The organism is Mycobacterium sp. UM_CSW (assembly GCF_000455205.1).
Taxonomy (GTDB): domain Bacteria; phylum Actinomycetota; class Actinomycetes; order Mycobacteriales; family Mycobacteriaceae; genus Mycobacterium.
This window is the reverse complement of the sequence record NZ_AUWQ01000033.1, coordinates 1-55471: the sequence shown is the minus strand read 5'-3', so window position 1 is coordinate 55471 and position 55471 is coordinate 1. Positions and strand designations below refer to the sequence as shown.

Genomic DNA, 55471 nt, shown 5'->3' with positions numbered 1-55471 from the left:
CCGGCGGCTGACCGAAGCGCGGGCGGCCCTGGCGGCGCGGTTTCCCGGTGCCGACACGGTCGAGATGCCCATGCAGGCGCGCTGTTGGCGGGCCGATCGGCTCGCACGCGGCGACAGGATTTGAGGCACCGCATGCGTCGCCGTCGTCGCGGGTGTGTCAGCATTTGGAAATGAATTCACCCAGGCTTGCCCGCATCGCTGGAGTGTCGGCCGTGACGGCGTGGGCGGCGCTCAGCGCGCCGATCGCCATCCCGGTCGCGTCCGCCGACCCCTGCACCGACGTCGCGGTCGTCTTCGCTCGTGGCACCCACCAGGAGCCCGGCCTCGGCAACATGGGGCAGGCATTCGTCGACTCGCTCACTGCACAGCTCGCGGGGCGGTCGGTCAGTTCCTACGCCGTCAATTACCCGGCGAACGACGACTACCACAACAGCGCGTCGGCCGGCTCCAACGACGCCAGCGCGCACATCCAGGACGTCGCCGCCAGCTGCCCCAACACGAAAATGGTGCTCGGCGGGTACTCCCAGGGCTCGACCGTGATCGACCTCGCCAGCCAGACGCTGCCGGGCCCGGTGGCCGACCACGTCGCCGCCGTCGCCCTGTTCGGTGAACCATCCAGCGGGTTCTCCAGCATGTTGTGGGGCGGCCAGCCGCTTCCGACGATCAGCCCGGTGCTGGTCGGCCGGACCATCAGCCTGTGCGCGCCCGACGACCCGATCTGCTCCCCGGGCGGCAACATCTTGTCGCACATGTCGTACATCGACGCCGGCATGGTCAACCAGGCCGCGACGTTCGCCGCCAACAAGATCGGTCAGGCGCCCGCCCGGGCACAGAACGGCTAGCGGCCTCCGAGCCACCCGACTGTGAGATCCCTTGTAGCGGTTCGGATCCTGATCGCCGTGGTGCTCGGCGCCGCGGTCGCAGTCGCGGTCGGCAACACCATCGGCTGGCGATTCGCCCTCGTCGGCTGGGTCGTCACCGCGGGTGTGTATGTGGTGTGGACGTGGCTCCTGTTGGGCGGCATGGACGCCGACCGAACGCGTGAATACGTCACCCGCGAGGACCCCACCCGCTGGATCGCCGACACCGTCGTCGTGTCGGCAAGCCTCGCCAGCCTGGTCGGGGTGGCCTATGTGGTCGCCGCCGGGTCGCGCTCCGGCGCCGCGGCCGTCGTCGCCGCCCTGCTGGGCATCCTGTCCGTCTCGGCGTCCTGGTTCGCGGTGCACACGCTGTTCACCGTGCACTACGCGCGGCTCTATTACTCCGACGAACCGGGCGGGATCAACTTCCACGACCCGGAGCCGCCCCGGTTCAGCGACTTCGCGTATCTGGCCTTCACCGTCGGCATGACCTATCAGGTGTCGGACACCGAGATCGGGCTGACGTCCATCCGGTCAACCGTGTTGCGCCAGGCGCTGCTGTCCTATCTGCTTGGCGCCGTTGTCCTTGCGGTCACCATCAATTTGATCGCCGGGCTGGGCTCCAAGCTGTGATCCGCGGCTAATCTGGCTGGCATGGCCATCGAGTCCACCATGCTTGCCCTCGGCACCCCCGCGCCGCCGTTCTCGCTGCCCGATCCGGCCACCGGCGCCACGGTCAGCCTCGACGACCTCACGGGCCCCGCGCTGGTCGTCACCTTCATCTGCAACCACTGCCCGTACGTCAAGCACGTCGCCGCCGGGCTCGCCGCGCTGGGCCGCGACCTGGCGGACCAGGGCGTCGCGATGGTCGGCATCTCGAGCAACGACGTCGTCACCTACCCGCAGGACGGGCCCGAGCAGATGGTCGCCGAGGCCCGTGCCCACGGCTGGACGTTTCCCTACCTGTACGACGAGAGCCAGGACGTCGCCCGCGCCTTCTCGGCGGCCTGCACGCCCGACACGTTCGTGTTCGACGGCGAGCGCCGCCTCGTCTATCGCGGACAGCTCGACGATTCCCGCCCGGGAAACGACAAGCCGGTGACGGCCGCCGACGTGCGGGCGGCGGTCGATGCGGTGCTCGCCGGGCGGCCGGTCGACGCCGATCAGCGCCCGTCGATCGGGTGCGGCATCAAGTGGCGTTCAGCCTGATTCGTGCGTTTGGGCGCCGTGCTGGCGGGTATCGCAACACCAGCCATGACCGCGCAACCTCCCGACCCCGACCCCACGCAAACCCCCGACCTCGAGCCGGGTGGAGGCGTCGCGCCCGGCGCGACACCACCGGCCGCGCCGCAGACCTCGGGTGTGGCCGAGGCTCAACCACCCAATCGCCGGCGATTCACTCCGGGCGCCACGCTCACGGTCCTCGCCGTCTGCGTGTTCTCCGTGGCGTTTCTCGCGGTGGCCGTGCTGCTCGTCATGAAAATGGTTGGGGCCCACTGATTACGGGCCGATGGTGACGGGGTCACCGACCCGAATGACGCCCTGCTGAACCACCTCCAGGTAGGCCCCCGCGCACGGCTGCGGTCCGTGACCGCCCGTGTCCCAACGGTTCTCGGCCGCCGGAATGCGAAGCGCGTGCGGGGCTCGGGGCAACGGGCCGTGCTCCAGCGTCGGCACCACACACCGTGAGGTGGCCGTCAGGGCTCGCAGCCGCGCCTCCCCTACCACTATTTCCCTTCCCGCCCAATCATTTTCGGCGTAGGGAGGATGGCCCGGTGGCGTCGCGATCACCAGGTTGGGCCGGTAGCGCAGCGCCTCCACGTCGATGTGCTCGAGGGTGGCCGTGGTGATCGCGTGCAGCGGGGCCTCGTCGGTGAACGAGTCGCCCGGGGTCGCCTGGGCGATCTCAAGGATGCGGCCGCCGACTTCGGCGTCCAACCCGAACTCGAGCAGCTGCTCGGGATCCGGGCGTTCCAGCGTCGCACCCTGCGGTCGCTGCCTGACCAGTCGCACCGTCCGCCCCAGCAGCCGCGAGAGCACGTCGTCGACGTCGGGGTCGTCGGCGGTGACGTCGGTTCCGTCGGGCAGCCTGATCCTGACCTGACCGGTGTCGGCGTGGGCGGTGCATTTCAGCAACCCGCGCCAGAGCCGCGCCTGTTTGGCGCTGGCCACGTGGCCGGTTTCGGTGTCGACGAGCGCCAGCCGCCGGTCGCCCTCGGCTCCGCCTTCGTCGACGAACAGGGAGTCCACGGTTTCGCCGAGCATCGACTTCACCGGGTAGCGGCGCAAACTCTCCACCCGCATGTGCACTTTTCCCCCGCGAGAGACCCGTCGTTCACCGTCAGGGACGACAGTAGTGCGGTCGCGGCGGCCGGGTGTCGACTAACCCGGGCAGTAGGTCGATTCCGCCGCGCTGACCCAGCCGGTCATGTCGGCGAACGAGAAGCCCTTCGAGCTCATGCCGGAGTGCAAGTCGGCGGCGATCGCGTCGGGCGTCTTGCCGGCCATCCGGTCGGCGCAGACCGCATGCCCGAGTGCGATCATGTCGGAGTCACCCGACGAGGGCCAGCTGAATCCGAGGTTTTTCAGTTTCGCGAGGTAAGCGTCGTCCGTCGAGTCGGCCGATGCAATCGCGGTGCTTGCTGTCAGGGCAGCGCCAACCATCACGGGAATTGTCAGTTTGGCCAGCCAGCGAGGTGCAGACATTTCGTGCCCTTCTTTTCTTGTCGGCGTTCAGGTGTCGTCAGTATATGGTCGTCCGGCCCGGCATGAATATTAAAAACTTCGAAACTCGTGGCCAGACGGTCGACCGGGCCTGGGTGATCGATGCCTCGGTTGATGACGACGATCCAGGCGGCCGGTTTTTTCAAAGCCTTCGCGAGTTGGCGAGAATGCAACGCCGCCGAATACACGGCGTAACCAACCGGTGCATAGCTTCGTTTGCTGTCAAAAGGCAACTGTTGCCATGGCCGACGATTTGCTAAGGAATCTGAGACAGGAGTTTCTTCTTCTGTTCGGTGAATTCCTCGTCGGTGAGGATTCCCGAGTCGCGCAGCGACGCGAGCTCACGAAGCTCGGCGGCGACGCTCGTGACCGGGCCCCCGGCGGGAGCTTCCGGCGGTGCCTTCTTGTCGGTTGTCGTCGGCGCCCCGATCCGCTCCCGGCGGGCCGGGGCACCGCCTCCGCCGCCGGTGCCGGCCATCGCGCGCCCGGCCATGCCCGCTAGGGCCATCTGGCTGAACAGGCTGCCCATGCTCCCCGTCGAGGCCTCGGCAGCGGCGCCCATGCTGGTCGCCGGCAAGGCGACCGCCAAGGGCCGTATCATCGTCGTCTCGGCGGCCCAGGCGGGCGGAACCGACAGGGCCCCAATGGTTTTCGCTTCAGCGAGGCCGGCCGTGGCCGCCGACCCGCCGGCCAGGTTGGTGATCACCGGGAACGGCGAGGGGGGCACCGGTTCCGAGCCGGGCCAGGTCTGTATTCCCGCCCAGCCGCTGACGATGTCGTCGGTGTGGACACCGACGTAGTACCCGGCGACGTCGTAGGGAAGGGCCGTCGTGCCAAGCGTGGTGTCGGCGGCAAGCCCCGCCGCGCTCAACTCGGGGTCGATGAAAACACCACTCAAGTTGGCCAGCACGGCCAGCAGGTCGAGCGGCCCGGCCTGGGCCGGGGTGGCCGCGAGGCTGGTCAGCGCGGCGGGCACCGCGGCGATCGCCTGCGGCGCGCTCGACACCGCGCTCTGCGCCTGTCCCGCGGAGGTGCCGGTGGCTTGCGCCACCGCCGCGGCCTGCGCGGCCGGCCCGGCGGAGCTGGTGTTTCGCGGCGGCGGCGCGAACGGCGTCAGCGTCGTCGCCGACGCCGACGCGGCCGCATAGCCGTACATGGCGGAGGCGTCCTGGGCCCACATCTCGGCGTACTGCGCCTCGGTGGTCGCGATCGCGGGGGTGTTCTGACCGAAGATATTGGTCGCGACCAGTGCCAGCAGCAGGCTGCGGTTGGCCGCGACCGCCGGCGGCGGAATCGTCTGCGCGAACGCCGTCTCGTAGGCGCCGGCCGCGGCCTTGGCCTGGTTGGCGGCCTGCTCGGCCTGCGCGGCGGAGGTTCTCGTCCACGCCACGTACGGGGCGGCCGCAGCCGCCATCAACCCCGAGGTCGGGCCCAGCCAGGGCCCGGCGGTCAGCGCCGCCACCTCCGATTGGTAGGAACTCGCCGCCGCGTGCAGGGCGGCGGCCAGCCCGTCCCAGGCCGTCGCGGCGGCCAGCAGCGGTCCCGAGCCGGGGCCGGTGTACATCCGGGCGGAGTTGATCTCGGGCGGTAATGCCGCGAAGTCCATGTCGTTCCCTCCGATCGAGCCAAACGCCGCCAGGACACGGACGGCTTCCCGACTAGTTGGGCGGCGCGGCCGAATCGGACCGGCAAACGATTGCACTTCCCCCAGTAGTACATGTCCGGCACGTGAACTTGGCTAATACCCCGCCAAACGGCAGTGTTAACGGGTGGTGTAGGACGGCGGCCCCTGTGCGACCGCGGATCGGGTCGTGTAGAAGAGTCTCGTGGACGCGCCGCAGCCCAAACCGTTCGACACGCCGAGGTTGCGCGAAGCGATGGTCAGCCGGGTGTACCGCCGGTCGATGGCCGAGGGCCAGATTTCGGTGCCCGCCGTTCCCGGCATGATCGACGAGTACGCCCAGTTGTGCGCCAACCTGTGCGCGACGCTGGGTGTGCCGTATACGCCCGAACAAGCTCGTCAGCTCAACAAGGTGCTGGAGACCGAGCTGGCGAAGGCCTTCAAGGCCTCCCAGCGTTCGGAGATCATCATCTCGTTTCAGGTTCCCTTCGGAACGGGTCTGAACTATCGCGTCAACGCCGAATGGCGCACCGTCGAGGCCGACTACGACAACTGGGTCGAGACCCGGCCGGCGCCCCTGTTCGGCGCCGAACCCGACGCACGCGTGCTCGCGCTGGCCTGCGAGGCGGCCGACCCGGCGAGCTGTCGGGTACTGGACGTCGGCGCCGGAACCGGGCGCAACGCGGTGGCCCTGGCGCGGCGCGGCCATCCCGTGGACGCCGTGGAGATGGCGCCGAAGTTCGCCGAGCTCATGCGCGCGGACGTGGAACGCGAATCGCTCGGGGTGCGCGTCATGCAGAGCGACGTCTTCACCGCCATGGAGGGCGTCCGCGACGAGTACCAGCTGATGGTCCTCTCCGAGGTGGTGCCCGACTTCCGTACGCCGCACGAATTGCGCGGCGTGTTCGAACTCGCCGCCGATGTGTTGGCCCCGGGTGGGCGCCTGGTGTTCAACACGTTCCTGCCGCGGCCCGGCTATACCCCCGACAGAGCCGCGATTGAACTCGGGCAGCAGTGCAACACAATGATCTTCACGCGTGACGAGGTATCGAACGCGGCGACCGGGCTGCCGTTCGACCTCGTCGCCGACGATTCGGCGTACGACTACGAGAAGGCTCACCTACCGGAGGGCGCCTGGCCTCCGACGGGCTGGTTCGAGAGCTGGGCCAGCGGCCTCGACGTGTTCGACATCCCGCGCGATCAGTCCCCGATCGAGTTGCGCTGGCTCGTCTACCAAAAGTCGGGCTGAGGGCCTACCCCGAGTACACGTTCGGCGCACTACGTGTCAGATCCCTGGTCGCCGGGCCTTCCAGAAGGGTGCCGTCCGGGGCGAAGCGCGACCCGTGCAGCGGGCATTCCCACGCCTGGTCGGCGTCGTTCCAGTTGACGATCCCACCCAGGTGCGGGCACACCGGCGAAACGCGGTGCTCGGTGCCGTCCACGCGGCAGCGGGCCTCCAGGTGCCACGGGGGCCCGCTCACCACGCCGCCCTCGCCGTTGACGGGGCTGCGGCGGCCGGCGCGTATCGCCGGGGTGATCCAACCCTTCGCCAGGTCGAAGCCCACCTCGAGGTTGGCCTGCAGTGCCATCAGCAAGCCCGACAGCTCGTGCGGGCTCCAGCTGGCGAACGCGCCGGCCCAATCCATCCGCCCGCCCAGGATGCGGCTGGACAACGCCAACGCGGCCGCGGGGCCGTTGGTCATGCCCCACTTGTTGAAACCCGTTGCGACGAAGATGGTTTCGGTGTTCGGCAAGATGGGGCCCACATACGGCAGGTAGTCGATTGGCGTGTAATCCTGCGCCGACCAGAAATGGGTCTGCACGGACCCCGGGTAGTGCTTGCGCGCCCACGATGAGAGTTCCTGCAACGACTTCGACGGGCTCTTCTTGCGGCCCACCGTGTGGCCGGCCCCGCCGACGATCAGCCGCTCGCCGTCCGCGACGGGCGCGTAGCGGACCGAACGGGTCGGCGAGTCGGTGGAAATCATCATCGGCCGGGTGATGTTGCCGGGGACCTTGAACGCCAGGCAGTAGGACCGGCTTGGCTTCACGCGCGCGAAGTAGCCGCCGCGATCCAGGATCGGGATTCCGGTGGCGAGCACCAGCTGCTCGGCCTGCAGCTCGACGTCCTGGCGCGCGGCGTCGTTGACGTGCACCCGCACCCCCTTGCCGCGCCAGGACACCCGCCGCACCCGGGTGTGCTCGACCAGCCGCCCGCCGCGGCCGAGCAACTCGGTGGCCAGCGAGTCGAGGAACGGCATGGGGTCGAACTGGGCCTGGTCGGGCAGCCGCACGCCGCCGTGGTACGGAAACGGCACGTCGGCGGCGTCGTCCCACACGGCGCCCAGGCCCACCGCCTGGCAGGCCGCCAGCTCCGCGCGCGCGGACAACACGCCCCGAGCCGACTGGGCGTAGGTATAGGCGTCCTCGCGCTGCACGGCGACGCCGTTCGACTCGCAGTGCTGCAGCACCCACTCCTGGCCCTCGCGATTGCCGTCGACGTAGGCGCGGGCCACGTCCAGGCCGTGCCTGGGCAGGATCTTCGATAGCTGGCTGCCCTGAAGCAAACTGATCTTCGCGGTGGTGTTTCCCGTCGCGCAGGAACCGACCGTGCGGGCCTCGACCACCAACACGTCCTTGCCCGCGCGGGCCAGCAGGACGGCCGTCATCAGCCCGGTGATCCCGGCGCCGACGACGATGACATCGGCGGAACGTGGGCCGTCCTCAAGCCGGCTTGCGGTCCAGGTCGGTTCGGCGCGGTGGGATAGCCATAAAGAAGTCACGGCTGGGCTGATACCCCCGCAGCGTCGACGGAAACTGCGCGCCCCCCGCAGAATTGCTGTCACGCCTTGTTGAGCTGGGCTTTCGCCTCCTTCAGCGATTCGGCGGCCGCGCGGCTGGCGCGCTTCGCCTTGTCGTAGGCGGCCTCGGCCTTGTCGAGTTCGCGCTCGGCCTTGCGCAGGGTCGCAATCGCTTCGTCGCGTCGTTGCCGGGCCGCGTCGCGTTCGGCTTGCTGCTTCGAGAGGGCGTCGTCGGCGGCGGCTTGGGCCTGCTCGGCGTCGGTGACGGCCGCGGTCAACTTCTCCCGGCGCCGCTCCGCGGCGGTCTGCGAACGCTTCGCCGGCCGGGCCGGCGCCGCGTCGCCGAACCCGCCGAAACCCGACCATCGCTCGGGCTTGGCCAATCGGCCGAGTCGCTCCCTGACGTCGGGGTCGGCGATCGCGGCTTGCAGGGTGGCGGTCACGTCCTCGCGCACCGCCGCGGACGGCCGCTTGACGTCGGCCGCTTCGAACGCGGCGCGAGCGAGCCCCTCGATCAGCTTGTGTTGCTCGGCGGACAGCGCCCGGATGCGTTCGCCGTCCATCGCGGCGTGCGCGTCGCGCAGGCGGTCACCGAGGTCGGCGAGGCGTTTCTTGGTGTCCTTCTGCGAGAGCGCGATCCGGTTGACGATCCAGGCTGCGGCGGTGGGTTTGCGCGCCGCGGAGATACGTTGAGCGGCCGCCGCGTCACCGCGGTCCTTCGCGGCTTTGGCCAGTCTGTTGCGTTCGGCGGTGAAAGCCTCCGGCTCGGTCCAGTACAGACTGTCGAGTTCGTCGTCGGCCATGACCCCATGATCCTCCGCGCGGGCGACGCGGCCCGCGCCACGTTTCAGGGCGTACGCCCTGGGCTATTTGATGCACATGATCGCCCCTCGCCCGGCAGTTGGATGGCTGCGCCCGCTCCTGTTCGCGGTGTTGCTCGTGGCCGGGGTGGTGGGCGCGATCCAGCTGGCAACGTCGGTCAGATGCCCGCACGGCGCGTGCCCCGGCCCCGGCGCGAAAGAGCCTGCCGCGGCTCGGATAACGATCACGCCCGGACCCAACGCGCACGACGTCGACCCGGTCGCGCCGGTCATGGTGAAGGCCGACGCGGGGACGCTGACGGACGTTCGCATGGTCAACGAGAGCGGCAAACCGATCGAGGGCATCGCCACCCCGGACAACACCGCCTGGAAGCCCACCGTGCCGCTGGGATACGGGCGCACCTACACGCTGACCGTCACCGCCCGCGGGCCCAACGGCGTTGCGGCGACGCAGGTCTCGTCGTTCTCGACGCTGCGTCCGTCCAACCAGACCAAGGTTTCGTTCACCACCACCTCGGAGGCCGCGCTGCACGACGGCGGCACCTACGGCGTCGGAATGGTGGTCGTCGCCCACTTCGACGAGCAGATCACCGACCGGGCCGCCGCCGAGCGACAGCTGAGTGTGACCACCAACCCGCCGGTGCAGGGCTCATGGTTCTGGGTCGACAGCCAAAACGCCCACTGGCGACCCGAGCACTACTACGCCCCGGGAACGACCGTCACCGCCGAAGCGAAAATCTACGGAATTGCCTTGGGCGACGGACTATTCGGGCAAGACGACACGCGGGTATCGTTCCGGATCGGCGACGCGCACGTCTCCATCGCCGACGACGCCACCAAACAGGTCAGCGTCTTCGACAACGGCAAGCTGGTCCGCACCATGCCCACCTCGATGGGGATGGGCGGCACCGAGGACGTCGGCGGTCGCACCATCTCGCTGTGGACGCCGTCGGGCATCTACACCGTGATCGACAAGGGCAACCCCGTCGTGATGGACTCCTCGACCTTCGGCCTGCCCAAGAACTCGCGCCTCGGCTACCGCGAGACCATTAACTACGCGACCAAGATCAGCACCGACGGTATCTACCTGCACGAGCTCGACGCAACGGTGTGGGCCCAGGGCCACCGGGACACCTCGCACGGGTGCCTGAACCTCAACGCCGACAACGCGAAGTGGTTCTACGACTTCTCCGTACCCGGGGACGTCGTCGAGGTCCGCAACAGCGGTGGGCCGCCGCTGACGCTGGCCCAGAACGGCGACTGGACGCTGAGCTGGGACCAGTGGCGCAACGGCAGCGCCCTGAAGCCGGCTTCCTAAGGTCTCCTGGGGTCGCAGAGTCGCGCTCTGGCGCAACGTCATTCGGGTCCGACCCACCGACAGGATGGGCACGGTTCACCACCAATTCGGCGGCTCGCCCCATGGAAAGTCTTGACTGATTCCAAATAAGAGAGTGATATGGACCACGTGTCCTCATCGGCGAGTTACGCGGACCGGCTGCGCATGGCCGACCTGCGCGTGACCCGCCCCCGGGTCGCCGTCTTGGAGGCGGTGCACGCCCACCCCCATGCCGACACCGACACGATCTTCAACGCCGTACGCGGGGATCTGCCCGACGTTTCCCGCCAGGCCGTCTACGACGTGCTGAGCGCGCTGACCGCCGCGGGCCTGGTGCGGCGGATCCAGCCCCTGGGCCTGGTCGCCCGCTACGAATCCCGCGTCGGCGACAACCACCACCATGTCGTCTGCCGCTCCTGCGGGGTCATCAACGACGTCGACTGCGCGGTCGGCGAGGCGCCCTGCTTGACCCCGTTGGACGACAACAACGTTCTGGATGGCTTCGTCCTCGATGAGGCCGAGGTCATCTACTGGGGCATGTGCCCCGACTGCTCGACGGCAGAGTCCTGATCACTCCCGTGATCGCAGCCCGCATTACAACCACCGGAAAGGAATGCTGTGTCAACATCTGACAGCCGCCCACCCCACGACGACACCAAGTCGACGAGCAACAGCGAGAGCGAAAACCCGGCAATCCCTTCCCCCAAACCCAAATCGCACGCGCCGCTGACGAATCGGGACTGGTGGCCCGACCAGATCGACGTGTCGACGCTGCATCCGAACCACCCCGATGCCAGCCCGTACGGCGAAGATTTCAACTACGCCGAGGCGTTCGCCGAGCTCGATGTCGAGGCGCTCAAGCGCGACGTGTTCGACGTCATGACCACCTCGCAGGACTGGTGGCCCGCCGACTATGGCCACTACGGCGGCCTGTTCATCCGGATGAGCTGGCACGCCGCGGGTACCTACCGGATTTTCGACGGGCGCGGCGGCGGCGGGCAGGGCATGCAGCGCTTCGCCCCGCTCAACAGCTGGCCGGACAACGTCAGCCTGGACAAGGCCCGCCGGCTGCTGTGGCCGGTCAAGAAGAAGTACGGCAACAAGGTCTCCTGGGCCGACCTGATCATCTTCGCCGGCAACTGCGCCCTGGAGTCCATGGGATTCAAGACCTTCGGCTTCGCCTTCGGCCGCGAAGACGTCTGGGGGCCCGAAGAGATCCTGTGGGGTGAAGAAGACACCTGGCTCGGCACCGACAAGCGCTACTCCGGCGAGCGTGACCTCGCCCAGCCCTACGGCGCGACCACCATGGGCCTGATCTACGTGAACCCGGAGGGCCCGGAAGGCAAGCCGGACCCGATCGCCGCGGCGATCGACATCCGCGAGACCTTCGGCCGCATGGCGATGAACGACGAGGAAACCGCCGCCCTTATCGTTGGTGGTCACAGCTTCGGCAAGACTCACGGCGCCGGTCCTGGCGACCTGGTGGGCCCCGAGCCGGAGGCCGCCCCCATCGAGCAGCAGGGGCTGGGCTGGAAGAGCTCCTACGGCACCGGCGTGGGCAAGGACGCCATCACCAGCGGCCTCGAGGTGGTGTGGACGCCCACCCCGACAAAGTGGGACAACACCTTCCTGGAGACCCTGTACGGCTACGAGTGGGAGCTGACCAAGAGCCCCGGCGATGCCTGGCAGTTCGTCGCCAAGGACGGCGCGGGTGCGGGCACCATCCCGGACCCGTTCGGCGGGCCGGGTCGCGCGCCGACGATGCTGGTCACCGACATCTCGATGCGTGAATCGCCCATCTACCGCGACATCACCCGTCGCTGGCTCGATCACCCCGAGGAACTGGCCGACGCGTTCGCCAAGGCCTGGTACAAGCTGCTGCACCGCGACATGGGGCCGATCAGCCGCTACCTCGGGCCCTGGGTCGCCGAGCCGCAGCTGTGGCAGGACCCGGTTCCGGCCGTCGACCACGAGCTGGTCGACGAGAACGACGTCGCCGCCCTGAAGGGCAAGGTGCTCGACTCCGGCCTGACCGTGCCGCAGCTGGTCAAGACGGCCTGGTCGGCGGCGTCGAGCTACCGCCGCACCGACAAGCGGGGCGGCGCCAACGGGGCGCGGCTGCGCTTGGAGCCACAACGCAACTGGGAGGTCAACGAGCCCTCCGAGCTGGACAAGGTGCTGCCCGTGCTGGAGAAGATCCAGCAGGACTTCAACGCGTCGGCCTCGGGCGGCAAGAAGATCTCGCTGGCCGACTTGATCGTGCTGGCCGGCTCGGCGGCGGTGGAGAAGGCGGCCAAGGACGCCGGCTACGAGATCGCGGTGCACTTCGCGCCCGGGCGCACCGACGCCTCGCAGGAGAGCACCGACGTGGAGTCTTTCGCGGTGCTCGAACCGCGGGCCGACGGGTTCCGCAACTACATCCGCGTCGGCGAGAAGGCGCCGCTGGAGCAGTTGCTGGTGGAGCGGGCCTACCTGCTGGGTGTGACCGGGCCCGAAATGACGGTGCTCGTCGGCGGGCTGCGTGCCCTCGGCGCGAACCACGGCGGCAGCAAGCACGGCGTGTTCACCGACCGGCCCGGCACGCTGACCAACGACTTCTTCGTCAACCTGCTCGACATGGACAACGCGTGGAAGGCGTCGGAGACGTCGGAGAACGTCTACGAGGTCGTCGACCGCAAGTCGGGACAGAAGAAGTGGACGGCCACGGCCAACGACCTGGTGTTCGGCTCCAACTCGGTGCTGCGCGCGCTGTCGGAGGTCTACGCCCAGGACGACAACCAGGGGAAGTTCGTCGAGGACTTCGTCGCGGCCTGGGTGAAGGTCATGAACGCCGACCGGTTCGACCTGAAGTAACAGCCGGATAGCAGGCGACGCCCCGCGGGCACCAGGCTCGCGGGGCGTCGGCTATTTCGAGCGAACCGTGAGGCCAGCCACACTATTACCCACCGGTAACCTACGAAGGCGTAAGTTGTGTACCAATGGCTAATGGCCGATGCGTCCGACTACCGAAGCTGGGTAAACGGTGACATGAGCGAATTGAAGTATCTCGAACTTCACGGAGACCAGATCGCCTACCGGGATGCCGGCGACGGCGCTGTCGTGTTGCTCATACACGGCATGGCCGGCAGCTCCGCGACGTGGCATGCGATCATTCCGCAGCTGTCGAAGAAATACCGCGTCATCGCGCCGGACCTGCTTGGCCACGGCATGTCCGCGAAGCCGCGTGGCGACTACTCGCTGGGAGCCTTCGCCGTCTTTCTGCGCGACCTGCTCGACGAACTCGGGGTGGACCGGGCAACGGTTATTGGGCAGTCTCTCGGCGGCGGCATCGCGATGCAGTTCGCCCACCAGCACCGGGAGCATTGCGAGCGGCTGGCCCTCATCGGCAGCGGTGGCCTCGGGCCCGACCTCAGCCCCGTGCTACGGATCCTGTCTGCACCGGGCGCCGAGTTCGTATTGCCCGTCGTCGCACCGCAGCCGGTGCTGAACCTCGGGAACAAGCTGGGTTCGTGGCTGACTTCGGCCGGGGTCCAGTCGCCGCGAGCCGGTCAGATGTGGCACGCCTACTCCTCGCTGTCCGATCGACGGACCCGCCAAGCCTTTTTGCGGACGTTGCGCTCAGTGGTGGACTACCGCGGTCAGGCGGTCAGCGCTTTGAACAAGATCCACCTCACCGCTGGGATGCCCGTTGTGCTGATCTGGGGCGACCAGGACCGAATCATTCCCGTGGCCCACGCCTACGCTGCCCATGATGCGCTGGACGGCAGTCGGCTCGAGGTGCTCGAGGGAATCGGGCACTTTCCTCATGTGGAGGCCCCATCGGCTGTGGCGGAAATCCTGGAGGACTTCATCGCGTCGACGACCCCGTCGGCCCCCGAGAGGAACGCCGACAGTTCGGTACACCTAGGGATGTAGCGGGGATGTAGCGCCAGATCAGCGCGGAAGGTCCCACTGGCCATAGTCGGCGGCGAGGACATCGTCGATGTCCACGTTGATCCCGCCCAGCAGCGGGCTCGGGTTGGACGGGCTGTTGACCACGGTCTGATACAGCACCGCCGCAGGTTCGCGCTCCCCGTTCGACCATGACCTGGTCTGCCAGGCCCAGCGGTGGCCCGGCGTGGTCGAGTTGCCGATGACGCCGTCGCGGATCGCCCAGCCGCACGCCCGGGCATGCCCGTAGATGCCCGTGCGGCCCACACCCAACACCGAGTTGATGCCCCGAAACCATTGCACCGCAGGGCCATTCCAGGTGTTCTCGTCGATGTTGTCGTCGACGCTGAAAAAGATCGGGGCCGACGCCGTCCCGCCTGCCGCGTTGTGCAGTTGCAGGGCGGTGTGCGCGTCGGCCACCCCGCCGTCGTACCCGCGGGTGTAGTCCGACGGGTCGGGCCAGCCGGGTTTGCCGTACTGGAAGTTGCTGACGATCTGCAGGCCCGCCGCGCGCAGCGCGTCCGCGTACTCCCGCGTGATGGGCTTCGCCTCGAAATTCGCGCCCGGTCGCGACGCTGAGACGTAGTTGACCACCCCGGCGTAGCCCGCCGCCTTGATCTCGCCCGGCGCGATCCTCTTCTCGGCGAAATCGATCAGTTGCAGGTCGGCCGCCGAGGCCCGCTGCTGCGCGAGCGGCGCGGCCAGGCCCAGCAGGGCCGGCGCGAACGCATACTTAAAGGCGTCGCGTCGCGAGATCGATCGCCATCCGTCGTGCACGGCGCGATGGTAACAAAACGGGCTCATCCCGCGGACCGGCACTCTCCGCCGATTTCATGACGGTTTCGATTGGGCAAAGGTCGTGCAGCTTACCCGCGATGCGCGGGCCGATACCGCCTGCTTGTCCCTACTGTTGGCCACTATGGCCCGCCCGAACAATTGCGTGAAACGCTGGCGCACAGCGCTTCACGTGACCATGCCGGCAATGCTGGTTGCCGTCCTGGGACTCGCCGGCTCCCCCGCCGCTCATGCGGCCGCCGCCGCGGCGACGTTGTCGGTGGAACACACGTGGCAGACCGGCTTCATCGCCAACTTCACCGTGACCAACGCGAGCATGGCGCCGATGAGCGATTGGAAGATCGAATTCGATTTGCCGGCGGGAGAAGGCATATCCCACACCTGGAACAGCACCTTCACCCAATACGGCACGCACTTCGTGCTGAGCCCCGCGAACTGGAATCGCGTCATCCCGCCCCTTGGTTCAGCCACGGGCGGCATGAGGGGCGTGCTGAGCGGCACCTACTCGCCGCCGGCGAACTGCGTGCTCAACGGGCAATACCCCTGCAGCTAGTGGCGGCCGCTTCGCAAGCGCCGAAGCCTTGAGGGCAGACTCAACACGGTGTTCCGCCCTCGATTGCATCAATTAGGTCGGCGAACTATAGTCTGGACACATGTCCAGTTTGCTGTCACGGAGCTCGGGAGTCCGTTGATCGCGACGGATTGGGGGCCGCCCGCCCGCCATCTTTCTTCGGCGGATAAGAGTTGAGTATGCGAATTGCCCTGCTGTCCTATCGCAGTAAGGACCATTGCGGCGGACAGGGCGTCTACGTGCGCCATCTCAGCCGCGGCCTGGTCGAGCTCGGCCACGACGTCGAGGTGTTCTCCGGCCAGCCATATCCCGAGCTGCTCGATCCGCGGGTGCGGTTGACCAGGGTGCCCAGCCTGGATCTTTACCGTGAGCCCGACCCCTTCCGGGTGCCGCGCCCCAGCGAGATCCGCGACTCGATCGACCTGCTGGAGCTGCTGACCGTGTGGACGGCGGGCTTTCCCGAACCGCGCACGTTCACCATGCGCGTGGCGCGGCTGTTGGCCGAGCGCGCGAACGACTTCGACCTGGTGCACGACAACCAGAGCCTGGGCACCGGGCTGCTGGCGATCGCCGACGCGGGGCTGCCGGTGGTGGCCACCGTGCATCACCCCATCACCCGCGACCGCGTGCTCGACGTCGCCGCCGCGCGCTGGTGGCGCAAGCCGCTGGTGCACCGCTGGTACGGGTTCTCCAAAATGCAGGAGCAGGTGGCCCGCCGGATCCCCGACCTGTTGACGGTCTCGTCGTCGTCGGCCGCGGACATCGTCGCGGACTTCGGCGTCTCCCGCGATCAACTGCACGTCGTGCCGCTGGGTGTGAACACGGAGCTGTTCCGGCCGGCGGCCGGCCCCCGCCAACCCGGCCGCATCATCGCGATCGCCAGCGCCGACACCCCCCTGAAGGGCGTGCGGACCCTGTTGCACGCGGTCGCCAGGCTGCGCACGCGCCGAGACGTCGAATTGCGGCTCGTCGCCAAGGTCGAACCCAATGGTCCCACCCACAAACTCATCGCGGAGCTGGGGATCTCGGACATCGTCCACATCACCAGCGGGCTGTCCGACGAAGCGCTCGCCGCCCTGTTCGCGTCGGCCGAGGTCGCCTGCATTCCCTCTCTGTACGAAGGGTTTTCGCTGCCCGCGGTGGAAGCCATGGCGAGCGGGACGCCGATCGTGGCCAGCCGGGTGGGCGCGCTGCCCGAAGTCCTGGGGACCGACGGCGCCTGCGCCGAGCTGGTGCCCCCGGCCGACGTCGACGCCCTGACCGGCGCGCTCGGCGAGCTGCTCGACTCGCCGGAAAAACGCCGCACCATGGGCAAGGCGGGCAGGGAGCGCGCGATCAACGTGTTCAGCTGGGAAGCGGTGGCCGCCCAAACCGTGCAGGTTTACGAGCGGGCGATCGCGCGATGCTGACGATAGATTTCGACCGGCTCGGTATCGGTCCGTCCGCCAAGGTGATCGACGTGGGATGCGGCGGCGGCCGGCACGCCTTCGAGGCCTACCGGCGCGGCGCGGACGTCGTCGCCTTCGACCGGGATCCGGACGAACTGCGGTCCGTCGACACGATTTTGAAGGCGATGGCCGAGACCGGCGAGGCGCCTGAGGGGGCCTCGGCGAAGGTCGTTCTCGGTGACGCGCTCAGCCTGCCGTACGCCGACGAGACGTTCGACTGCGTCATCGCCTCGGAGATCCTCGAGCACGTCCCGCAGGACGACGCCGCCATCGCCGAATTGATAAGGGTCCTCAAAGTCGGTGGGACGCTGGCGGTCAGCGTCCCGCGCTGGCTGCCCGAGCGCATTTGCTGGCTGCTTTCCGACGAATACCACGCCAACGAGGGCGGGCACGTTCGCATCTACCGGGCCGATGAGTTGCGCGGCAAGATCGCGGGCGGCGGAATCGAATTGATCCACGCCCATCACGCGCACGCTCTGCACTCGCCGTTCTGGTGGCTCAAATGCGCGGTGGGAGTGTCGAATTCGGATCACCCTGCCGTGGCCACCTATCACAAGCTTCTGGTGTGGGACCTGATGCGACGGCCCAAGGTGACGCAGCTGGCCGAGTCGCTGCTCAACCCGCTGGTCGGAAAGAGCGTGGTCCTGTATTTCGCGAAGTACTACGCAGCGCCGCCCGCCGCGGAAAGCGAAGCTGCCCAGGGATATTCAGTTGCGTCGAGTTAGCGCGCCGGCGATTCCGGGTGTCCTCACCCCGGACCAGTGCCGGCAGACCGCGAAGTCGATAGCGGCCGACCAGGAATCGTCGGGCGCCATTCCCTGGTTCGCGGGTGGACACACCGATCCGTGGGACCACGTGGAGTGCGCGATGGCGCTCACCGCCGCCGGACTGCTGGAGCCGGCGCGGGCCGCGTTCGAATGGAGCCGCCGCACGCAGCGGGCCGACGGCTCCTGGCCCATCCAAATGCGCGATGGCACAATCGAAGACGCCAACAGCGACAGCAACTTCTGCGCATACATCGCCACCGGGGTCTGGCATCACGTGTTGATTACCGGCGACAGGTCGTTCGCCGCCGAGATGTGGCCGGTGGTGCACAAGGCGATCGACTTCGTCATCGATTTGCAGTTCGGCTACGGCGAAATCGCCTGGGCTCGAAGCGAAGCCGGGCCTGTCCCGGAAGCGTTGCTGACCGGGTGTGCCAGCGTCTTCCACAGCATCCGCTGCGCACTGGCGCTGGCCGTCCTGGTCGGGGATCCCCAGCCGGAATGGGAGCTGGCCCTCGGGCGCCTGGGCCACGCGATCGCGGTGCACCCGGAGGCGTTCACCGAGAAGGACCGCTACTCGATGGACTGGTACTACCCGATCCTGGGCGGCGCCCTGCGGGGCCCGGCGGCGGCCCGGCGGATAAGGCAGCGCTGGGACGACTTCGTGGTCGGCGGCCTCGGCATCCGCTGCGTCGACGATCGGCCCTGGGTGACCGGCGCCGAAACCTGCGAACTGGTGATGGCCCTCGACGCCATCGGCCACCGCTCCGCCGCGCACCGCCAGTTCGCCGCGATGCAGCACCTGCGCGAAGGGGACGGGTCCTATTGGACCGGTCTGGTTTTCGCCGACGGCAAGCGATGGCCCGAGAAACGCACCACCTGGACCGGCGCGGCGGTGATCCTGGCGGCCGACGCGCTGTCGGACACCACCAAGGGCAGCGGGATCTTCCGCGGCGACGGGCTGCCCGTGGGGCTGCAGACCGACTTCGACTGCGAGTGCGTGGTTACCGGCCGGTGATTATTTCCTCGCCCGCCCGTCCGCCGGTGCGTTCGAGCACCCGCAGCGACCCGGTGGCCGAAACCTCCTGGAACTGACCGGAATCCATCGCCCGGCGATAGATGTAGTAGGGCGGGCGGCCGCCGTCGCGTGGGTCGGGGAACACGTCGTGGATGAGCAGCGCCCCGCCGGTGGCCACCCACTTCGCCCAGCCGTCGAAGTCCTCGTTCGCGGCCTTCTCGGAGTGGCCGCCGTCGATGAACAACAACGACAGCGGTGCCCGCCACCCCCGGGCCACGACCGGCGACTTGCCCACGACGGCGACGACATGGTCGTCGAGCCCGGCGGCGTCCAGCGTGCGGCGGAACGTCGGCAGCGTGTCGAACAGACCCGTCACGTCATCGACCATCGAGGCGTCGTGGTACTCCCACCCGGGTTGGTGTTCCTCCGAGCCGTGGTGATGGTCGACGGTGTAGAGCACGCTGTTGGTCTGTTGCGCCGCCGCGCCGAGCAAGAGGGTGGATTTGCCGCAGTAGGTGCCGACCTCGACGCCGACGCCGCCGTCGAGGTACCGGAGCGCGGCGTCGTAGAGGGCGCGTCCCTCGTCGGGCGGCATGAAGCCCTGCACCTGCTCGGCGAGCGCAAACAGGCGCTCGGGTGACTCGGCGTTGGCACGGCTCATGAGGCGAACCTATCCGACCGGAATTCACCCTGCCCAAGCGGCGCGCTCGCTCTACCATCGTGCTGTGCGCGCTTTGCCTATCCGCAGGTTGCTTGATATCGGTATGGCCGCCGTTGTCGCCGCGGCGGCGTTGACTGTGGCGCCCGCGGTGGTGCCGGCGGGGACGCCCCGGGCCGCCGCCGCGAGCTGTCCCGCCGTGCAGGTCGTCTTCGCCCGCGGACGGTTCGAGTCGCCCGGCACCGGCGCGCTCGGCAGCGCGTTCATCAGTGCGCTGCGATCCAAGGTTTCGAAGAACATCGGCGTGTACGCGGTGAAGTACGGCGCCGACACGGACGTCGACGTCGGTGCCAACGACATGAGCCATCACATCCAGGACATGGTCAACAACTGCCCGGACACCCGGCTGGTGCTGGGGGGCTATTCGCTTGGTGCGGCCGTCACCGACGTCGTGCTCGCCGCGCCCATCGCCGCGTTCGGTTTCGACAGCCCACTGCCGCCGGGCATCGACCAGCACGTGGCCGCGGTCGCGCTGTTCGGCAACGGAAGCCAATGGGTGGGTCCGATCACGAACTTCAACCCGCTCTACAACGACAGGACCATCGAGTTGTGCCATGGTGCCGACCCCGTCTGCAACCCGGCGGACCCGAACACCTGGAAAGAGAACTGGCCGCAACACCTGGCCGGCGCGTACATCGACGCCGGCATGGCGAACCAGGCCGCCGATTTCGTCGCGGGCAAGCTCTGAGCTGGGGATTCAGGCTTCGTACGTGACCTGATACCAGTGGCGTACCGGCTTGTGGCTCTTGTCCGCCTGGCCGGTGTCCGTCGCGCTGACGACGTTGACGTCCGTCACGCCGGGATTGTGGGCCTCGATGTAGCGCTCCAATTCGTGCAGGAGCGCGCCGTGCGGTTGGGCGGGGTTCGCGAGCGCCTTCGTCCTGCGTGTCTGGGCCACGCGAGGATTATGCCGCGGCTTGGGCCGTCGCGCATCCGATGCTATTGGATTGCATTACAAGGGAATTCGGATTAATGGCCGAACCCTCCGAAGTGCAATTGGTCCGCATTTCGCGGTTAAAGGCGGCGGATTTCAGGCCGGGGTGTCGGTGCTCGAGTACACCTTGAAGTTGCGGGTGACCTGGCCGCTCGCCACGGCGGCATGCCGTCGGGCAAGGAAAGAGGGATGGCGACGCATGGCGTCGCGGCGCTCCCGGTCCCGCCGCCGGGCCGCGGCCCATGCGGGATGGGATTGAAGGAAAATGACCGTCGCGCCGTCCGCGTCCGCCATGATTCCAACTCCTCCCGAGCAATCCGCAAAAGAATGAACAGTGTTTATCGGTTCGTAATTCCAGGATGCCCTGCGGATCCTGTGACCAAACCACGCGCCAAGTTGAGAATTAGCCATGAATTTCGGCGTCATCCAAACCCACTGCCCCGCCGTCGTCCGTTTTGCGGCCAGCGGCGATCCACACCGTAGCGATGGGTACCGACAGATTTCTCGTTTCGACCTAGGGCGGCACCGGCTGCTAGGGTGCCTTGCTTATGCCGCAGATAGACCGCCGCCGGATGATGCTGACGACCGGGATCGGCGTGCTGGCAGCCGCGCTGCCGCTCCCCGAGGCTTGCGCCTTTCCGGGTCGACCAGACACACCGAGCGGCCAGAGCTACATCTTCCAGGACGAATTCGACGGGCCGGCCGGCTCGGCCCCCGACCCGTCCAAGTGGGCGGTGGCCAAGGCCCGCGAAACGATCAAGGACCCGACGTACTGGGAGTTGCCCGAGCACATCGGGCAGTACCGCGATGATCGCAAGAACGTGTTTCTCGACGGCAACTCCAACCTGGTGCTGCGCGCGGCCAAGGACGGCCCCACCTACTTCAGCGGCAAGGTCCAAAGCCTGTGGCGGGGCGGCGTCGGGCACACGTGGGAGGCCCGGATCAAGCTCAATTGCCTGACCGCCGGCGCCTGGCCCGCCTACTGGCTGGGTAACGACGATCAGGGCGAGATCGACGTCATGGAGTGGTACGGCAACGGCAACTGGCCCTCGGCCACCACCGTGCACGCGAAGGCGAACGGCGGTGAATGGAAGACCCACAACATCGCGATGGACAGCGCCTGGCACACCTGGCGCACTCAGTGGGACGCGACCGGCATCCGCTTCTGGAAGGACTACACCGACGGCGCCCAGCCCTATTTCGATGTGCCCGCCAGCTCGCTTCCGGATTGGCCGTTCAACAACCCCGGCTACGCCGTCTACCCGGTGTTCAACCTTGCGGTCGCCGGTTCGGGCGGCGGCGACCCGGGACCGGGAACCTACCCGGCGGACATGCTCGTCGACTGGATCCGCGTCTGGTAGCTCAGTGGGTAAGCAGGGCGACTGCTCCCCAGGGCCTGCGGCCCGGATGACGCGGATCCGTCGGGCGCAGCCACGTGGCCGGACGCATGAATAGCGGCAACCGATGAAACCGGTGGGCGGCCTCGAGGTTTGATTCCGCTTCGACGGTGCGCCAGCCGAGGTTCTCGAAGTAGGCCAAGCCATTCTCGGGGGCGAACTTGAACGGCGCGTTTTCCAGCATCCCGGCCATCTTTCTGTTCATCATCTTGCGCAGGCCCGGAAAGGCGAAGTCGAGCATCCACCAGGCGATCTCGGGCCGTTTGAACGCCGCGGAAAGCGCGTCGACGTCGCTGTCTTCCAGGTACATCAACAGGCCCTCGGTCAACACCAGCGCTTTGGTCGCGCCGTCGAGGGCCTCGTCGAGGAAGGCGTCGCGGGCCTGCGGGTCGGCCAGGTCGACGGCGACCCGGGTCAGCCGGCACCGCGGCGTCTGATCCGCGAGAACCTGCGTCTTTTCCTCGAGCAGCTTTGGCAGGTCCGCCTCCACCCAGGTGAACTCCGGCGGCAGGTCCAGTCGGTAGGGCCGGGTGTCCAGGCCGGCGGCCAGGTTCAGCACCCGGTCGCAGCCGGCGGCGATCGCCTCGGCGATGGCGTCGTCGATGATCTTGGTGCGCGCGACGAGCCACCATCCGTTGCGTGTCGACCGCGGGACGTTGGCGACGATCGCGCGGCCGTGTTCACCAGCGAGGCGCTCGGCGAGCGGGTCGCTGAAAAGCGCGTCGGGGCGGGCCGATTCGGTGGCACGGTGGAGCGCAGTCCAGCGGGCCGTGTCCGACACATGGGTGATCGAGTGCGTGGGGCCTGACATACGTGCGTTATAGCAGCCGCCCGGCCGCGCTACTGACCGGCCTTGCCCCCGGCAAACCACACGGCCGTCACCGCATGAGTCTGCGGCGCTGGGAAGACGCTGTCCGGTTCGCCGACTTCGCCGACCTTGACCTTCCACACCGCCGAGGAGCGATCGATGCAGGCCCCGGCGCCCTGGCTGGGCTGCCACAACACGGCGGTGTTGTCGGGGCCGCCGATGCCACAGCCATAGACGCCCACGTACCCGTCGGCGCGCCCACCCCAGGCGCCCCCGTTGCGGAGCAGGCAACGCGTGCCGTCGTCGAGCGTCAGCGCGAACGGGTCCGGGGTGGCGTTCGGCTGCACGGGCGGGAGCGGACCGTCATAGCTCACCCGATGCAGGCGCTTGTCCCACGGATCGTCGACGCACAACAGCGTTCCGGGCGTGGAGGGCCAGCAGGTGCCGGCACCGGCAGCGGTCGGCGAACAGTAGTAGACGTCGCCGGCCACCGCCGACGGCGACGATGTTGTGCAGTCGGTGACCGTGAAGACGTCGCTCTGCCCCGGCGCCTCCCGGTAACCGTTGATCGGTTGGCCGCTGGGTCCGACGGCCACGACGGTGATCTGTTGCGTCGGTGGCGGATCGGCGGCCGCCGGTACCGCCAGCGACAAACCTGCCGCGGTCATCACGGCAACCAGGGCAGTTCGGGATACCACGTTCACCGTGCACAACCTTCCGTCCGGCACCCCCTTGTTTGAAGGGTAGAGCGACGGGACCTGGACGGACAGCAACCGCGCCGCCGCCTACTGGCCGGCTCTACCTCCGGCAAACCACGCCTCGGTCACCGCGCGGGTCTGCGGCGGTGGAAGGGCGGCGTCGGGTGTGCCGAGCTGACCGACCTTGACCGTCCAGGCCGGCGACGAGCGGTCGATGCAGCTACCCGCGCCCTGGCTGGGCAGCCATAGCACCGCGAGGTGCGGGCCGTTGCAGCTGTAGGCGCCCTCGTAGCCGTCGGCGCGCACGCCCCAAGCGCCTCCGTTGCGAAGCAGGCAATGCGTGGCGTCGTCGAGTGTCAGCGCGAACGGCTCCGGGGTCGCGGTCGACTGCACCGGCGGCAGCGATCCGGCATATCTCACCCGATGCATGCGCTTGGCCCATGGGTCGTCCACGCACAACAGCGACCCCGGTGTGGACGGCCAGCAGGTTCCGGCGCCGGCCGCGCTCGGCGAGCAGGAGTAGACGTTGTCGGCCACGGCCGACCGTGAGGGTTCCGAGCACTCGACGGTGACGACGTTGCCCTGCGGTGGCGTCTCCGTATAGCCGTTCATCGGTTCGCCGCCGGGGCCGACGGCCATGACGGTGATCTGCTGCGTGGGTGGCGGATCGGCAGCCGCCACGGGCGCCGACAATCCGGCGGCCGTGAGAGCGATAGTCACCAGGGCAATTCGCGACACCAGGTTCACCGCGCAAAACCTTCCCGTCCGGCGGCCCCCCTTTTTCGAAGCGTAGTTGTCGCGGCGCCGGTCCAGTACGGTGCGCTTATGCCCGATCGAAATCGCCGTTTTCTGCTCCGCGAACGCCCCACCGGCCGCATCGGCCCCGACACTTTCGAGCTGAGCGAGGAGGCCGTGCCCGAGCTCGCCGACGGCGAGGCGCTGGTGCGCGTCGACTGGATATCGCTCGACCCGACAAACCGGATGTGGATCAACGACACCCCGACCTACCTGCCGCCGGTGGGCATCGGCGAGGTCATGCGCGCGGGCGGCCTTGGCGAGGTCGTCGCGTCGAAGAGTGCGCGATTCCCGGTCGGGCAGCGGGTGCAGGGACTCCTCGGCTGGCAGGAGTACGCGGTGCTGTCGGACTCGGCGCTGGTGATGCCGGTCGACATCGCCGAGGGCATCTCGCCAAGCGCCTACCTGGGCGCGCTGGGCACGACGGGGCTGACCGCATGGGTCGGCATCCGGGACATTGGCAAGCCCAAGCAAGGCGAGACGGTCGTGGTCTCGGCCGCGGCGGGCGCGGTCGGGTCGATCGCCGGGCAACTCGCCAAGGTCGACGGCGCACGCGTCGTCGGCATCGCCGGCGGCCCTGAGAAGTGCGCCCTGCTCACCGAGCAGCTCGGCTTCGACGCGGCGGTCGACCACCGCGCCGACGACTGGGCCGCCCAGCTCGTCGCGGCGACCCCCGACGGCATCGACGTCGACTTCGAGAACGTGGGCGGAGACATCATGGACGCCGTCTTCGCGCGCCTCAATATCGGTGCCCGCGTTGCGCTTTGCGGCCTCATCTCCGGCTACAACGCGGCCGATCCGCCGCCGGGACCCCGCGCGTTCGGCAACCTGCTCGTCCAGCGCGCGACGCTGCAGGGCTTCATCGTCCTCGACCACCTGGGGCGCGCGGCGGAGGCGGCCACCGAGATCGCCGACCTGATCGCCGGCGGCAAGCTCACCCCGCTCGAGACGGTCGTCGAGGGTTTCGAGCAGCTGCCGACGGCGATCAACATGCTCTTCGACGGCAAGAACGTCGGCAAGCTCGTCGTGAAGCTGTCGGACTAGATACATGTTTCGCATGACGGTCCAGGACGTGTTCGTGATCCGCGGTCGCGGCGCGGTGGCCACCGGCCGCGTGGAGTACGGGGAGCTGCGCGTCGGCGATCAGGTGAAGATCAACGACGGGCCGACGGTCCGCGTAGACGCTATCGAGGCTTTTCGCAAGAAAATCGACACCGCGACAACCGGTGACAACGTCGGATTGCTTTTCAAATCGCTTGACAAGAACGATCTTGCGGCCGGAGACGTAATCGCCTCGTCAGACGTCTTTTTGGCATAAGCGGGGCCAAATCACAACTGTCGCGGGCCGGCGCCCTCGGCTCTAATGTCTTCGCCATGACATCCGCCGTCCCGCAACTGCGCCGGGGTCTCGCCAACCGTCACATCCAGTTGATCGCGATCGGCGGGGCGATCGGCACCGGGCTTTTCATGGGGAGCGGAAAAACGATCTCGCTGGCAGGCCCGGCGGTGCTGTTGGTGTACGGAATCATCGGGTTCTTCGTGTTCTTCGTGCTGCGCGCGATGGGCGAACTGCTGCTGTCGAACCTGAACTACAAGTCGTTCGTCGACTTCGCCGCCGACCTATTGGGGCCCGCCGCGGGCTTTTTCGTCGGCTGGTCGTATTGGTTCGCCTGGATTGTCACGGGCATCGCCGAGATCGTTGCGATCGCCGGCTACGCGAGGTTCTGGTGGCCCGACGTGCCGTTGTGGCTGCCGCCGCTGGTGACCGGGTGCTTGATCCTGGTGTTGAACTTGTCCAGCGTGCGCAACTTCGGGGAGATGGAGTTCTGGTTCGCCCTGATCAAGGTCGCGGCGATCGGCTGCCTCATCGTCGTTGGCGTCGTGCTGGCGGCGACCGATTTCGTTTCGCCGCAAGGCAATCGGGCGACGGTCGAGAATCTGTGGAACGACGGCGGGTTCTTCGCGACGGGGTTCATGGGCGTGGTCGGCGGGTTTCAGATCGCGTTCTTCGCGTTCGTCGGGGTGGAACTCGTCGGCGCCGCGGCGGCCGAAACGACGGATCCGCGCCGCACCCTCCCCCGCGCCATCAACGCGGTTCCCATTCGGGTGGCGATCTTCTACATCGGTGCGCTGCTGGCGATCCTCACCGTCGTCCCGTGGCGGCACTTCGCCGGCGGCCAATCCCCGTTCGTGACGATGTTCGCGCTGGCGGGACTCGGCGCCGCGGCGTCGATCGTCAACTTCGTGGTGACCACGGCGGCCGCCTCGTCGGCCAATTCCGGCGTCTTCTCCACCGGGCGCATGCTGTTCGGCCTGGCCGACAACGGAAGCGCCCCGTCGCCCTTTCGGCGCCTGAACCGTCGCGGCGTGCCGTCGGGCGCCCTGTTTCTCACCGCGGCGCTGCTGCTGACCTCCATCCCGCTGCTCTACGTGGGCGGTTCGGTCATGGGCGCGTTCACGTTGGTGACCACGGTCGCGTCGCTGTTGTTCATGTTCGTGTGGGCGGTGATCGTCGTCAGCTACCTCGTCTACCGGCGCCGGCACCCGCGACGGCATGCCGACTCGTCCTACAAGATGCCGGTCGGCGCGGCGATGTGCTGGGCCATCCTGGGTTTTTTCGCGTTCGTGATCTGGACGTTGTGCACCGACCGTGAGACCGCGATCGCCCTGGTGTGGTTTCCCCTCTGGTTCGTGGTGCTCGCCGCCGGCTGGCTGCTGGTGCGGCGCCGGCCCGGGCGCGCCGAGACGTATCGCCGGTTCCAGGCCGAGATGAACAAGCCCGTCGGCGAAACGGCCGAGCCCGCGCCCGCCGCCTGACGCCCGGCGTTCTTGGGATCGGTAGCGAATCGCGGCCTCTGTACTTATCCCAACGACGACGCCAACCCGGCGGCGCCACCTGAAAGGAAGTCAGAAATGAAGCTTGTTCCCGCCGCGCTCGAACAGCAGATCAACCGCGTCGACCGTCAGCGCAGCCTGTACATCGGGATCGGCAACGCGTTGGTTGCCCTCTGGTGCCTGTACCGCGTGTTCTGGGGGCTCTACCTCGCGATGACGTTCAGTTGGGTCACCGGGGCGATGATTCCTCAGGTGCTGCTCTGGGGCGTGATCGGTGTCATCGCGGGGGTCGTCGCCTTCGGGTTCCTGACCCGGTATTTCAGGGAGTCGTGACTCGCGCACGCTGCGGTCGAAAAGTCCCGAACCCGTTTGGGGTTCGGGACTTTTCCCGTCGTGGGTTCGGTCAGCGGATCTGCTGGATGCGGATCAGGTTCCCGGCGGGATCGCGCACCGCGCAGTCGCGCAGCCCGTACGGTTGTTCGGTTGGCTCCTGGACGATTTCGGCGTCGGCGGCCTGCAGCCGCTCGAACGCGCCGTCGAGGTCCTTGGTGGCCAGCATGAGCATGGCGTAGGTCCCCTTGGCCATCATCTCGGCGATGGTGCGTCGCTCGTCGTCGGTGATGCCCGGGTTGGCGGCCGGCGGGCTCAGCGCGATGGACGTGTCGGGCTGGTTCGGCGGTCCGACCGTGATCCAGCGCATCTTGCCCTGCCCGACGTCGAGGCGAACCTCGAAGCCGAGGGTGTCCCGATAGAAGGCCAGCGAGGCCTCCGGGTCGTCGTGCGGAAGCATGCTCGAATGAATCGTGATGTCCATGGCGTCAGGTTAGGTTCGGCCGCGTCAGTGGCGCTTCTCGATTCCTGATCGGTCTGCTGACTTGCTTCGCGAGGCACGGCGCTATCCCCGCCGTCGCGTCGGCCGCATGCCTGCGAAACACGCTGGGCGGCATGCCGACCAGCTCCGTGAAGCGGGTGCTGAAGGTGCCCAGCGACGAGCAGCCGACCGCGAAGCAGACCTCGGTGACGCTGAGGTCGCCGCGGCGCAGCAGCGCCATCGCACGCTCGATGCGCCTCGTCATCAGGTACGAGTACGGCGATTCGCCGTAAGCGCGCCGAAATTCGCGACTGAGGTGCCCGGCGGACATGTGCACCCCGCGCGCGAGCGCCTCGACGTCCAGTGGCTGCGCGTAGTCCCGGTCGATGCGGTCGCGGACGCGACGCAGCAGCGCGAGGTCGCGCAGCCGCTGCTCGGCGGAGCTACCGGTCACCCAGCCGATACTGCCACGCGGCCAGGCAGTTACGGCGTCGTCGCCCGGTGCCACGCCAGCGGGTTGAGCCCGCGATATGGATCGCCGTCGCGCAGCTGGCGCAGGTCACCCAGGATGTTCTCCAGCGCCCGTTGGGTCTGGTCCTTGACGATGTCCACCCACTCCTGGTCCGTGACGCCCAGCGGCCTGCTCGTGTCGATCGGCGAACCGAACCGGAGATACATGCGCTGGGGCCGGGGAATCAGGGTTGGCCCGATCCCCCGCATCAATGGCATCGCCATGTCCGCGCGCCCGTTCAGCCTGCGGCCCAACGCCGCACTGAACCGCCCGTAGGCGCTGTCGCGCGTGGTCAGGCTGCGATAGACGTCGTCGCCGCCGACGAGACCGGCCGGCACGATCGGGTAGCCGTTCTCTATCGACAGCCGCGCGAATCCCGCGCGTCCCTGCCAGCGCAGCCGGTACTCCTCGCCCTTGAACTTGGCGATCTCGCGGCCGCCGCCGGGGAACACGAGGATGGTCTCGTCGTTTCGCATCAGTTCGCGCGCGGTCTCCGGTGCGCCGACCACGGCGCCGTACGCCGCGATCAGGTCGCCGGGCAGCCCCCGCATGCGCCCGAAACCCCGTTCGGCCAGCGGCCGCACCCGGGTCCCGATGGTGCGCCGCACCGTATCGGAGATCAAGAAGACCTCGGAGCCGAACTGAGTGTGGTTGCCCACCAACAGGAATCGCCCGTCCGCGGGCAGGCGTTCGACGCCGTCGACGTAGGGCCGGGAAAGGTCGATAACGGGGCGCAGCCGGTCGCTCACCTCGTCGAGGGCTCGACGCAATGTCTGCACCCGCGCGCTTGGCTTCGTGATCGCGGAGAGGTCGGTGTTGTCAGCCACGGTCGTCCGCTCGCGGGCGGGAGAACACGACGGTGAGTGACGGCGGGCCGAACCGGGTCGGGCTGGGCAGCATCTCGATGCTCATCCGTGGGTCGGCGGCGCGGCCCAGCGCCCGCATCGCCGACGGGCTGTAGGCACGCAGCGCGCTGATGAACCCGTCGTGCAGGCCGGGCTGAATCGACGACCACGGCATCAGCACCAGATTCAGGGGCAGCGCGAAAACGGGAAACAGCATCGTGGCCAGCGGGCTCTGCCGTTTGAGGTCGATGACGAGGAACCGCTTGGCCACGCGGGTGGCCTCGGCGATGGCGCGGGTCGCGACCGCCGGCGGGAGGTGGTGGAACGCCAGCGCGAACACGACGAGGTCGTAGCTGCCGTCGGCGGCGTCGATCGCCGTCGCGTCCACCACCTGGGTGCGCGCCCGCGGGTGCTGCCCCAGCTCCCCCGCGGCGATGTTGGCCACCGAATTCGGGTTCACGTCGCTGACGGTGACGGTGGCGGTCGGGTGGAGCTTGAGAATCTGGGCCGAGAGCTTTCCGTGGCCGGCGCCGATTTCCAGGATGCGGGGGTTGGGGATGTCCGCGACGACGCTGAGTGCCGTGCGCGCGTACTTCTCGTGCTGCTTGGTCAGCGTGCCGACCCGGTCGAGCATGCCGATGACCTTCTGCTTGACCTCGTCGGCCACGTCGTCGCGGTCGAGGTACTCGAGCGCGTCGGTTTGAAATCGGCGATCCAGCCAGGACGCGCCGGGGCCGCCCCTCGGCATCGTCGCGATCGCCTGGTCCGGCGTGTCTGTCGTCACCATCACGGCTCTCCTTCTCATTTCGTCGGCCCGTTCTTGAGCCACCATAACAAACGAACCAGTTCGTCTGATTATGATATTCCTGTGAGATCGAAGACCGAGCTCCGCGGTGAAATACTCGCGGCCGCCCGCGCGGAGTTCGCTCAGTACGGCTTGGCGGGCGCGCGCATCGACCGCATTGCGCGCGCCGCCAGCGCGAGCAAGGAACGGCTGTACGCGCATTTCGGCGACAAGGAGACCCTGTTTCGCGACGTGGTCGCCACCGACGGCGCGGAGTTTTTCCGGGCCGTGGAGTTGCGCCCCGACGCGGTGCCCGAGTTCGTCGGCGGCATCTTCGACCTGGCGCAGAGCCGGCCCGAGCACGATCGCATGATCACGTGGGCCCGACTGGAAGGCTTCCCGCTGGATATCCCGGAATTCGACGAGGAGCACCCGCCCGAGCGGGCTATCGCCGCGCTGGAGCAGGCACAGGCCGACGGCCATGTCGACCCGGCGTGGGACCCGCAGCAGCTGTTGGTTCTCCTCTTTGCGATCGCCCTGGCGTGGGCGCACTGGCCCGACCCCGCGGCGGCCACCACCGACAAGGCGGTTATCGCCAGCCGGCGCGCCGCCGCCGTCGAGGCGGCGTCCCGCATCGTCAAACCCGGCGCGTAGTCTCCCGATTCATGGCCGATGAGATCCAGTTCGTCGAAGCCAACGGGCTGAGATTCGCCTACCTGGAGGACGGCTCGGGGCCGCTCGTCCTGTTGCTACACGGGTTCCCGGACACCCCGCACACCTGGGACGATCTGCGCCCGCGGCTGGCCGCGCAGGGCTATCGCGCGGTCAGCCCGTATATGCGCGGATACCATCCCAGCGCGATCCCCGCCCGCGACGCCGACCAAGAAACGTTGGCGCGCGATCCACTCGCGCTGATCGAAGCGCTCGGCGCCCGCGAGGCCGTCGTCGTCGGGCACGACTGGGGAGCCTCGGCCGCCTACGGCGCCGCCGCGCTCGGACCGGATCGGGTCAAAAAGCTGTTCGTCGTTGGCATTCCGCACCCGGCGGCGCTCAAGCCGACGCTCAAGAAACTCTGGGGCGTCCGTCACTTCGCGGCGTACAAGTTGCCCGGCGCGCCGAAGCGCTTCGCGCGCAACGACTTTGCGGCGCTTCCGGCCATTTGCCGGCGCTGGTCGCCGACCTGGAACCCGGATGCGCGCGAGTTCGACGCCATCCGCGCCAGTTTCGCGAACCCCGCGAGCCTGAACGCGGCGTTCGGCTACTACCGCAAGCTCTCCCCCGTCCCCAGCGCATCACTGAAGGCGAAGATCAGGGTCCCGACGGTGGTCTTCGCGGGGCTGGACGACCCGGTCGCCGAGCCGGCCGACTACCGTGGCGCCGCGCGCATGTTCGAGAATGAGTACGTCGTGGAGGAGGTCCCCGGCGGGCATTTCATGCACCGGGAGCATCCCGGGACCTTCGCCGAACGGCTCTTGGCCCACCTGTGATCGGGGCCTACCGGGGCTAGGCGTCGACCAGCTCGGGGTGGAACTTCGCGGCCAGGCGGCGCATCCCGTCCTGCCAGTCGACCGTCGTGCCGCCGATGAGCTCGTGCATGCGGGTCAGGTCGGTGGGGTTGCCGCGCAGCGCGTGCGCGTCCTCGGTGAAGACGGGCTCCTTGCCGACGAGCGAGCCGAGGTAGCCACACCACTCCTGGAGGCTGACGGTTTGGTCGCCGCACCAGTTGACGGTGGTCGCCGGGACCGATGCCACGTCGAGCAGCTTCGGCAGCGTCGCGATGATGTCGTCCTCGTGGATCGGGTTGTATTGCGCCGGTCCGCCGGGCGGGACAGGGATCGGGATGCCGGCCAGCATCATCTCCATGTGGTAGTACGGCCACCCGCCGTTGTTCCCGTACGGAACGTTGAGGCGGGCGATGACGGTGGGCACGTCGAGGATGCGCGCCATCGACCGTGCGACGACCTCCCCCGCGACCTTGGAAATCGAGTACGTCGGGAACAGGAACTTGTGGTTGTCGCCCAGGGCGGACCGCTCGGTGCGGGGTTCGTCGCCGGGCGGGTCGTACACGGCGGCCGACGAGCAGTGCAGGAAGGCCTTCGCCCCCCGGCAGTGCGCCATCAGCAGCCCGACCGACTCGGCGTTGGCGCCGAGGTCGGTGTCCCAGTCACCGCTCTTGGCCACCGCCAGGTTGAGGACGTACTCGAAATCGGTTGGGAGACCGGTGAAGTCCCCGGCCGCCAGGTCCACCGTCTCGCACCGCACACCGGCCTTCTCGAGGCCTTCCCGCGCCGCGGGATTGGTGAAGCGGGCGACGCCCCACACCTCGTTGTCCGGCGCGAGCGCCAGGGCGATGGGAGTGGCCAGTTGACCCGTCGGGCCGGTGATCAGGATCTTGGATCCGCGCATGCGCTGATAGTAGGTGAGCGCCACGGCGTGCAGACGATAACCGACTTTCGCGCATTGTGCTCACCCGCGCGGTAGGGTCCCTTCCATGGCCGCCAAGGGTCGCATCGACTTGCGACTCGCCACGCAGGTGTTAGTGCTGCAGCTCGTCGTCGTGACGCTGACGCTGATCATCGCCTTCGTGTTGTTCGCGGTTTTCAACCGCGCGCGGCTGGACAGTCAATACCACGTCCACTCCACCGATATCGCCCGTGTGGTGGCCTCATCCCCCACGGTGATCACCAACATCGCTCGCTACGACAACGGGCCGCTGACCCCGAGCCCGGAACTGGTCGGCGAACTTGCCACCGGTCCGATCCAGGGCGTTGCAACCCGGGTTCAACAACGCACCCACGTGGCGTTCGTCGTCATAACCAACGCAAGCGGCATCAGGGTCGCGGATCCCGACCGCAACAGGTTGGGGCACCACGTCAATGCCGACATTTCGTCGGCGGCCGCGGGACACGAGTCGGTGTCTCATGACTCCACCATCTTCGGGCGGGCGATCGTCGCCAAAGTCCCAGTGTTCGAACCAGGTTCCAATCGGGTGCTGGGGGTGGTCATCGTCGGCCTCTCCACCAAGGCTTTCGATGAGCAGTTTTCGAAGAACCTCGTCGTGCTGGGTGCCATGGCTGGTGCCCTGCTGCTGATCTCGGTCGCCGGATCGGTGCTACTGGCCCGGCGGTGGCGAGGGCTGACACTGGGTTTGCGGCCGGCCGAGATCACCGAGCTGGTGCGCAGCCAGGCGGCGGTGTTGCAGGGCATCGGAGAGGGCGTGCTCGCCACCGACACGTTCGGCAAGACGACCTTCGTCAACGACGAGGCGTGCCGGCTGCTCGAGATCGGCAATGAAACGGGCCGGCCCGTCGACGAGGTCGGGTTGACCCCGCGCGTGCTCGACGTGTTCAACGCCGCCGATGCGACCCCCACGCTGGCGACGGTCGGCGAGCGCATCGTCGTGGTTTCGGCGCGACCCGTGTCGCGCGAAGGACGCCCGCTGGGAACGGTTTTGGTGGTGCGGGACCGAACCGACGTCGAGTCGCTGACCCGCCAGCTCGACGCTGTGCAGGTGATGAGCACGGTGCTACGCGCCCAGCGTCACGAGTTCGCCAACCGCCTGCACCTGCTGACCGGCCTGTTGCACGGCGGCCACGTCGAGGAGGGGCTGCAATATCTCGAGGAGCTCCTCGGGTCGGGCCCGCTGGGATCCGCGCTGCCCGGCATCGACGCCATCCGCGACGCCTACCTGCAGGCGTTCCTGGCGGCGAAGGGCGCCGCCGCCCGCGAGGCCGGCGTGACGCTGACGATCGGTGAAAACACCTGGGTGTCCGGTCGACTGGTGCTGCCGGTCGACGTCACCACCGTCGTCGGGAACCTGCTCGACAACGCCATCGACGCGGCCCGCACGAGCGACAACGCCACCAAACAGGTGGAAGTCGAACTGCTGCAAGAGGGTACGACGCTGCATATCACGGTGGCCGACAGCGGTGATGGCGTCGCGCCCGACTTCGTCGAGCACCTTTTCACCGAGGGCACGTCCACCAAGCCGGACTCCGGCATACCGGGCGGCCGCGGCATCGGGCTGGCATTGTCGCGGCAGATCAGCCGCGCCCTCGGTGGTGACCTGTGGCTGGCCAGCCCCGGCAATCCGGAGCTGGCGCTGCGCGGTGCGGAATTCATCGCCCGGCTGCCGGGCGTGATGGTTGAGGAGGCGCAATGGGCGACGCAGACCTGACGGTGCTCGTGGTCGACGACGACTTCCGCGTCGCCAACCTGCACGCCGAGGTGGTCAACACGCTGCCGGGCTTCACCGTGACCGCCACCGTGAACACGTTGGCGGCAGCGCGGGAGGCCCCCGCCGTCGACCTCGCGCTGGTCGACGTGTACCTGCCCGACGGTTCCGGAATCGACTTCGTCCGCGAATTGCATGGCGACAGCATGGTATTGACGGCGGCGACCGAGGCGGCCACCATCCGCGCCGCGATGTCGGCTGGCGCGCTCAGCTTCCTCGTCAAGCCGTTCGCGACGACCGAGCTGGCCGCGCGGTTGGCCGGCTACGCGCGCTACCGCAAGATTCTGGCGAGCCCCAACCTGAGCTCCAGCGACGTGGACGCGGCACTGGACGCGCTGCGTCCCCGGGTCGCTCCCGCGGCACCGCCCACCCTCGCCGCTTCCTCCACCAAACAGCTTGTGCTGCAAGCCTTGCGCGCCTCGGAGAAACCCATGTCGGCCGCCGAGGTGTCCGCCGCGATCGGGATATCGCGGGCAACCGCCCAACGGTATCTCGCGGGCCTGGCCACCACCGGCGACGTCTCCGTCGGGTTGCGGTACGGCACGACGGGACGGCCCGAGCAGGAATTCGCGGCAAAGGACAAGCGGCCCACCCGCCCACTGCGCTGACGAGTCTCGCCGAGACTGCGCTCAGCGCGCGATTTTTCCGACCGAACGCGATCTGTACGCAGTCTCGGCGATGAGCAAAGAGCTCAGTGAACCCCGTAGTCAACCGCGGCCGACGCTGCCTCGGAAAGGCTTGTGGCGGTGGGCTCGCCGTGGCCCGGATAAACGACGGCAGCGTCTAGCCGGATCATCTTGCGCAGGGACGCCAGCGCCTGCTCTCCATCGTGGGTGATGCCCCGGCAGATTGCGCAGGGACCGCGATGGTGCCCGACGGCGTCATGGGTCACCAGCGCGTCTCCGGTGAAGGCTCCCGTCCCGCCCGGGAGCAGGTAGATGCTGCTGCCGGGGGTGTGTCCCGGGGTGTGGAAAGCGTGCAGCCGGCCGGGGACGTCGAGTTCACCATCCGAGGTGATCGTGCTGACTTCGGCGACGCCCTGGGTTTTCAGCGCCCCCATCCTCGCGAAGTGCAGAGGAGCCCGGATCGCCGAGGGATGGCGCAGCAGGTACGGCAATACCGGGCGCTCCGATGGCGTGTACGTGCGGACCTCCCGCGGTCGGGCGGCAAGCGACGCGTCGGCGTGGTGGACCCAGATGCGCGCGCCGGTGACGCGCTGTATGCGGGCCGCCAGTCCGAGGTGGTCGAAATGCGCGTGGGTCAACACGATTGCGGTGATGTGCTCGATGCCGTAGCCGGCCGCGTTGAGGGTGGCGACGAGGTGCTGCCAGTGCCTGGGGACTCCGGCGTCAACGAGTGTCACCCAGCCGCCCTCCGCGACGGCCCAGAAGTTGACGTGCCGGTCGCCGAGCCGATGAACGGCGACGGCGCCGACGGTCACTCGACGGCCTCGGCGGTCTTCACCCAGACGTGTTCGGGCGCTACATCGGTGACCTCCATCGAAGTCGCGTCGAACACGACCGTCGGCCCGAAGAGGCTAACCGGTGTCCATGCTCCGGCGATCGCGGCTCGGTCACTGGCCAGGATGCGGATCGCGGTCTCGGTGACGATGGCAGCCGAAACCTCGTTGCCGTTGCCCATCCGGGCCTGTCGGCCGCGCCGTCGCCAGTCCGGCCACCGCGCTTCGACGTACACGTAGGAGTCGTCGCCGGCACCCGCGAGGCCGCCCGGGGCCGCGAAGAACCCTGTCACGTTGCGCGCGTTGCTCATTCGCTGCGCCACGACGACGTCGGCGGTTGGCGCGGGCAAGACCGGTCGGTTCCGGCCGCCCAGGTGAACCTCGGCCATGCCGGAACCGAACGGCGCCGTGCGCAACTCGCCGTCCTCGAGCCAGATCGCACCGCGGGCCATGGCGTCGGCGAACGTGGCCTGCAATCCCGGACTGAGCACCTCGCCCGCCGGAGCGGTGATCAGCCGAACGTCGGCGGGTGGTTGGCTCGCGCCGGTGATGACCTCGGCAAGCAAAGCTTCCGCCACCGTCGGGCCCATGCCGACCGCGGTGAGCATCGGGATGTGCCGTTGCCGCGCTTGCGAATCGAGGGACAGGAGCTGTTGGACGGCGTCGTGCTCATTCGCGATTTCCAGGTAGGGAACCGATTGCTCGAGGCAGGCCTGGCGTATCGGTTGCGCATGCGTGCTGAACGGTCCGACCGTGTTGACGACGAGCGAGACAGAGTCCGGAAGTGGCCCCGGATCGAGGAGATCGCCGGCCAGCACCCGCGAACCGGGCAACGAACCGGCCATCTCGTCGAGGCGGTCGCCGTCGCGGGCCGCCAGCGTCAGGGCCAGGCCGTGGTCATGCAGGCGGCGCGCGATGTTGCGCCCCGAAACACCCGTCGCCCCCAGCAGGAAAACGTTGTCCGCGCTCATGCCGCCGCGCCGTTTGCGAGGTAGCCGATGTGCTGGCGCGGCGTGCCGTCGCTGTCACCGAAGTGGGCATGGTCGTGGCTGGCGAACTCTACGAGCATCAGAACCCCTTAATTCATGGCACGTCAATTAATGACATATCACTAATGATGCGTCATTGATACGCTTGGTCGGGAGCAGGTGTCAAGAGGGGATATCGACGTCATGAAGCAATCGGTGCGGCAAGCACACCGGGTACCGTCGAGGCCGGCCGCGGACCTCGACCGCATCCGCTACCTCATCCTCGGCGCCCAGCGAGAGGGCGGTCGGATGATGGCCACCAGCTTGCGGGAGACCGGCCTGACCCCGGCCCAAGCCGAGGTGCTCGAGGTGGTGAAGCAGCATGGCCCGCTCACACTCGCCGAGCTCGGGAAGCGGTTGGTCTGTGAAACGGGAAGCCCCAGCCGCCTGGTCGACACCCTCGTGCAACGCGGCTACATCTCACGCGAGCGCGGCGAAGAAGACAGACGCACCGTGACACTGACGTTGACCACGTTGGGCGATGAGACCGTCGACGAGGTGGTCAAGCACGGCGGCCTGCGTGACCACATCGCCGCGCATCTGACGCCTCAGGAGATCGGCGACCTGACCGCCCTGCTGCGCAAACTGCTCACCGATACCGGCGCGGGCGACGCGTTGGCTTTGCGATTCCGCGACGAGGGTGGATAGCCCGGAGCGAACGGCGCACCGCCGGTCCCCCGCCGCGGCCGGTTCCCCGCGACGGGCACGCGGCGTGTCCCTTCGCTCTGCGGAGACAGCTCGTGCCGCCGGTGCGCCGCGGAACGGCGAATGTTGCTCGTGGCCAGGGCGTGCGAGGTGTCGCTGTGAATGCAGTTGCCGGCTAGAGCGACCGGAATCCTGGCGAAGCTCGCTTTCGTCCTGGACGGCCACCAATTCGCCTTGCCGACCAATGCCGCCAGGGCCGGGACGGTCACGGTGCGAACCACGAAGGTGTCGATCAAAATGCCCATGCCGATGATGAACCCGGTCTGCACCATGGTCGAGAGGCTGCCGAACAGCAAGCCGGACATCGACGCGGCGAAGATGATGCCGGCCGAGGTGATGACGCCACCCGTCGAACGGACCGCGCGGATGATGCCCGAGCGCACGCCCGTGCGCGACTCCTCACGAATCCGCGTGATCAGCAGCAGGTTGTAGTCCGCTCCGACGGCGACCAACACGATGAACGCCGTGGCCTGCACGTTCCAGTAGATCTGCTGATGGAGCACGAACTGAAAGAAGACCACGCCCACGCCCATCGCCGACAGGAACGAAATCACAACGGAGGCAATGAGGTACAGCGGCGCCACAATCGCGCGCAGCAGCAGGATGAGGATCACGAAGACAATCAGAAGCGTCAGCGCCACGATCAATCGAACATCATGGTCGTAGTAACCGCGAATCGCGCTGTACATCGCCGTCGTGCCGACCATCGATATCGACGCGTCCGAGAGCGAGGTGTTGGGCTGCGCGGCGCGCGCCGTGTCGAGGATCGACGCGACCTGATCCATGGCGGCCGTGCTGAACGGGTCAAACTTCGTTTCGACCAGGTAGCGCGCGGAATGCCCGTCGGGCGAGATGAACAGCTTGGCGGCATTCTTGAAGTCGTTCGAGCTCAGCACCTGCGGCGGGATGTACATCCCCGCCATGGACTGCCCTGTGGCGTCACGCTTCATCGACAGCAGCAGGTCGGCCGCCTGGTTCATTCCGGTGCCCATCCGCTTGGTTTGGTCGACGAGTGTCCGCACACCGTCGGCGAGCCGTCGGCTGCCGTCGGCCAGCTGGTCGGCGGCGGCCTGCAGGCCGGTGATCTTCTGCGCCATGCCGGCGGTATTGCCGCCGGCCGCGCGCAGGCTGTGGGACGCCGTCGCCAACAGCGTGGTCAGACTCTGCACGGCCGACTGCACGCCTTGTGCCGCGGGCGGTTCCGCGAACCCCGCGGCGGCGACGGCGCCGGCCAGCGCCGACACGGACCCGTTCGCCAGCCCGCGCACGTTGTCCAGGAGGTTGGCCGCCGCGCCGAGCTGTTGCTGGGCCTGGCTCAGCGTCGCGGTGAGCTGGGTCATGGGCCCGCTGGCGCCGCGGAGCTGGTCGCGGATCTCGGCGAGGCTTGCCGCCAGTTGGTCGGCGCCGCGGGTCAGCGCGTCGAGGTCGCCGGTGCGGTCGCTGATCTGCGTCGAGGCGTCTTCGAGCTTGGAACCGACCGCCCCGGCCTGGGAGCTGAGCTTGGCCTGATCGAGCGGCTGGCCGTCGGGCCGCGTGATGCCTCGCACCGCGGCGATGTTGGGCAACTGTGACACGCGTTGCGCCATCTGATCCAGGTCGGCCAGGGCGCGCGACGTCCGCAGATCCTGAGGCGAGCGGATGTAGATGTATTGCGGCAGCAGGGCACTCGTCGAAAAGTGGTTCTCCATCGCGGTGAAGCCGACGTTGCTCGGCGCCGACCGCGGCAACTGCAGGCGGTCGTTGAAGGTGGGCCGAAGGAAGGCCGCGCACCCGGCCAGCGCGATCAACACCGAAAGGCTCACCAGCAGATGCGTTTTGGGGCGGCGGACCAGGTGGACGGCGGATCGCTGCCACAGGCGTCCGGTCAGCGGCGGGCGCGGCGCCACCCAACCGCGCCGGCCGGCCAGCACCAGGATGGCAGGCAGTAGCGTGACGGCGGCGAGGAACGCGATCGCGATCGAAATGGCAAGCGCCGGACCGATACTCGTGAATGCGGGCAGGCGGGTGAAGACCATGCCGAGAAAGGTGACGGCCACAGTGGCCGCGGACCCGGCGATCACCTCCCCGATGGAGCTGAGCGCCTTTTGCACGGCCAGGTCGGACTCGACGCCGGACCGGATGTACTCGTGGTAGCGGCTGATCAGGAACACGGCGTAGTCGGTCCCGGCGCCGAAGATCATGGCCGTCATCAGCCCGATCGTCAGCGCGGAGATGCCGAGTCCGACCTGAGTCAGCGCGGACACCACGCCTTGGGCCGACGCGACCGAAACCCCGATGGTGATCAACGGCAGCAAGACGGTCACGGGCCGCCGGTAGATCACCAGCAGGATGATCAGCACGAACAACGCGGTGACGATCTCGGTGATGTGCAAGTCGCGGGCGGTCACCAGCGACATGTCACCAACCATGGCGGCCTGCCCGGTCACGTCCGCGGTCAGCGTCGTGCCCGCGGTGGAGTGCTTGACGGTGTCTGTGATCCGTTGGTACGCCCGCGAAGACTCGGGCGACCCGGCGGGCGCGCGCAGCATCACCGCCAGGTAGAACGCCTTGTTGTCCGAGCTGACCATCAGCGGGCGCAGGGCGGGCGTGGTCGCGACGTCCTGCACGCCGGTCACATCGCGGGTGTCGTCGCGCAATGTGGCGGCCAGCCGGCGGTACGCGTCCTCGTCGGCCGGCTGCAGACCCCGCTTGTCGGTCAGCACGACGATCAGCACGTTCTGGGCGGATTCCCCGAAGTCCTTGGCCATCTGCTCGGCCGCGGCCATCGCCTTGGGCGGCAGCGGTTGCACCGTCTGGCCCTCGACCACCTTCGTCAGCGGGGGGAAAGCCACGGCCAGCACCGCCACCACGGCGGCCCAGGCGGCGATCACGAGCCAGGGCGCGCGCACGACGACGCGGCCTAGCGCCCCAAACGCGCCGATACTTGCCCTGGACGGAGCGGACTCTTTGGTCATGGTGAAAACCCCTCGTAGTCAGGCCGGGAATGACTTTCGCCTCGGTTACACGGAACTTATGGCGCCGCCTGCGGCCGCGTCTCGCTTGTCGGCGATAGTCGGGATTAGCCGCGATTCCACGGTTTTGCGCGTTGTGCTCGCGCCTGGCGGTGGTGGCGCCGAGTCTGCGCTCAGAGCGTGGCGGACCCACATGGCGGCGCGCTGAGCGCAGTTTCGATGCGAGGGCATGCAAAGCCGATCGTGGCGTCGAGCGAAAAGTCACGCAGTGCGTCCGAAAGGTCTTTCCGCAACCCGTCATTCGAGTTGGGTCGGCCCTGCTGATAGGCGACGACGGAGACGAAGACCTGTCCGTTCCATCGCCCCGAGGCGAGGGACAGCATGCCGCCGAACCGGTCCATGATGGCCGTGGTCGCGTCGGGATGTGGAGCCCTGATGGCGAAGCGGTCGGCGTCGGTGCCGTCCGGGCGGCACGCGCCCGGGTTGAGGTCACCGATGTTGGACGCGACGACGGCGGTTGGGCTCCCGGCCGCCACTCCGATGAGGCGCCTGATCAGCCGTTGCGGCATCAGCGGGACGAGGGGCAGCAATTCGCGCCGCCGGTCGGGGGTGTCCCGAAGCCGTGTCAGCGCGCACTTGGTCGCGGCCCGGATGTCGCGCAGGTTCCTCGCCGCGGGCGCGGGGTCGACGGTGAGGTCGGCGTTGGCGACGGCGTTGGCGCGGGTGTCGCCAGGGGTGCGCTCGTTGACGGGTATCGCGAGGGTGACCCGGCCGTCCGGGGTGACGCGTCCCGCGCGCCGGGCGAGCCGAGCCGCCAGCCCCGCGAGCAGGGTGTTGCTGGTCCCGCCGAGTGCCGCCGCGCGGGCGTCCCACTCGCCGGCGTCGACGAACACCGTTTCCGTTGGGAGCGTGATGGATTGGTCCGGGCTGGCGGGTAGGCGCGCCGGCGGCGGGGTGGCCGGGCCGGACTGAGCGGCGCCTGCCCGCGCCTGTCGCGCCACGTTGGCCAGGGCCCGGCCGATGCCCGGGAGGTCGCGCGCGGTCTGGCGGACGTCCTCGCGCAGCGCCCGCCACCGCGGGCGGGATGCCGCGGCGGGCCAGCTGACCGGATCGGGTCGGCCGGATGCCGCGTCCGCCAGCGCATCGCACAGGCCGATGCCGTCGGTGAGGGCGTGCGGGATGACCAGGCTGACGCCCGCGCCGCCGTCGGCGAACGGCAGCATTGCCAGGTGCCATTCGGGTCCGCGCTCGATGTCCAGCGGCGTCGCCGCCTGCTCGCGCAGCCAGGCGTCGAACTCCTCGCGCGGCCTCGGCGTCGTGACGATCTCCAGCCGGGACCGGCCGCTGGTCGAGACCCAGCGGTCGCGGCCGAAGGGCAGGGCCGATCGTTCGATGCGCCGCGATAGCCGGCCCCGCAGCAGGTTTCGGTGAAACCGCCGCAGGCCTTCGATGTCGATCTCCCGGTCGTACAGCCAGACGCACTGCAGCAGGCCGAGGACACCGGTTGCCCGGTCCAGGCTGGAGCAGGTCTGGTCGAACAGGTCGAGTGTGTTGTTCATTGTCTTCAAATCCTTCCTCTGATCAGATCGTTTGGGCCGCAAGGGGACGCGACCAGTCATCGATGAGGTTGAGCGCGAACTCGCCCAAGGCGCTCGAAAGGGCTTGGTGCAGAATCTCCTTCGAGTTAGAGCGCCCCGGCTGATACGCCTGCACCGAGATGAACACCTGTCCGTTCACCCGCGCCGAGAGCAGGGCCAGCACCCCGCCGACGCGATGCAGCGTCGCCTTGGTCATGCCCGGGTAAAGGGACGTCACCCAGACGAAGTCGGCGTCGGTGCCGTCCGGCCGGTTCACCGCCGCCGGGGCGGCACCGATGTTGGACGAGACGACACCGGTCGCGTTGCCGGTGGCGACGCCGACGCATCGCCTGGCGAGCCGCTTCGGCAGCAGCGGAACGAGGGGCAACAGCGCCTCCCGCTCGTCGGGCGTCTCGTGACGCTGGATCAACGCCTTCTTGATGGCCGCGCGGATCTGGCCCAGGTCCGCCGCCGCCGGCGCCGGGTCGACGATGACGTCGACGTTGGCGACGGCGTTGGCGCGGGTGTCGTTCGCGGTGCGCTCGCTGACCGGTATCGACAGGGTGACCGAACCGTCCGCACCGACCCGTCCCAACCGCTCGGCGAGCCGGGCGGCGACGCCTGCGAGCAGCGCGTTGCTGGTCCCACCGAGCGCTTCGGCGCGGGCGTCCCACTCGTCGGCGTCGATGAAGATCGTCGCCGTCGGGATGGTGATGGGACCGTCCACGGCCACGGGCACGGGCGGGGGGCCCGCCGGTGCGGCGCCAATGCGGTTGCGCCGCGCCAGTCGGGCCGCGGCGGCCGCCGCGACCATGGCGCGGCCGACACTGGGAAGGTCGCGCGCCGCTTGGCGGGCGTCCTCGCGCAGGGCCTGCCACCGCCGGCGCGACCCCTCGGCGGGCCAGTTGATGGCGCTGTCGTAGCCGCAGGCCGCTTCCACGACCGCCAGGCAGCCCGCCATGCCGTCGGCCAGGCTGTGCAGGCCGACGAGGCTCACGCCGGCGCCGCCGTCGGTGAATGGGAGCACCGCCAGGTGCCAGCCGGGCCCGCGCTCGGCGTCCAGCCGCGTGGCGGCCTGCTCGCGCAGCCAGGCGTCGAATTCCGCGCGGGGCCGGGGCGTCGCGACGATCTCGAGCTCGGACTCGTGGCTGGGCGACACCCAGCGGTGGCGGCCGAACGGAAGTGGCGAGCGTTCGATCCGGCGCGAAAACCGTCCCCGCTGCAGGTGGCGGTGGAACCGGCGCAGTCCGTCGAGGTCGACGGCGCGGTTGTACACCCAGACGCACTGCCCCACGCTGGTGACGTTGGTCGCCTCCTCGAAGCGGAAGACGGTCTGGTCGAACAGATCGAGTAGGTTGTTCATTTCGCTTGGTCCTTTCTTGTTAGATGCTGATGACCGGGATGCCGTGATTCGAATTCGCGTGCTCTGCAACGGCGTCCACCCAGTCCGAGGTGGTGTTGACGGCGTACGCGAACGCCTGGGTCAATGCCGCGAGGTAGCGATGGACCGACTTGCGGGCCGTCGCGTTGTCCGGGAAGGAAATCGTCGCCGTGGTCTTGTCGTTCTGACGGTTGATCCACAAGTTGATTCCGCCGTGCGACAGGTTGTCGGCGTAGGTGCCGAAGTTGGCCTGCTCGAACAGCGTGGCGGCGGGTATCTTGCGAAAGTCCATGAAAGACACCATCATTGCCCGGGCCGTGGGGGGTGTGACGCCCTGCGGGGCGGCGAGCGCGAGCGCCCGCTCCACCGGCACACTCGCGAGGTGCTTGGCGTCGTCGTATGAGTTCTGGGCCGCCCGGGCCGCCTCGGCAAACGTGGCGGCGCCAATCGGCACGGTGACCGGAACCAGGTTGGCGAACCAACCCACGGTCATCGAGTCGACGCCCGGCGTCCGCGTGTCGTAGGCCGTGAAACCGTGGTAGGTCTCGGTGCCGGTGAACTCGTGCTCGGCCAGGGCCGCGCACGCCAGCACTCCCCCGCTGAAGCGAGCGTCGGCCGCGTGGCAGGCGATCTCGAAGGCCTCGGTTCCGGCGGCGTCCAGCAGGTCGACCGTCAGGAACGTGCCCTTGTTGCCGGCCTCCGTGTCGCCGACCGGGAGCGGAAAGCTCGGCCAGTCGCCGCGGGTGTCGCGCGCGAACTCGATCCAGTCGCGGATCCCCGGGGAGGACTCGGTCAGGCTCGCCACTTGCTCGCCCTGCCGCGCCGCGTAGCTGCGGTAGCTTGCGATCCCCGGAAGGACGGGGCCTTCGGAGGCGTCGGTGCCGCCCTGGGAAAGCTGCTCGTACATCAGGTTGATGTCGAAGAAGATCAGGCCGGCGGACATGCCGTCCATGTGCAGATGGTCGACGCTGGCGTAGAACGTGAAATGGTCGGCGTGCTGGACGATGCCGAACGTGAAGCAATCCCACTCAAGCGTTTCCGGGGTGGTCGTCAGGGCGTGCGCGCGTATCCGTTCGCTGTCCATGTGTCCGAAGTCGGTCGGCACCAGGCCGATGACGTCGGGGTCCTCGATCATCCGGCGAACAATGATGCCGCCGTCGAATTCGAACCAGTCGTGGTAGGCGTCGTGACGACGGACGTGCGCATTGATGGTCGACGTCATCGCCGCGATGTCGCAGACGCCCGGCATGTCCCACGCGACCACCATCAGGCGGGGCAGCGCAGTGCCGGCCTTTTTCGCGTCGAATGCCGCACGAAGGTGGCGGCTCCGCTGGTATGTCGGTGCCAGCTCGCTGCGCCGCGCATGCCGGGCCGCCGCCCGCGCCGCGGCCGAGGCCGCCCAGGTGATAACCGTGCCTTCGCCCGGCTGCCATCCGTTGATGTTGCCCAGTGTGACCATTTTCCCCGTCCCTTTGTGATGCCGCGCGCGCATCGCGAATTCCCTTCTTGCCAAATCGAATTGGCTTTCTGCGATGAGCTGGCGCGGCTTATTCGGTTGTTTGCTGAAACCGAATTTACGAAAGGGACGGTGCCGCTGTCGCTGTTGTGGGCGATAGTCGAAATAAGCGACGATTACGTGCTTTTGCGCATTGTGCTCAGCCGGGCACTGCCCGGCCCAGAAACGGGTGAATCCCCGCTATAGCCCCGGCTGGTCGTCGATGATGCCCAGCCAGATCTGCGCCACGTCGATGGCCACCTTCTCGCTGATGAAGGCGTGCTGGGTTCCGGTGTAGATGTCGCGGAAGGCGCGCTCCAGGCGGCTGCCCTCCCGGATCGAGCTGGTTCCCGCCACCAGGTGCGCCCACTCGGCACAGGCCCGGGCCGTGTCGGTCGCGTAGACGGCGGCCACCCGCATGTCGGCCCGCAGGGCCGGCGTCAGCTCATCGCCGGCGGCGACGGCGGCCTCGGCGGTGGTGAACGCGTCGAGCACCAGCAGGCGGGCGGCGCGCCAGGCTGCCCGGTGGTGCGCCAGGCCCTTCTGGAACGTCGGACGGCTGGCCAGCGACGCCATGTCGCTCATCCGGAACTTCGTGGCGGCGAGTTCCTGGACGTCGTCGAGCATGCTCTTGGCGACCCCCAGCGCCCACGAGGCGTGACCCGCGGCGGTGACCGGCATCAGGCCCATGCGCGTGGCCGGCGAGGTGCCGCGGTATGGCTGCCGCGCGAACAGCTCGAACGTGCGGCTGTCGGGCACGAACACGTCCTGGGCGCTGTAGTCATAGGACCCGGTTCCCTTGAGCCCCTGCACGTACCAGCCGTCGTTGAAGCTGATCTGGTCGCGCGGGATGACCGCGACGCGCATCTCCGGGAAGCCCTCACTGATCCAACGCATCTCGCCGTTGTCCATCGGAAAAAACCCGGCCGCGATGTACTGCGAGTGGCCGATGCCCGAGCCGAAGTTCCACGAGCCGCTCACGGTGTAGCCGCCGTCGACGACGGTCCCCTGGCCGTTGGGGAAGAATTGGCCGCCCAGGGTGACGTGGTTGTCGTTGGCCGTGAACACCTCGGCGAAGCCCTCGTCGGGCAGGTACGCCGCGGCGGCGAACGACGAGGGCAGGTTGGCGATGCCGATCCATCCGAACGACCCGTCCTGCCAACCCATTTCGATCCAGGTTTCGATCATCGCGGCAAACGATGGTTCGACCCCGCCGGCCTCGACGGGGTTGAACGATGACATCAGCCCGCTCGCCCACATCTCGTCGACGATCGCCGGGGTGAGCGTGCGCGCCCGCTCGGACTCGGCGGCTTCGGCCTGTACGAGGTCCCGCATGCCGCGGGCCAGCGAGACCACCCGATCGTCCGTGTCGGCTATCGACGTCATTGTCGTTTCCCATCATCGGTTGAGAAAACTGATTCCAGTGACCGTAGTTAATACCATTGCGCCGCCGTTCCGGGCGGGCAGTGAGGAATTAGTGTGCGCTGACGGCTTTTCGCGTGCATCCAGGGCGGCTCGCATCGGTGTGTCGCCGCCCTGAGCGCACACTCAATGCCCAGGACTCACACTCACCGCCGTGCCCTACCGTGTCTTTGTGCGGTGGATCGTCGACGGCATGAACGTGATCGGGAGTCGTCCCGACGGGTGGTGGAAGGACCGCGGCGCGGCCATGGTCACGCTGGTGGAACGGCTCGACCGATGGGCAGGGGCCCAAGGAGAGGACGTGACCGTGGTGTTCGAGCGACCGCCGGCGAGAGCGATCACCTCGTCGGTGATCGAGGTGGCGCATGCCCCGAAGGCGGGCGCGAACTCGGCCGACGACCAGATCGTCCGGCTGGTGCAGGCCGCCGCCCGCCCGGAGGAGATTCGGGTGGTGACGTCGGACAAGGGGCTCGCCGATCGCGTCGGCGCCCTCGGTGCCTCGGTCCAACCCGCGGCGAGTTTCCGCGACCTGATCGACCCGCGCCGCTGATGGCGGCCGAGCGCGGTGTCCCCGCACCGAACCGGGTCTGCGAGCTCGCGCGGATAGAGGTCCCGATCATCCAGGCGCCGATGACCTACATTGCCGGTGCCCAGCTGGCCGCCGCGGTCTCCAACGCCGGCGCGCTGGGCATCATCGAGACCACCTCCGAGGCGGGCCGCGCCGACGTCCGACGGGTCCGCGAGCTCACCGACCGTTCGGTGGGCGCCAACATCGCGCTGCTGTTCAACCGCGACCCGGCCGTGGTGGATCTCCTGGTCGCCAACGACATCCGGTTCGTCACCACGTCGGCGGGCGATCCGGCGCTGTTCACGGATCGGCTCCACGACGCGGGCATCACCGTGTTCCACGTGGTGGGCACGCTGGCCGCCGCCCGCAAGGCCGTCGACGCCGGCGTGGACGGGCTGGTGGTCGAGGGCGTCGAGGGCGGCGGGTTCAAGAACCGATTCGGCGCCTCCACGATGGTGCTGCTGCCTTTGGTCGCCGCCCACGTCGACGTGCCCATCGTGGCCGCGGGCGGGATCTGCGACGCCCGATCCATGGCCGCCGCAATGGTTCTCGGCGCCGACGGCGTGCAGATGGGCACCCGGCTGATGGCCTCGGCGGAGTCGCCCGTGCACGTCAACCTCAAGCAGGCGGTCGTGCGCGCCGACGACACCGCGACCGTGCTGCTGCCCCTCGACGGCAAACGGATGATGCGGGTGATCCGCACCGCGGCCGCCGAAAAGCTCGACTCGTCAACGTCTTTGGGTGCAGGCGGGGCGGCGCTGCAACGCGTGCAGCGGCTCTACTTCGACGGCGACATGGACGCCAGCGTCGCCAACACCGGTCAGGTGGCCGGCCGGATCGAGGACATCGCGCCGGCCGCCGACATCATCAAGCAGATGTGGACGGGGTGCCGCCACGTCCTGGCCGCCACCGCCGATCGGCTGGGACCGGTTACGACGGACGGCTTCTGACGTCGAACTCGACCCGCTGGCCGTCGACCTTGGTGATGCGCATGTGCGCGGTGTACTGCTTGCCCTCCGGGCCGGTGAAGTGACAGTCGAACTCCTGGCCGACCTTGGCCTCCACACCCGACGGGCAGTGCACGTCAGTCGGGTGAAAGCCGGTCTGGCTGGAGACGACGTCGACGACGGATTGCGCCGCGCCGTCGGGCTTGACCGTCGACTTCGCGTGACACGCGGTCAGCAGGACCGCCGTCGCGAGCATTCCCGCCGCGGCCCGCTGGACAAGTTTGGTCATTGCGCAGCCGCCATTCCACCGGTTGACGATCGTGATCGGATCGTCAGGCTAACACGCAATGGCGGCGATTCCGGCGCTACGGCTGCTCAGAGCCGTGCGCCGTGTTCCGCTGCAAACAGCCGGCCTCAGCCCACCGCGGCCAGCGCCGCGTCGTAGTCGGGTTCCTGCGCGATCTCCGGAACCAGCTCGGTGTAGGCGACATTGCCGTCGGCGCCGATCACGACCACCGCGCGCGCGAGCAGCCCGGCCATCGGGCCGTCGACGATGCTGACGCCGTAGTCCTTGCCGAAGTTGTCCCGGAACGCCGAGCCCGTCTTGACGTTCTCGATGCCCTCCGCGCCGCAGAACCGCGCCTGCGCGAACGGCAGGTCGTTCGAGACGCACAGCACCGACGCGCCGGTCGCGGCGGCGCGCTCGTTGAACTTCCTCACGCTGGTCGCGCACACCGGGGTGTCGATGGACGGAAAGATGTTCAGCACCACGGGCTTACCGCTGTACTGGTCGTTGCTGATCGCGCCCAGGTCGGTGCCGGTCAAATTGAAGGCCGGGGCCGACGATCCGACGGCCGGCAGCTCGCCGACGGTGTTGATCGGGTTTCCACGCAAGGTTATCTGTGCCATGCGCACAGTCTGCCAAGGCCGGTGCGACCGCCTCGGGTCAGGTCCGCATGTCCTAATTTGTGGGGTATGGGGCGTAGACGCCATAACGGGTTCGGGCCGACACTGAAACCATGGCTCGCAAGGTGGTGATCGTCGGCTTCCCCGGCGTTCAGGCGCTGGACGTGGTGGGACCCCACGACGTGTTCACCGGGGCGTCGCTGCTGACCGACGGCGGGTACGACGTCGCCATGGCGTCAGTGGACGGCCAGCCGGTCACCACCGCCACCGGCCTGGCCTTCCTCACAACGCGGCTGCCCGACCCCAGCGAACCGATCGACACGGTCGTGCTGCCCGGCGGCGGCGGGGTCGACGCGGCGCGATCCGATCCCGAGCTGGTGGGCTGGATCAAACGGGTGACCGGAAACGCCCGCCGCGTCGTCACCGTCTGCACCGGCGCGTTCCTCGCCGCCGAAGCGGGGCTGCTGGATGGCCGGCGGGTCACCACGCACTGGGCGTTCGCCGGCCGGTTGGCCCGCGAGTTCCCCGCCGTCGACGTCGATCCCGACCCGATCTTCGTCCGCAGCTCGGACACGGTGTGGACGGCCGCGGGCGTCACCGCGGGCATCGACCTCGCGCTCTCCCTGGTCGAGGACGACCACGGCACCGAGGTCGCCCAGACGGTCGCCCGCTGGCTCGTCCTGTACCTGCGCCGCCCCGGCGGGCAGACACAATTCGCGGCGCCGGTATGGATGCCGCGCGCAAAGCGCACCTCGGTGCGTCAGGTGCAGGAGGCCATCGAGGCCGAACCGGGCGGTCAGCACAGCATCGGTGAGCTGGCCCGCCGCGCGGCGATGAGCCCGCGCCACTTCACCCGGGTGTTCACCGACGAGGTCGGCGAGGCGCCCGGCCAGTACGTCGAGCGCATTCGCACCGAGGCGGCGCGCCGCCAGTTGGAGGAGACCGACGACACCGTCGTCGCCATCGCCACCCGGTGCGGCTTCGGCACCGCGGAAACCATGCGGCGCAACTTCATTCGCCGCGTCGGCATCTCGCCGGACCAGTACCGCAAGGCTTTCGCATAACAAGAGAGGAAACGAGCCATGACCCAGATCGCATTCGTCGCCTATCCAGGATTCACCGCGCTCGACATGATCGGCCCCTACGAGGTGCTGCGCAACCTGCCCGACGCCGAGGTGCGGTTCGTGTGGCACGATTCCGGGCCAATCACCGCCGACTCCGGTGCGCTGGTCATCGGCGCCACCCACTCGCTGGCCGAAACCCCTTCCCCCGACGTGATTTTGGTGCCGGGCGGCCCGTCGACCCCGGTGCACGCGCGCGACGAGGCGCTGCTGGAGTGGCTGCGCCGGGCGCACCGGACCGCCAGCTGGACGACGTCGGTGTGCTCGGGTTCGGTGATCCTCGCCGCCGCGGGCCTGCTCGAGGGCCGGCGCGCGACGTCGCACTGGCTGGCCATTCCGTTGCTGAAGGGGTTCGGCGCCGTGCCCGTCGCCGACGAGCGGGTGGTGCACGAGGGCGACGTCGTCACCAGCGCGGGCGTGTCCGCCGGGCTTGACCTCGCCTTCTGGCTGGCCGGCCAGATCGCCGGCGAAGGTCGCGCGAAGGCCATCCAGCTCGCGATCGAATACGACCCGCAGCCCCCGTTCGACTCTGGTCACATGTCGAAGGCGTCGGCGACCACGAAGGCCGCCGCCACGGCGCTGCTGTCGAAGGACAGCGCCAAGCCGGCCAACCTGAAGGCCACCACGATGCTGGCGTGGGAGCAGGCGCTGGCGGCGGTGCGATCGCGGCGGCGGAGGCGGGTCTCGCCCGCCGCTTCGGTCCCGTCCGGTTAGGACGCGTCTGCCCGCGGGACGAACCGGACGAAGGGCAGGTTCTCGCCGACGGCGCGGAAGTCGGCGTCTGATCCGTCGACGGAGAATCCGAGCACGCGCGGCAGCATGAACTTGGCCGCCGCGCGGTGCCGCGACGCGTACCGGAGGAAGACTTGCGCCCCTTCATCCTTGTCGAGCGGTGTGGCGGTGACGGGTATCGTTCGCGTCCCCACCTGGATGCTGACGTCGGGGTGGCGCAGGATGTTGCGGTACCAAGCGGCGCCGGGGCCCCACCCCGAGGCGACGACATAGGTGTCGCCGTCGCGCTCGGCGACCTCGAGGACGGTCTGGCGGGGCTTGCCGGAGACGCGGCCGGTGTGGTTGAGCAGCAGCAGGCGGCTGCCGAACACCCATCCGAGCCCGAGCCGGTAAAGGTGGATCGGAACGCGGAAAAGGAACCGGGTGAGTCCCGTCGGTGGCTGAATGTTCTTGACGATCTTCATGATTGGCCGCCTCCGCGCGCACTACAGTAGACAACTGCAATTATTGCACACTGCAATTGTTATGGGTAGTGGTGAGCGCCGCTCGACGCTAGGCGTTGGGCTGCAGGAACTCCGTGGAGGCCAGCTGGCCGCCGGCCTGCAGCCACGCCCCCACCACGCCGGGGGCGTCCCGGTTCGGGTTGTAGATGTCTTCTTCACTGGAGAACAGGCCGTCGCCGGCGTAGACGAGCCGCGTCCAGTTGGGGAACCAGAACGGCTCGCCGTTCGGGTCGGTCGGGTGGTCGAGCAGATTCCTGATCATGAGCACCACGGCGTCGTTGTCGTCGTCGTAGGCGACCCAGTCGCTGGGAAAGCGCATGTGCGGGAAGGGGGCCATCACCGCGACGATCCAGTCGCGCACCGCCTCTCGGCCGTGGAAGACGCCGTAGTGATGCTCGGTGTAGACGACGTCCTCGGTGAAGAGATCGGCGAAAGGTCGCCAGTCGCCCGAGGCGCTGCACCCCTCGGCGACTTTCGTGTAGTTTTCGACGGCTCGCTCGATTTCTGCCCTGGTGAATTTGCCCATGTCGGACACACTAGAACGGGTTCTTGTTGAAGGCGACGCTTTGAATGGGGATGTGCGATGAGTGTGCTGGACCTGTTTGACTTGCGCGGCAAGAGGGCTCTGGTGACCGGGGGGTCCAGCGGCATCGGCAAGGAGGTCGCGCTGGCCTACGTTCAGGCGGGTGCCGAAGTGGCCATCGCGGCAAGGCATTCCGACGTCTTGGACGAGGTCGCGGCAGAGCTCACCGCGGGGGGCGGCCGGGTCGTCCCCATCGGTTGCGACGTGACGCAACCCGAGCAGGTCGACGCCATGCTGGACCGGGCGACCGCGGAGTTGGGTGGCCTCGACATTGCGGTCTGCAACGCCGGAATCGTCACCGACATCCCGATGCTGCAGATGCCGCTGGAAGAATTTCAGCGCATCCAGGACACCAACGTGACCGGCGTCTTCCTCACCGCCCAGGCGTCGGCCCGGGCGATGGTGCGGCAGGGGCAGGGCGGGTCCATCATCACCACCGCGTCGATGTCGGGCCACATCATCAACGTCCCGCAGCATGTCGGCCACTACTGCGCTTCCAAGGCCGCGGTCATTCACCTGACCAAGGCCATGGCCGTCGAGTTCGCGCCGCACAACATCCGGGTCAACAGCGTCAGCCCGGGTTACATCCTCACCGAGCTTGTCGAACCGCTCGCGCACTACCACGCCCAGTGGGAACCGAAAATCCCGATGGGCCGCCTGGGCCGGCCCGAAGAACTCACCGGCCTCTACCTGTACCTGGCCAGCGCGGCGTCCAGCTACATGACCGGTTCTGACGTCGTGATCGACGGCGGCTACGCCTGCCCCTGACCTACCCCTGACCGAGGGGTCAGCCGACGACGAACGGGCGACCGAACCGGGTCCGCACGCCCGGCGAAAAGAGCGGGCGCAGGCGCTCGCCGGCGGGGCGCACCGCGCTGGCGCCGAGCAGGTCGTCGCTGAGTTCGACGATCTCCGCGGTGCGAAACGGCCACGGTTCGTGCTCGTTCGGCACCCACCAGGTCCGGCCGGCCTTGCGGGTGTGCGCCCCCCAGCGGGCGGTGAGCCAGATCTCGACCGGTGTCGGCTCGACCGGGTCCCCGACGACGACCGTCAGCCGGCTGCGCAGGCCGCGCCGCGGCCACCGGCGCACGCTGTCGTACGCGATGTGCTCACCGCGTCGCGTCACCCGCATCCGCGACCAGACGTAGGGCACGCCGAGGGCCATCCGGATCACCGGCACGACGGCCAGCCGGGACGTCTCCAGCGACCGGAACAACACCCCGTGCCGGCCGGCGTCGTCGATCGAATACAGCCGGACGTTGGTCTCCGCGAAGCCGCCGAAATACGGCACCGGGAACGCGGTGCCGACTTTGGTGCTGGTCAACACGAACGGGATCAGCCCGACGTAGGTCATCCCGTCGGCGAACACGTCCGGCCGGGTGCCGGGCGGGTAGAAGCGCTCGACGGTCTCGGGCCGCACCGGCCAATGGAGGAAGGTCAGGTCGTCCCAGCGCTGCTCGAACGTGACCGGCCCGGGAAGCGGGGGCGGGTTGACGGGGAAACCCACGAGGCCTGATTGCGCGTCCGGCAGGTCGGGTATGGCGGCCATCCGCACATCGTTGCACGGGTCGCGTTTGCGGCCTATCCCTCCAACTGACCGGAGATGCCGCGCTCGATGCTGGCCTGGGTCGTGGACGGCAACACCAGGAGGCCGTCGAGTTCTTTGCGGGCCCGGTCGAAGGCCTGCTGGCGTTCCTGCGGCGCGGCGGCGGGGTCCGACGCCACCCGCAACAGGCTCTGGGCGCGCGCGATCCGCTGTTGGGCTTCCCGGGAGAAGTCGCCGCGGCGTTTGCGCATCGCCTCGGCCTCGGCGACGTTGAACGCGGTCACGTAGTCCTCGACCGCCGATTGGTACTGCGCCGCCGCCTCCCGGTCGTCGAGCAGGTCTTCGGCCTTGACCGGGCGCAAGAAGTCCGCGCGCAGCTTGGCTTTGTGGAAGCCGACCGTGAGCGGATCTCGCATGTCGGTCATCAAAGGAAAGTCGAGAAGCTTGGCGACGTCGAGTTCATACTCCAGCCATCGGGCGTCGGTGCGGCCGTGCTCATCGATGACGCGGCGCAGCGAACGCCATTGCGCCGCTTGACTATTCACGCTGCGGTCGGTCGGCGGGCTCGCGGCCTCGGCCGGTCGATCGAGTTCGGGGCGCGCTTCGGTGCGGCGCCTATTGGCGCCGAACGCCCGCACCGCGGCGATGACCATGCCCGTCAGCGGCAGGATCACGATCAACAGCTCCGCCAGGCGGATCAGCAAACCCACACCGCCAGGATGCCATCTACCGCACGCCCAATGTGCCGCTGAGATATTCGGCGCGGCAGGCCCGCCGGGCCAGCTTCCCGCTGGTGGTGCGCGGGATGGCGCCGGCCGGCAGGAAGCGCACATCGGCGACCGCCACACCGTGCCGGCGCAAGACCGCGTCCTGGATCGCCTCGATGGCCGGTTGCGGATCGGCGCGGCTGGTGCCGGCGGCGCGTTCGGCGATCACGACGAGGCGCTCTTCGCCGTTGGCGGGTACGGCGAACGCGGCGACGTATCCGCGGCGCACCATCGGCGAGGCTTCCGCGACGGTGGCCTCGATGTCTTGCGGGTAGTGGTTGCGCCCCGCGATGGTGATCAGGTCCGCGATGCGCCCCGTCACGTAGATCTCGCCGTCGAGGTAGACGGCCAGATCCCCGGTCCGCAGCCAGGTTCGCCCGGCCGCCGCGCCCTCGGCGTGGCTGCCCTCGGTCAGGCGCGACTGCAGCTTGGCGCCGAAGGCGAGCTGGGTTTCCTCGGGCAGCCCCCAGTAGCCGCGACCGACGTTGTCGCCCTGCAGCCAGACCTCGCCGACCTCACCGTCGGGCAGCTCGGATCCGCTGTCGGGGTCGACGATCACCGCCCACAGGCTGCGGGCGACCCGGCCGCAGGACACCTGCGCCACGGCGTTGGGCGCGTCGGCGTCGACGCGCACCGCGTGGCCGACGCTCAGTTGTTCGCGGTCGAGATATACGACGGATGCCTCGGCGGAAGCGTCGATGGTGGCGATGAGCAGCGTCGCCTCCGCGATGCCATAGGAGGGCTTGAAGGCGGTGCGCGGCAACCCATACGGGGCGAAGGCGTTGTTGAACGTGCGGATCGCGTCGATGCTGACCGGTTCGGAACCGATGATCATCACCACGTTGCGCAGGTCGACGTCGTCACCGGGCGCGGGCAGGCCCCGCTGCGCGGTCCACTCGTAGGCGAAGTTCGGCGCGGCGGTCACCACCCGGCCCTGCTTCGACCCGGCGGACAGCGCGTGGATCCAGCGCAGCGGCCTGCGGACAAAGGCGGTCGGCGCCATCAGTGTCGAGTGCCCGCCGTACACCGCCGGAAAGCCGATCATCGACAGGCCCATGTCGTGGTAGAGCGGTAACCAGCTGACGCCGTGGGTGTTTCGGTCCAGCAGGTCGATCGAGAGGATCATCTGCACCAGGTTGGTGCCGACCGCGCGGTGGGTGATCTCCACGCCGACCGGCGGCCGCGTCGCGCCCGAGGTGTACTGCAGATGCGACACGCGGTCGACGTCCAGCTCGACGGGGACGAACAGCTCCCCCGCCGAGTCGGGAACCGCATCGATGACGATCAGCTCCGGCGTGCGCAGGTCCGGCAGGTTTTCCAGAAAGTGCTCGACCGCCTCTTTCGCCGCCGCCGTTGTGAGGACCGCGGCGGGTTCGGAGTCGCGAAGCGCGGTCTGCAGCCGTTCGGCGTGACCCGGCAGCTCGGGTGCGAACAGCGGGACCGCGATGGCGCCCGCTTTGATCGCGGCGTAGAAGCCGGCGACGTAGTCGATGCCCTGCGGCGCCAGGACGGCCACCCGGTCGCCCTCGGCCGCGAACTTCTGGACCTCCGCGGCGATGGCCCGCAGCCGAATTCCCAGTTGGGTCCAGGTCACCTCCGAGACCTGGCCTTCCGAGCGGGCGTAGTCCAGGTAGCGATACGCCACGGCGTCACCGACATTGGCGATGTTGCGATCGATGAGAGAGATCAGGGTGGTGCCCGGCGGCAACGCGACGCCGCCG

The 55471-nt window shown here is 68.5% G+C and carries 62 protein-coding genes (1 of these 62 cut by a window edge); 30 read left to right on the top strand and 32 right to left on the bottom strand.

Annotated elements, in window-relative coordinates; genetic code table 11:
• The 5 genes in view from N415_RS13460 to N415_RS13440 are tightly spaced (at most 46 nt apart) and all read left to right on the top strand, a layout consistent with a single transcriptional unit that may run on beyond the window.
• Positions 1-124 carry the final stretch of a class I SAM-dependent methyltransferase gene (locus N415_RS13460; RefSeq protein ID WP_068182248.1) on the top strand. 647 nt of this gene lie to the left of the window's left edge, so the window shows 124 of its 771 coding nt (coding positions 648-771); its start codon lies off the left edge, out of view; it ends in the stop codon at positions 122-124.
• Between the two features lie 46 nt (positions 125-170).
• Positions 171-842 carry a cutinase family protein gene (locus tag N415_RS13455; RefSeq protein ID WP_068182246.1) on the top strand — a complete coding sequence of 224 codons (672 nt, stop codon included), beginning with the start codon at positions 171-173 and terminating at the stop codon, positions 840-842.
• Between the two features lie 21 nt (positions 843-863).
• Positions 864-1493: a DUF1345 domain-containing protein gene (locus N415_RS13450; RefSeq protein WP_068182244.1), complete on the top strand. Its 630-nt coding sequence runs from the start codon at positions 864-866 to the stop codon at positions 1491-1493.
• Between the two features lie 21 nt (positions 1494-1514).
• Positions 1515-2069: a thioredoxin family protein gene (locus N415_RS13445; RefSeq protein WP_068182241.1), complete on the top strand. Its 555-nt coding sequence runs from the start codon at positions 1515-1517 to the stop codon at positions 2067-2069.
• A 45-nt stretch (positions 2070-2114) separates the two neighbouring features.
• On the top strand, positions 2115-2360 hold the full coding sequence (locus N415_RS13440; protein WP_068182238.1) for a DUF6480 family protein: 246 nt from the start codon (positions 2115-2117) through the stop codon (positions 2358-2360).
• Here N415_RS13440 and N415_RS13435 read toward each other — a convergent pair whose 3' ends face one another.
• The 4 genes from N415_RS13435 to N415_RS13425 form a co-directional block, all read right to left on the bottom strand.
• The gene (locus tag N415_RS13435) at positions 2361-3164 is read right to left on the bottom strand and encodes an MOSC N-terminal beta barrel domain-containing protein (RefSeq protein ID WP_068182234.1); all 804 of its coding nucleotides are present in this window, start codon (positions 3162-3164) and stop codon (positions 2361-2363) included.
• A 78-nt stretch (positions 3165-3242) separates the two neighbouring features.
• Positions 3243-3566, bottom strand: coding sequence for a DUF732 domain-containing protein (locus N415_RS13430; RefSeq protein ID WP_068182231.1), 324 nt, complete (start codon positions 3564-3566; stop codon positions 3243-3245).
• On the bottom strand, positions 3536-3817 hold the full coding sequence (locus tag N415_RS31450; protein ID WP_152531370.1) for a hypothetical protein: 282 nt from the start codon (positions 3815-3817) through the stop codon (positions 3536-3538). Before N415_RS31450 ends, N415_RS13430 begins: the two co-directional genes overlap by 31 nt.
• 23 nt (positions 3818-3840) lie before the next feature.
• On the bottom strand, positions 3841-5190 hold the full coding sequence (locus N415_RS13425; protein WP_068182229.1) for a PPE domain-containing protein: 1350 nt from the start codon (positions 5188-5190) through the stop codon (positions 3841-3843).
• A 271-nt stretch (positions 5191-5461) separates the two neighbouring features.
• Here N415_RS13425 and N415_RS13420 point away from each other — a divergent pair, with 271 nt between their 5' ends.
• Entirely contained in the window at positions 5462-6454 is a 993-nt protein-coding gene (locus N415_RS13420; RefSeq protein WP_068182285.1) for a class I SAM-dependent methyltransferase, read from the top strand.
• Between the two features lie 4 nt (positions 6455-6458).
• On the opposite strand, the gene N415_RS13415 is transcribed toward N415_RS13420, so the two are convergent.
• Positions 6459-7988: an FAD-dependent oxidoreductase gene (locus tag N415_RS13415; protein WP_068182227.1), complete on the bottom strand. Its 1530-nt coding sequence runs from the start codon at positions 7986-7988 to the stop codon at positions 6459-6461.
• Positions 7989-8047: 59 nt separating this feature from the next.
• Positions 8048-8809: a hypothetical protein gene (locus tag N415_RS13410; protein WP_068182225.1), complete on the bottom strand. Its 762-nt coding sequence runs from the start codon at positions 8807-8809 to the stop codon at positions 8048-8050.
• A gap of 76 nt (positions 8810-8885) precedes the next feature.
• On the opposite strand from N415_RS13410, the gene N415_RS13405 reads away from it, so the two are divergent.
• The 4 genes from N415_RS13405 to N415_RS13390 all read left to right on the top strand — a co-directional run bounded on the left by N415_RS13405 (position 8886) and on the right by N415_RS13390 (position 14078).
• Complete coding sequence (locus N415_RS13405) at positions 8886-10145, top strand: Ig-like domain-containing protein (protein ID WP_152531369.1); 1260 nt, start codon at positions 8886-8888, stop codon at positions 10143-10145.
• A 147-nt stretch (positions 10146-10292) separates the two neighbouring features.
• Positions 10293-10733 (top strand): Fur family transcriptional regulator, encoded by a 441-nt coding sequence (locus N415_RS13400; RefSeq protein WP_161630305.1) that lies wholly within the window; start codon positions 10293-10295, stop codon positions 10731-10733.
• Between the two features lie 48 nt (positions 10734-10781).
• Complete coding sequence (gene katG / locus N415_RS13395) at positions 10782-13016, top strand: catalase/peroxidase HPI (RefSeq protein ID WP_068182221.1); 2235 nt, start codon at positions 10782-10784, stop codon at positions 13014-13016.
• A gap of 174 nt (positions 13017-13190) precedes the next feature.
• Positions 13191-14078 (top strand): alpha/beta fold hydrolase, encoded by an 888-nt coding sequence (locus tag N415_RS13390; RefSeq protein ID WP_068182280.1) that lies wholly within the window; start codon positions 13191-13193, stop codon positions 14076-14078.
• A gap of 18 nt (positions 14079-14096) precedes the next feature.
• Here N415_RS13390 and N415_RS13385 read toward each other — a convergent pair whose 3' ends face one another.
• Positions 14097-14807 (bottom strand): DUF1906 domain-containing protein, encoded by a 711-nt coding sequence (locus N415_RS13385; RefSeq protein WP_343203459.1) that lies wholly within the window; start codon positions 14805-14807, stop codon positions 14097-14099.
• A gap of 205 nt (positions 14808-15012) precedes the next feature.
• Here N415_RS13385 and N415_RS13380 point away from each other — a divergent pair, with 205 nt between their 5' ends.
• From N415_RS13380 to N415_RS13365, 4 genes are all read left to right on the top strand, one after another.
• Positions 15013-15441 carry a cellulose-binding domain-containing protein gene (locus N415_RS13380; protein ID WP_068182217.1) on the top strand — a complete coding sequence of 143 codons (429 nt, stop codon included), beginning with the start codon at positions 15013-15015 and terminating at the stop codon, positions 15439-15441.
• Between the two features lie 197 nt (positions 15442-15638).
• Positions 15639-16868 carry a glycosyltransferase family 4 protein gene (locus tag N415_RS13375; protein ID WP_068182214.1) on the top strand — a complete coding sequence of 410 codons (1230 nt, stop codon included), beginning with the start codon at positions 15639-15641 and terminating at the stop codon, positions 16866-16868.
• Positions 16862-17632, top strand: coding sequence for a methyltransferase domain-containing protein (locus tag N415_RS13370; protein ID WP_068182212.1), 771 nt, complete (start codon positions 16862-16864; stop codon positions 17630-17632). Before N415_RS13375 ends, N415_RS13370 begins: the two co-directional genes overlap by 7 nt.
• The gene (locus N415_RS13365; protein WP_068182209.1) at positions 17619-18689 is read left to right on the top strand and encodes a prenyltransferase; all 1071 of its coding nucleotides are present in this window, start codon (positions 17619-17621) and stop codon (positions 18687-18689) included. Before N415_RS13370 ends, N415_RS13365 begins: the two co-directional genes overlap by 14 nt.
• Here the strand turns inward: N415_RS13365 and N415_RS13360 are convergent.
• On the bottom strand, positions 18676-19350 hold the full coding sequence (locus tag N415_RS13360) for a class I SAM-dependent methyltransferase (RefSeq protein WP_068182207.1): 675 nt from the start codon (positions 19348-19350) through the stop codon (positions 18676-18678). The two genes, N415_RS13365 and N415_RS13360, sit on opposite strands and share 14 nt — an antisense overlap.
• A 103-nt stretch (positions 19351-19453) precedes the next feature.
• On the opposite strand from N415_RS13360, the gene N415_RS13355 reads away from it, so the two are divergent.
• Complete coding sequence (locus N415_RS13355) at positions 19454-20095, top strand: cutinase family protein (protein ID WP_081665229.1); 642 nt, start codon at positions 19454-19456, stop codon at positions 20093-20095.
• Between the two features lie 9 nt (positions 20096-20104).
• Here N415_RS13355 and N415_RS13350 read toward each other — a convergent pair whose 3' ends face one another.
• A complete protein-coding gene (locus N415_RS13350; protein WP_068182199.1) occupies positions 20105-20305 on the bottom strand; it encodes a hypothetical protein in 201 nt (66 codons plus the stop codon).
• Positions 20306-20437: 132 nt separating this feature from the next.
• Positions 20438-20635 carry a hypothetical protein gene (locus N415_RS32245; protein WP_068182197.1) on the bottom strand — a complete coding sequence of 66 codons (198 nt, stop codon included), beginning with the start codon at positions 20633-20635 and terminating at the stop codon, positions 20438-20440.
• 254 nt (positions 20636-20889) lie between these two features.
• Here N415_RS32245 and N415_RS13340 point away from each other — a divergent pair, with 254 nt between their 5' ends.
• The gene (locus N415_RS13340; RefSeq protein ID WP_068182195.1) at positions 20890-21702 is read left to right on the top strand and encodes a glycoside hydrolase family 16 protein; all 813 of its coding nucleotides are present in this window, start codon (positions 20890-20892) and stop codon (positions 21700-21702) included.
• A gap of 1 nt (position 21703) precedes the next feature.
• On the opposite strand, the gene N415_RS13335 is transcribed toward N415_RS13340, so the two are convergent.
• The 3 genes from N415_RS13335 to N415_RS13325 form a co-directional block, all read right to left on the bottom strand.
• Positions 21704-22549: an SAM-dependent methyltransferase gene (locus tag N415_RS13335; RefSeq protein ID WP_068182193.1), complete on the bottom strand. Its 846-nt coding sequence runs from the start codon at positions 22547-22549 to the stop codon at positions 21704-21706.
• Between the two features lie 29 nt (positions 22550-22578).
• A complete protein-coding gene (locus N415_RS13330) occupies positions 22579-23250 on the bottom strand; it encodes a hypothetical protein (RefSeq protein WP_068182191.1) in 672 nt (223 codons plus the stop codon).
• 81 nt (positions 23251-23331) lie between these two features.
• Positions 23332-23964: a hypothetical protein gene (locus tag N415_RS13325; protein ID WP_239645530.1), complete on the bottom strand. Its 633-nt coding sequence runs from the start codon at positions 23962-23964 to the stop codon at positions 23332-23334.
• A gap of 105 nt (positions 23965-24069) precedes the next feature.
• On the opposite strand from N415_RS13325, the gene N415_RS13320 reads away from it, so the two are divergent.
• The 4 genes from N415_RS13320 to N415_RS13305 all read left to right on the top strand — a co-directional run bounded on the left by N415_RS13320 (position 24070) and on the right by N415_RS13305 (position 27207).
• The gene (locus N415_RS13320; protein ID WP_068182187.1) at positions 24070-25083 is read left to right on the top strand and encodes an NADP-dependent oxidoreductase; all 1014 of its coding nucleotides are present in this window, start codon (positions 24070-24072) and stop codon (positions 25081-25083) included.
• A 4-nt stretch (positions 25084-25087) separates the two neighbouring features.
• Positions 25088-25357 (top strand): EF-Tu/IF-2/RF-3 family GTPase, encoded by a 270-nt coding sequence (locus N415_RS13315; RefSeq protein WP_068182182.1) that lies wholly within the window; start codon positions 25088-25090, stop codon positions 25355-25357.
• Between the two features lie 56 nt (positions 25358-25413).
• Entirely contained in the window at positions 25414-26856 is a 1443-nt protein-coding gene (locus N415_RS13310) for an amino acid permease (protein WP_068182179.1), read from the top strand.
• Between the two features lie 96 nt (positions 26857-26952).
• Positions 26953-27207: a hypothetical protein gene (locus N415_RS13305; protein ID WP_068182175.1), complete on the top strand. Its 255-nt coding sequence runs from the start codon at positions 26953-26955 to the stop codon at positions 27205-27207.
• 70 nt (positions 27208-27277) lie between these two features.
• On the opposite strand, the gene N415_RS13300 is transcribed toward N415_RS13305, so the two are convergent.
• From N415_RS13300 to N415_RS13285, 4 genes are read right to left on the bottom strand one after another with little or no spacing between them, the layout of a single operon-like run.
• Positions 27278-27688 (bottom strand): VOC family protein, encoded by a 411-nt coding sequence (locus N415_RS13300; RefSeq protein ID WP_068182172.1) that lies wholly within the window; start codon positions 27686-27688, stop codon positions 27278-27280.
• A 4-nt stretch (positions 27689-27692) separates the two neighbouring features.
• Complete coding sequence (locus N415_RS13295) at positions 27693-28139, bottom strand: helix-turn-helix transcriptional regulator (RefSeq protein WP_068182278.1); 447 nt, start codon at positions 28137-28139, stop codon at positions 27693-27695.
• A gap of 29 nt (positions 28140-28168) precedes the next feature.
• Positions 28169-29023, bottom strand: coding sequence for a lysophospholipid acyltransferase family protein (locus N415_RS13290; protein ID WP_068182169.1), 855 nt, complete (start codon positions 29021-29023; stop codon positions 28169-28171).
• The gene (locus tag N415_RS13285) at positions 29016-29828 is read right to left on the bottom strand and encodes a class I SAM-dependent methyltransferase (protein ID WP_068182164.1); all 813 of its coding nucleotides are present in this window, start codon (positions 29826-29828) and stop codon (positions 29016-29018) included. The genes N415_RS13290 and N415_RS13285 overlap by 8 nt, the downstream gene beginning before the upstream one ends.
• Before the next feature lie 81 nt (positions 29829-29909).
• On the opposite strand from N415_RS13285, the gene N415_RS13280 reads away from it, so the two are divergent.
• Together N415_RS13280 and N415_RS13275 are read left to right on the top strand one after the other, a co-directional pair.
• Entirely contained in the window at positions 29910-30479 is a 570-nt protein-coding gene (locus tag N415_RS13280; protein ID WP_068182161.1) for a TetR family transcriptional regulator, read from the top strand.
• Positions 30480-30490: 11 nt separating this feature from the next.
• Positions 30491-31312, top strand: a complete 822-nt coding sequence (locus tag N415_RS13275; RefSeq protein ID WP_068182158.1) for an alpha/beta hydrolase — start codon at positions 30491-30493, stop codon at positions 31310-31312.
• Positions 31313-31328: 16 nt separating this feature from the next.
• Here the strand turns inward: N415_RS13275 and N415_RS13270 are convergent, their stop codons facing one another.
• Positions 31329-32231: an NAD-dependent epimerase/dehydratase family protein gene (locus N415_RS13270; protein WP_068182275.1), complete on the bottom strand. Its 903-nt coding sequence runs from the start codon at positions 32229-32231 to the stop codon at positions 31329-31331.
• An 85-nt stretch (positions 32232-32316) separates the two neighbouring features.
• Here N415_RS13270 and N415_RS13265 point away from each other — a divergent pair, with 85 nt between their 5' ends.
• Together N415_RS13265 and N415_RS13260 are read left to right on the top strand one after the other, a co-directional pair.
• On the top strand, positions 32317-34002 hold the full coding sequence (locus N415_RS13265) for an ATP-binding protein (RefSeq protein ID WP_081665228.1): 1686 nt from the start codon (positions 32317-32319) through the stop codon (positions 34000-34002).
• Positions 33984-34667, top strand: coding sequence for a response regulator (locus N415_RS13260; RefSeq protein ID WP_068182154.1), 684 nt, complete (start codon positions 33984-33986; stop codon positions 34665-34667). Before N415_RS13265 ends, N415_RS13260 begins: the two co-directional genes overlap by 19 nt.
• 83 nt (positions 34668-34750) lie before the next feature.
• Here N415_RS13260 and N415_RS13255 read toward each other — a convergent pair whose 3' ends face one another.
• Entirely contained in the window at positions 34751-35500 is a 750-nt protein-coding gene (locus tag N415_RS13255) for an MBL fold metallo-hydrolase (RefSeq protein WP_068182152.1), read from the bottom strand.
• On the bottom strand, positions 35497-36489 hold the full coding sequence (locus N415_RS13250) for a hypothetical protein (protein ID WP_068182150.1): 993 nt from the start codon (positions 36487-36489) through the stop codon (positions 35497-35499). The genes N415_RS13255 and N415_RS13250 overlap by 4 nt, the downstream gene beginning before the upstream one ends.
• A 201-nt stretch (positions 36490-36690) precedes the next feature.
• Here N415_RS13250 and N415_RS13245 point away from each other — a divergent pair, with 201 nt between their 5' ends.
• The gene (locus tag N415_RS13245; RefSeq protein ID WP_081665226.1) at positions 36691-37194 is read left to right on the top strand and encodes a MarR family transcriptional regulator; all 504 of its coding nucleotides are present in this window, start codon (positions 36691-36693) and stop codon (positions 37192-37194) included.
• Here N415_RS13245 and N415_RS13240 read toward each other — a convergent pair.
• From N415_RS13240 to N415_RS13220, 5 genes are all read right to left on the bottom strand, one after another.
• The gene (locus N415_RS13240; protein WP_081665225.1) at positions 37095-40205 is read right to left on the bottom strand and encodes an RND family transporter; all 3111 of its coding nucleotides are present in this window, start codon (positions 40203-40205) and stop codon (positions 37095-37097) included. The two genes, N415_RS13245 and N415_RS13240, sit on opposite strands and share 100 nt — an antisense overlap.
• 170 nt (positions 40206-40375) lie before the next feature.
• A complete protein-coding gene (locus tag N415_RS13235) occupies positions 40376-41761 on the bottom strand; it encodes a hypothetical protein (protein ID WP_068182147.1) in 1386 nt (461 codons plus the stop codon).
• Between the two features lie 22 nt (positions 41762-41783).
• Entirely contained in the window at positions 41784-43142 is a 1359-nt protein-coding gene (locus N415_RS13230) for a hypothetical protein (protein WP_068182145.1), read from the bottom strand.
• Positions 43143-43161: 19 nt separating this feature from the next.
• Positions 43162-44619 carry a condensation domain-containing protein gene (locus N415_RS13225; protein ID WP_068182142.1) on the bottom strand — a complete coding sequence of 486 codons (1458 nt, stop codon included), beginning with the start codon at positions 44617-44619 and terminating at the stop codon, positions 43162-43164.
• A 237-nt stretch (positions 44620-44856) separates the two neighbouring features.
• Positions 44857-46041 carry an acyl-CoA dehydrogenase family protein gene (locus N415_RS13220; protein ID WP_068182137.1) on the bottom strand — a complete coding sequence of 395 codons (1185 nt, stop codon included), beginning with the start codon at positions 46039-46041 and terminating at the stop codon, positions 44857-44859.
• Between the two features lie 208 nt (positions 46042-46249).
• Between N415_RS13220 and N415_RS13215 the strand changes: the two genes are divergently transcribed.
• Together N415_RS13215 and N415_RS13210 are read left to right on the top strand one after the other, a co-directional pair.
• Positions 46250-46627, top strand: coding sequence for an NYN domain-containing protein (locus N415_RS13215; protein WP_068182135.1), 378 nt, complete (start codon positions 46250-46252; stop codon positions 46625-46627).
• Positions 46627-47595, top strand: coding sequence for a nitronate monooxygenase (locus tag N415_RS13210; RefSeq protein ID WP_068182133.1), 969 nt, complete (start codon positions 46627-46629; stop codon positions 47593-47595). Before N415_RS13215 ends, N415_RS13210 begins: the two co-directional genes overlap by 1 nt.
• Here the strand turns inward: N415_RS13210 and N415_RS13205 are convergent.
• Together N415_RS13205 and tpx are read right to left on the bottom strand one after the other, a co-directional pair.
• A complete protein-coding gene (locus tag N415_RS13205) occupies positions 47576-47881 on the bottom strand; it encodes a DUF4333 domain-containing protein (RefSeq protein WP_239645529.1) in 306 nt (101 codons plus the stop codon). The two genes, N415_RS13210 and N415_RS13205, sit on opposite strands and share 20 nt — an antisense overlap.
• A 125-nt stretch (positions 47882-48006) precedes the next feature.
• A complete protein-coding gene (gene tpx, locus N415_RS13200; RefSeq protein WP_068182129.1) occupies positions 48007-48501 on the bottom strand; it encodes a thiol peroxidase in 495 nt (164 codons plus the stop codon).
• Between the two features lie 110 nt (positions 48502-48611).
• Here tpx and N415_RS13195 point away from each other — a divergent pair, with 110 nt between their 5' ends.
• A complete protein-coding gene (locus tag N415_RS13195; RefSeq protein ID WP_068182126.1) occupies positions 48612-49562 on the top strand; it encodes a GlxA family transcriptional regulator in 951 nt (316 codons plus the stop codon).
• Between the two features lie 18 nt (positions 49563-49580).
• Entirely contained in the window at positions 49581-50333 is a 753-nt protein-coding gene (locus N415_RS13190) for a DJ-1/PfpI family protein (RefSeq protein ID WP_068182123.1), read from the top strand.
• Here N415_RS13190 and N415_RS13185 read toward each other — a convergent pair.
• Both N415_RS13185 and N415_RS13180 read right to left on the bottom strand, forming a co-directional pair.
• A complete protein-coding gene (locus N415_RS13185) occupies positions 50330-50815 on the bottom strand; it encodes a nitroreductase family deazaflavin-dependent oxidoreductase (RefSeq protein ID WP_068182120.1) in 486 nt (161 codons plus the stop codon). The genes N415_RS13190 and N415_RS13185 overlap by 4 nt on opposite strands.
• Positions 50816-50903: 88 nt before the next feature.
• On the bottom strand, positions 50904-51380 hold the full coding sequence (locus N415_RS13180; protein WP_068139183.1) for a nuclear transport factor 2 family protein: 477 nt from the start codon (positions 51378-51380) through the stop codon (positions 50904-50906).
• Between the two features lie 57 nt (positions 51381-51437).
• On the opposite strand from N415_RS13180, the gene N415_RS13175 reads away from it, so the two are divergent.
• Positions 51438-52205, top strand: coding sequence for an SDR family oxidoreductase (locus N415_RS13175; protein ID WP_068182116.1), 768 nt, complete (start codon positions 51438-51440; stop codon positions 52203-52205).
• A gap of 19 nt (positions 52206-52224) precedes the next feature.
• Here the strand turns inward: N415_RS13175 and N415_RS13170 are convergent, their stop codons facing one another.
• The 3 genes from N415_RS13170 to N415_RS13160 form a co-directional block, all read right to left on the bottom strand.
• Positions 52225-52986 (bottom strand): DUF2071 domain-containing protein, encoded by a 762-nt coding sequence (locus N415_RS13170; protein ID WP_068182111.1) that lies wholly within the window; start codon positions 52984-52986, stop codon positions 52225-52227.
• Between the two features lie 32 nt (positions 52987-53018).
• Positions 53019-53693, bottom strand: a complete 675-nt coding sequence (locus tag N415_RS13165; RefSeq protein WP_068182108.1) for a hypothetical protein — start codon at positions 53691-53693, stop codon at positions 53019-53021.
• A gap of 16 nt (positions 53694-53709) precedes the next feature.
• The coding region (locus N415_RS13160; RefSeq protein ID WP_068182104.1) for a fatty acyl-AMP ligase at positions 53710-55471 on the bottom strand (1762 nt) is incomplete at its 5' end.

Bases quoted from the DNA above. Each gene is read 5' to 3' on its own strand.
- N415_RS13455 (WP_068182246.1), top strand. From the start codon at position 171: ATGAATTCACCCAGGCTTGCCCGCATCGCTGGAGTGTCGGCCGTGACG.
- N415_RS13445 (WP_068182241.1), top strand. From the start codon at position 1,515: ATGGCCATCGAGTCCACCATGCTTGCCCTCGGCACCCCCGCGCCGCCG.
- N415_RS13440 (WP_068182238.1), top strand. From the start codon at position 2,115: ATGACCGCGCAACCTCCCGACCCCGACCCCACGCAAACCCCCGACCTC.
- N415_RS13435 (WP_068182234.1), bottom strand. From the start codon at position 3,164: ATGCGGGTGGAGAGTTTGCGCCGCTACCCGGTGAAGTCGATGCTCGGC.
- N415_RS13430 (WP_068182231.1), bottom strand. From the start codon at position 3,566: ATGTCTGCACCTCGCTGGCTGGCCAAACTGACAATTCCCGTGATGGTT.
- N415_RS13425 (WP_068182229.1), bottom strand. From the start codon at position 5,190: ATGGACTTCGCGGCATTACCGCCCGAGATCAACTCCGCCCGGATGTAC.
- N415_RS13420 (WP_068182285.1), top strand. From the start codon at position 5,462: ATGGTCAGCCGGGTGTACCGCCGGTCGATGGCCGAGGGCCAGATTTCG.
- N415_RS13410 (WP_068182225.1), bottom strand. From the start codon at position 8,809: ATGGCCGACGACGAACTCGACAGTCTGTACTGGACCGAGCCGGAGGCT.
- N415_RS13405 (WP_152531369.1), top strand. From the start codon at position 8,886: ATGATCGCCCCTCGCCCGGCAGTTGGATGGCTGCGCCCGCTCCTGTTC.
- N415_RS13390 (WP_068182280.1), top strand. From the start codon at position 13,191: ATGAGCGAATTGAAGTATCTCGAACTTCACGGAGACCAGATCGCCTAC.
- N415_RS13380 (WP_068182217.1), top strand. From the start codon at position 15,013: ATGGCCCGCCCGAACAATTGCGTGAAACGCTGGCGCACAGCGCTTCAC.
- N415_RS13375 (WP_068182214.1), top strand. From the start codon at position 15,639: ATGCGAATTGCCCTGCTGTCCTATCGCAGTAAGGACCATTGCGGCGGA.
- N415_RS13370 (WP_068182212.1), top strand. From the start codon at position 16,862: ATGCTGACGATAGATTTCGACCGGCTCGGTATCGGTCCGTCCGCCAAG.
- N415_RS13360 (WP_068182207.1), bottom strand. From the start codon at position 19,350: ATGAGCCGTGCCAACGCCGAGTCACCCGAGCGCCTGTTTGCGCTCGCC.
- N415_RS13355 (WP_081665229.1), top strand. From the start codon at position 19,454: ATGGCCGCCGTTGTCGCCGCGGCGGCGTTGACTGTGGCGCCCGCGGTG.
- N415_RS32245 (WP_068182197.1), bottom strand. From the start codon at position 20,635: ATGGCGGACGCGGACGGCGCGACGGTCATTTTCCTTCAATCCCATCCC.
- N415_RS13340 (WP_068182195.1), top strand. From the start codon at position 20,890: ATGCCGCAGATAGACCGCCGCCGGATGATGCTGACGACCGGGATCGGC.
- N415_RS13335 (WP_068182193.1), bottom strand. From the start codon at position 22,549: ATGTCAGGCCCCACGCACTCGATCACCCATGTGTCGGACACGGCCCGC.
- N415_RS13320 (WP_068182187.1), top strand. From the start codon at position 24,070: ATGCCCGATCGAAATCGCCGTTTTCTGCTCCGCGAACGCCCCACCGGC.
- N415_RS13315 (WP_068182182.1), top strand. From the start codon at position 25,088: ATGTTTCGCATGACGGTCCAGGACGTGTTCGTGATCCGCGGTCGCGGC.
- N415_RS13310 (WP_068182179.1), top strand. From the start codon at position 25,414: ATGACATCCGCCGTCCCGCAACTGCGCCGGGGTCTCGCCAACCGTCAC.
- N415_RS13305 (WP_068182175.1), top strand. From the start codon at position 26,953: ATGAAGCTTGTTCCCGCCGCGCTCGAACAGCAGATCAACCGCGTCGAC.
- N415_RS13300 (WP_068182172.1), bottom strand. From the start codon at position 27,688: ATGGACATCACGATTCATTCGAGCATGCTTCCGCACGACGACCCGGAG.
- N415_RS13285 (WP_068182164.1), bottom strand. From the start codon at position 29,828: ATGGTGACGACAGACACGCCGGACCAGGCGATCGCGACGATGCCGAGG.
- N415_RS13275 (WP_068182158.1), top strand. From the start codon at position 30,491: ATGGCCGATGAGATCCAGTTCGTCGAAGCCAACGGGCTGAGATTCGCC.
- N415_RS13270 (WP_068182275.1), bottom strand. From the start codon at position 32,231: ATGCGCGGATCCAAGATCCTGATCACCGGCCCGACGGGTCAACTGGCC.
- N415_RS13265 (WP_081665228.1), top strand. From the start codon at position 32,317: ATGGCCGCCAAGGGTCGCATCGACTTGCGACTCGCCACGCAGGTGTTA.
- N415_RS13260 (WP_068182154.1), top strand. From the start codon at position 33,984: ATGGGCGACGCAGACCTGACGGTGCTCGTGGTCGACGACGACTTCCGC.
- N415_RS13250 (WP_068182150.1), bottom strand. From the start codon at position 36,489: ATGAGCGCGGACAACGTTTTCCTGCTGGGGGCGACGGGTGTTTCGGGG.
- N415_RS13245 (WP_081665226.1), top strand. From the start codon at position 36,691: ATGAAGCAATCGGTGCGGCAAGCACACCGGGTACCGTCGAGGCCGGCC.
- N415_RS13240 (WP_081665225.1), bottom strand. From the start codon at position 40,205: ATGACCAAAGAGTCCGCTCCGTCCAGGGCAAGTATCGGCGCGTTTGGG.
- N415_RS13235 (WP_068182147.1), bottom strand. From the start codon at position 41,761: ATGAACAACACACTCGACCTGTTCGACCAGACCTGCTCCAGCCTGGAC.
- N415_RS13230 (WP_068182145.1), bottom strand. From the start codon at position 43,142: ATGAACAACCTACTCGATCTGTTCGACCAGACCGTCTTCCGCTTCGAG.
- N415_RS13225 (WP_068182142.1), bottom strand. From the start codon at position 44,619: ATGGTCACACTGGGCAACATCAACGGATGGCAGCCGGGCGAAGGCACG.
- N415_RS13220 (WP_068182137.1), bottom strand. From the start codon at position 46,041: ATGACGTCGATAGCCGACACGGACGATCGGGTGGTCTCGCTGGCCCGC.
- N415_RS13210 (WP_068182133.1), top strand. From the start codon at position 46,627: ATGGCGGCCGAGCGCGGTGTCCCCGCACCGAACCGGGTCTGCGAGCTC.
- N415_RS13205 (WP_239645529.1), bottom strand. From the start codon at position 47,881: ATGACCAAACTTGTCCAGCGGGCCGCGGCGGGAATGCTCGCGACGGCG.
- tpx (WP_068182129.1), bottom strand. From the start codon at position 48,501: ATGGCACAGATAACCTTGCGTGGAAACCCGATCAACACCGTCGGCGAG.
- N415_RS13195 (WP_068182126.1), top strand. From the start codon at position 48,612: ATGGCTCGCAAGGTGGTGATCGTCGGCTTCCCCGGCGTTCAGGCGCTG.
- N415_RS13190 (WP_068182123.1), top strand. From the start codon at position 49,581: ATGACCCAGATCGCATTCGTCGCCTATCCAGGATTCACCGCGCTCGAC.
- N415_RS13185 (WP_068182120.1), bottom strand. From the start codon at position 50,815: ATGAAGATCGTCAAGAACATTCAGCCACCGACGGGACTCACCCGGTTC.
- N415_RS13180 (WP_068139183.1), bottom strand. From the start codon at position 51,380: ATGGGCAAATTCACCAGGGCAGAAATCGAGCGAGCCGTCGAAAACTAC.
- N415_RS13175 (WP_068182116.1), top strand. From the start codon at position 51,438: ATGAGTGTGCTGGACCTGTTTGACTTGCGCGGCAAGAGGGCTCTGGTG.
- N415_RS13170 (WP_068182111.1), bottom strand. From the start codon at position 52,986: ATGGCCGCCATACCCGACCTGCCGGACGCGCAATCAGGCCTCGTGGGT.